This window comes from Frigoribacterium sp. CFBP 13707 (assembly GCF_014842245.1).
Classification (GTDB): Bacteria; Actinomycetota; Actinomycetes; order Actinomycetales; family Microbacteriaceae; genus Frigoribacterium; species Frigoribacterium endophyticum.
The window spans coordinates 1-56,097 of sequence record NZ_JACYVL010000013.1; the positions used below are offsets into that span (position 1 = coordinate 1).

Consider the following 56,097-nt stretch of genomic DNA (forward strand, 5'->3'; position numbering starts at 1 on the left):
GCCTGCCGGGGTGGGGTCAGAGACCGACGTCGGAGGCGTCGACGAAGCCCGAGTCGACGAGCGTGCCCTGCACGTCGTCCTTGGTGACGACCACCGGGTCGAGCAGGTACGCGGGGACGACCTTCTCGCCGTTGTCGTACGTGTCGGTGTCGTTCGTCTCGACCTCGTCGCCCGCGACGATGGCCGCCACCATCGCCTGCACCTGGGTGCCGAGCTCGCGGGTGTCCTTCCAGACCGTCATCGACTGCTGGTCGGCGAGGATCGCCTTCACGTTCGCGACGTCGGCGTCCTGGCCGGTGATGATCGGCCAGTCCGAGCCCGGCTGGTAGCCGGCGGCGTCGAGGGAGGCCTCGATGCCGAGCGCGAGGCTGTCGTTCGGCGACAGGACCACGTCGACCTTCTCGCCGCCCGTGTAGAACGACTGCAGCCGGTTGTCCATCTCGGCCTGGGCGTCGTCCGAGCCCCAGCCGAGGATGCCGATGGCCTTCCAGCCGTCGTCGTCGGCGGGCGCCTTGCCGCTCGGCACGACGAGCACGCCGCTCTCGACGTAGGGCTGCAGGACGTCCCACGCGCCGGCGAAGAAGAAGCCGGCGTTGTTGTCGTCGGGGCTGCCGGCGAACGGCTCCATCGTGAAGGGGCCCTTCTCGCCGTCGGCGAGGCCGAGCTGCTCCTCGATGTACTGGCCCTGCAGCTGGCCGACCTTGTAGTTGTCGAAGGTGGCGTAGTAGTCGACGGCCTCGGTGCCGTTGATCAGGCGGTCGTAGGCGATGACGGTGGCGTCCTGCGACTTCGCGTCCTCGAGCGCCGGGCCGAGGGTCTGCCCGTCGATGGCGGCGACGACGAGGATCTTCGCGCCCCCGGCGACCTGGTTCTGGATCTGGCTGATCTGCTGGTCGGTCTTGTTGTCGGCGTACTGCAGGTCGACGGTGCAGCCGTCGCCCTCGAGCTTCTCCTTGAGGCCCTCGCCGTCGTTGATCCAGCGCTCGAGGCTGCGGGTGGGCATGCTGATGCCGACGTTGCACTCGGTGCCGGAGGCGTCGTCGCCCCCGCCGCCGCCGGAGGAGCCGGCGGGTGCGCAGGCCGCGAGGCCGGCGACGAGGCCGACCGTGAGGGCCGCGACGGAGAGCTTCCTTGCTGTGGTCATGGTGCGGATCCTTTCGGTGGGATCTGCCCGGGCGACGCCGCTCCGGTCGCCTCGTCGAGGGCGTGCCGGGCGGTGGTTCGTCGTCGAACCGGACCAGATCGAGCGGGTACTTCGCTGTAGTGCTCGAACCGACGTGGGTGGCGTCGGGGTATTTGTTGGCTCTCGGAACATATACGCGCCCCGATCGTCGGCGCAAGGGCCTCGGAGACCGTTACCGGATCGAGATGAGCCGGGCTCACCGCGGCTATGCTCGCCGTCGTGCCCGCCGACGTGCCCCTCGCTGCCGACCCGACCACCGCCTCCGCCCGGCCCCGCGCGACGCCGGTGCTGCCGGGCTTCCACCCCGACCCGAGCGTCTGCCGGGCGCCCGGCGACGACGTGGTCTGGCTCGCGACGTCGACCTTCGAGTACTGGCCCTCCGTCGCGCTCTCCTCCTCGACCGACCTGCTGACCTGGGAGGCGCGGGGCTCGGTCGTCACCCGGCCCGGCGCCCTCGACCTGGCCGGCGTGCCCGACAGCGGCGGGGCCTACGCGCCCACGCTGCGGCACGGCCTCGGGCGCTGGTGGCTCGTCAGCACGGTGGTCGGCGGCGACCGGCCGGGGTCGTTCGCCTGCACGGCCGACGACCCGGCCGGCCCGTGGTCCGACCCGGTCGTCGTCGAGGGGGCAGAGGGCATCGACCCGGCGCTGTTCTTCGAGGCGCGGCCGGGCGGCCGGCGCGACCGCGTCTGGTGGCTCGGCACGCGCCTCCGCGACCCCGGCTCGTACGAGGGCGAGACCGAGATCTGGCTGCGCGAGCTCGACCCCGACACCCTCCGGCTGACGGGGCCCGAGCACGTCGTCTGGGCGGCCGCGCAGCGCGGCGCCGTCTGGAGCGAGGGGCCGCACCTGGTCGAGCGCGACGGCTGGTTCCACCTCGTCACCGCCGAGGGCGGCACCGAGCGGGCGCACGCCGTCGTCGCCGCCCGCTCGCGCGCCGTCACCGGGCCGTACGAGGTCGACCCGCGCGGCCCGCTGCTCACGCACCGGCACCTCGGGCAGGGGCACCCGGTCGTCGCCGTCGGCCACGCCGACCTCGTCGAGCTGCCCGACGGCGAGTGGCGCGCCACCGTGCTCGGCATGCGCCCGATCGGCGGCCACACGGTGCTCGGCCGCGAGACCTTCCTCGCCCGGGTCACGTGGGAGGACGACCGCCCCGTCGTCAACGCCGGCGTCGGCCAGCTCGACGACGCGGTCGTCGGGCACCGGCCCCGGGTGCCGGAGGCGCGGGTCGACGACCTGAGGGGCTCCCGGCCCCTCGACGCGGCGTGGCTCTCGGTGCGCGGGGCGCCCTCCTTCGCGGTGCCGGGCCCCGACGGCCTGGCGCTCGACGGCGCCGGCGCCGCCCGGCTGCACGACGCGACCGGCGTGCCCGCGTTCGTCGGGGCGCGGCAGCGCGACCACCACGAGACGCTCGAGCTGGCCGTCACGGCGCGGCCGGGAACGGACGGAGCGGCGGGCCTCGTCGTGCGGCAGTCCGGGGCGGCCGACCTCCGCGTCGAGGTCGTGCGCGGGCTCGACGGCGACGGCCTCCGCGTGCGGATCGTGGCGCGCGAGACCGGCGTCGACCGCGAGATCGCCGGTGCCACGGTGGAGGTGACCGGCTTGGGTGGTGTCGAGATGCTGCTCCGCGCCTCCTGCCGGGGCGACGCCTACGACCTCGTCGCGCTCGTCGTCGACCCCGCGGGCGGGCCGCCGGCCGAGCTGCTGCGGGCCCGGGCGGAGGCGCGGGTCGTCAGCACCGAGACGGCCGGCGGGTTCGTCGGCGTGGTCTGGGGCGCCGCGGTCGACGGGCCCGGTCAGCTCGTGCTGCACCGCGCCTCCCGCGCCGTCCGCTGACCTGGCCGTCCGCTCCGGGCGCTCGCGGTCGCGGAAGTGGGCAGACCTCAGGTTGGACAAATCGTCAGCCGTTGCGCATGATGACCTCGCCGCCGATCGCACAGTCGTGCACCGGGGGAGCGCCTGCGTCGCCGCTCCTGTCCTGCGACGCACGACCGATCGAGGTGGATGCCATGGGTGCGACCCGTGACGACGTGGCGCGCCTCGCCGGGGTCTCGTCGAGCACCGTCTCGTACGCGATCAGCGGTCGGCGCACCATCTCGGAGGCGACCCGGCAGCGCGTCGAGCGCGCGATGGCCGAGCTCGACTACACCCCGAACGCCTTCGCCCGCGGCCTCGCCGGCTCCCGCGGCGGGATCCTCGCCCTGCACTACCCGTCCAGCCCCCGCGGCGTGACGTCGTCCGAGTTCGAGTACGTCGCCGCCGCCACCGAGCGCGCCCGGTCGTGCGGCTACCACCTGCTGCTCTGGTCGAACCCGATCGGCGACGTCGAGGGGCTCGGCAGCCTCGTCAGCGAGCGGCTCGTCGACGGCGTGATCCTCATGGAGCTGACCTCGACCGACGCCCGCGTCGAGGTGCTCGAGCGTGCCGGGGTGCCCTTCACCAACATCGGTCGGCCCGACGACGCGGGCCGCCTCTGGTTCGTCGACGCCGACTACGAGGCGATGGGCCGGCTCGCCGTCGACCACGTCGCCGACCTCGGGCACGAGCACCTGTTCTTCCTCAGCCAGGGCCTCGGCGCGCTCGAGCGGGGCTCGGGCCCGCTGACGCGGACGACGCGGGCGCTCGCGGGGCCGGTCCGCGACCGGGGCCTGCGCGTCGAGGTGGTCCACGCCGACACCTCCGTGCGCGGCGGGCGGGAGGCGTTCGCCGCGTTCGCCGCGCTGGTGCCGCGCCCGACGGCCGTGCTCGCCTTCAACGAGATGGCGCTCGCCGGCTTCGTCCAGGCCGCCGCGCTCGGCGGCTGTCGCGTGCCCGACGACGTCACCGTCGTCGCGCTGAGCATCGGCGACCTGGCCGCCGACATGACCTCCCCGCCCCTGACCACGGTGTCGCCGCCGGGCGAGGAGATCGCCGCCGCGGCCGTCGACGACCTCGTCGCCGCCATCGAGGACCGCCGCGGCGAGGCGCCGCACCTGCTCGTCGCGCCGCGGCTCACGGTGCGCGGCAGCTCCGCTCCGCCGACACGCTCCTAGGCGCGGTTGCGCGCCTCCGCACGGTGTGTGACACTCATCGTCGACGCGCGTCGATGACGACACGTCGACGGTCCGCTCGACAGCACGAGCGATCGCCCGCCGCACCACTCAATGAGGAGAACCCCATGCGAGCACCCCTGAACCGCCGCGTCACCGGCGGGATGGCCTTCCTGGCCGCCACGAGCCTCCTGTTGGTCGGCTGCTCCGGCAGCTCCGACCCCAACGACCCCAACGCCGGCGGCGGAGCCGGCGGGTCGGTCGGCACCGCCGACGGCGTCGTGAACGTCTACGGCACGATCAACGGCGACGAAGCGACCCTCCTCGAGCAGTCCTGGGCGGACTGGGAGAAGGAGAACGACATCGAGATCAAGTACACGGGCGACAAGGAGTTCGAGAAGCAGATCGGCATCAAGGTCCAGGGCGGCGACACCCCCGACCTCGCGATCTTCCCGCAGCCCGGCCTGCTGGCCGACACGGTCAAGTCCGGCAAGGTGCAGGAGCTCCCCGCCGACGCCCTCGCCAACGTCAAGGAGGGCTGGTCGGAGGACTGGCAGAAGTACGGCCAGGTCGACGGCACCCAGTACGGCGCGCCCCTCATGGCCAGCGTCAAGGGCTACGTCTGGTACTCGCCGGCGAAGTTCGCCGAGTGGGGCGTCGAGGTCCCCAAGACGTACGACGACCTCGTCGCGCTGTCGAAGACCATCCAGGAGAAGACCGGCGGCCCGTCGTGGTGCGCCGGCTTCAACTCGGGCGAGGCCTCGGGCTGGCCCGGCACCGACTGGGTCGAGGACCTCGTGCTGCGTGAGGCCGGCCCTGACGCCTACGACTCGTGGGTCGCCGGCGACACGAAGTTCACCGACCCCGAGATCAAGTCGGCCTTCGACGCGGTCGGCGAGATCCTCCTCGACCCGACGCTCGTCAACGCCGGCTACGGCGACGTGAAGTCGATCAACTCGACCGCGTTCGGCGACGTCGCGACCAACGTCGCGAACGGCAGCTGCGCCCTGACCCACCAGGCCTCGTTCTTCGAGGGCTTCCTGACCGCGGCGAACAACGCCGAGGGCCAGCCCGCCACCGTCGCCGAGGACGGCGACGTCTGGGCCTTCCTCACCCCGCCGATGGAGGAGGGCGACCCCGCCGCCGTCACCGGCGGCGGCGAGTTCGTCGCCGCGTTCTCGAACGACGACGACACCGCGAAGGTGCAGGCGTACCTCGCCAGCGCCGACTGGGCCAACAGCCGCGTCTCGCTCGGCGGCGTCATCTCCGCCAACCAGGGCCTCGACCCGGAGAACGCCGGCAGCGACCTGCTGAAGAGCGCCGTGGAGATCCTCCAGGGCACCGACACCACCTTCCGCTTCGACGGCTCCGACCTGATGCCCAAGTCGGTCGGCTCCGACAGCTTCTGGAAGGGCATGGTCGACTGGATCGACGGCACCGACACCGACTCGGTCCTCGAGGAGATCCAGGCCGGCTACACCTCCTAGTCGTCCTTCCGTCAGGGGCCGTCGTTCGTCGGCGGCCCCTGGCCCGTCCCCGAAAGGACAGCGATGTCCAGCTTCTTCCAGTGGTTGGCGGGTGTCCCGCCCCTGGCGCAGATCCCCCTGATCCTGATCGCCTTCACCGCGCTCGTCGGCATCGTGCTCGTCTTCGTCGAGTTCGCCCCGCGTCGCGGCCTCCAGTACACGATCCTCCGGCTCGCGGTCTGCGTGCTCGTCCCGGTCGTGGTGCTCCTCGCGTTCGGCCTCTACAACTCGGTGATGTGGGTCGCGGTCGTCGCGGCCGTGCTCGGCGGCGGGCTGTTCCTGCTCGACTACCGCTCGAAGCGCGGCTCCGGCTACTCGCTGCAGCTGATCGCCTTCATGGCCCCCGCGGTCTTCTTCCTCATCATCGGCCTGATCTACCCGACGATCACCACGGCCGGGCAGGCCTTCATGAAGAACGACGGCTCCGGCTTCGCCGGCATCGACAACTTCATCTGGGTCTTCACGAGCCCCGACGGCCTCACCGCCTTCGGCAACACGCTGGTCTGGGTGCTGCTCGCCCCGATCACGGCGACGGCCATCGGCCTCGCCTACGCCGTGTTCATCGACAAGAGCCGCGGCGAGAAGGTCCTCAAGCTGCTGGTCTTCATGCCGATGGCGATCTCGTTCGTCGGTGCGTCGATCATCTTCAAGTTCTTCTACGACATCCGCCAGGGCGAGCAGATCGGCCTCCTGAACGGCGTCCTGGTCGCGTTCGGCGGCCAGCCCGTCGACTGGCTGGGGCTCGAGCCCTGGAACACCCTGCTGCTCGTGATCGTGCTGATCTGGACCCAGGCCGGCTTCGCGATGACGGTGCTCTCCGCCGCCATCAAGGGCGTCCCCGCCGAGCAGCTCGAGGCGGCGTCGCTCGACGGCACCAACGGCTTCCAGGCCTTCCGCCACATCACCGTGCCGGGCATCCGCACGACGATCATCGTCGTGCTCACGACGATCTCGATCGCCTCGCTCAAGGTCTACGACATCGTCTCGGCGATGACCGGCGGCCGCAACGACACGACCATCCTCGCGTTCGAGATGGTGCGCCAGTTCCAGCTCGGCAGCCGCACCGGCTACAGCTCGGCGCTGGCCGTCATCCTGTTCGTCCTGGTGCTGCCGATCGTGATCTACAACGCCCGCCAGATCCAGAAGCAGAGGGAGATCCGATGACCGCCACGCCCACCCCGGTCGGGGTCGCCGTCCCCCCTCGCACCGAGAGCCAGCTGAAGCGCGGCGTCGCGAAGATCGAGAACTCCAGCGGCAAGCTGAAGAAGGGCACGACGAGCCGCGGGGCGACCATCGCCGCCCTGATCATCGCCGTGATCTGGACCCTGCCCACCGCCGGCCTCTTCATCTCGTCGTTCCGCCCCGCGACCGACATCAAGACGACGGGCTGGTGGACGGTCTTCGCCAACCCCGGCTTCACGCTCGACAACTACGTCAACGCGCTGAACTCGGGCGACAGCCTGACCCTCGGCAAGGCCTTCCTCAACTCGCTCGTCATCACGCTGCCCGCGGCGCTGATCCCGATCACGATCGCGAGCCTCGCGGCCTACGCGTTCGCCTGGATCGACTTCAAGGGCCGCAACACGATGTTCGTGCTGGTGTTCGCCCTGCAGATCGTGCCGATCCAGATGGCCCTCGTGCCGCTGTTGCGCCTGTTCTCGGACGGGCTCGTCATCGGCGGGCTGTACATCCTCCCCGGCCTCGGGGTGAACGGGCTCGACGGCTCGTTCGCGAAGGTGTGGATCGCGCACACGATCTTCGCGCTGCCGCTGGCCATCTTCATGCTGCACAACTTCATCAGCGAGATCCCGGCCGAGGTCATCGAGGCCGCGCGCATGGACGGCGCGGGGCACGGCCAGGTCTTCTTCCGCATCGTGCTGCCGTTGTCGATGCCGGCCATCGCCTCCTTCGGCATCTTCCAGTTCTTGTGGGTCTGGAACGACCTGCTCGTCGCGACGGTGTTCACGTCGGGCGAGGGGCTGCCGATCACGAAGGCCCTGCAGGACCTCTCGGGCTCGTACGGCCAGTCGTGGGAGCTGCTCACGGCGGGCGCGTTCATCTCGATCATCGTGCCCCTGATCGTGTTCTTCGCCCTGCAGCGCTTCTTCGTGCGCGGCCTGCTGGCCGGCGCGACGAAGGGCTGACCCCGAGGAGTCGCGGGTCGGCCCCCGCAGGCTGCCTCACCACGGACGCCGGTCCGGTGCACCCGCACCGGGCCGGCGTCCGTCGTCGGCCCGGGTCGCGCGCGCGGCCGCGCGTGCGCCCGCGAGGTGACGTGATCTGGGCCCTCGACGGTGCCGAGGGCCCAGATCGGGTCACCTCGATGAGGCCTGCGGGAGGCGCGGGTCGCCTCCCCGGGGAGCGCACACGCCGGAGGGGGCGGCGCCTCCACAGCACCGCCCCCTCCGTCCCCTCACCCCCGCGCACCACGGCGGGGGCCCGGTGCCTCAGCGCACAGTCACCACCGAGGTCAGGCGGCGGGTGTGGTCGACGACCCGCGCCTCCCCGGTCACCTCGACGTCGACCGCGGCGACGACGTCGCTGCTCGAGCGGGCGACCCGCAGCTGCAGGGCCCCCGTCTCGATGCGCCGCAGGCCGTCGCGACCGGTCGCCGAGGCGAGGTCGACCGGCACCACGATCTCGAGCACGGCCTGCTCGCCGGGCGCGAGCTGCGGGGTGCGCCCGTAGGCGACCAGCCGCTGCCCCGGCCGGACCGTCTCGGCCACCGGGTCGTGCAGGTAGACCTGCACGACATCGGCCCCGATCCGGTCGCCGGTGTTGTGCACGGTCACCTCGAGCGCGACCTCGCCGACGGTCGGCACGCGCAACGGCCCGTCGCCGCCGCCGGGAACGACGACGTCCCAGCCGAAGGTCGTGTACGACAGCCCGTGCCCGAAGCCGAAGGCCGGCGTCGGGTCGACGTCCGACACGGCCGACCGCGCGGCGAGCGGGCTCTGCAGGTAGGTCGACGGCTGGGCACCCGGGTGGGCGGGCACGCTCACGGGCAGCCGGCCCGACGGCGTGGTCGCGCCGGTGAGCACGTCGACGACCGCCGCCGCGCCCTCCTCGCCGGGGAAGAACGCCTGCACGACCGCGGCCGCCTCCGTGGCGGCACGGCCGAGGGCGTAGGGGCGCCCGGTGAAGAGCACGACCACGGTCGGCGTGCCGGTGTCGAGCACGGCGTCGAGCAGCTGCTGCTGCACGCCGGGCAGCGCGAGGTCGACGGCGTCGCAGCCCTCGCCGCTCGTGCCGCGGCCGAAGAGGCCGGCGCGGTCGCCGAGCACGACGAGCGCGACGTCGACGTCGCGGGCGGCCTCGACGGCGGCGGGGATGCCCGAGGCGTCCGTCCCGTCCACGTCGCAGCCCGCGACGACCGCGCCCAGGCCGGGCACCGCCTCCCGCAGGCGCTCCGCGAAGGTGGGCAGCTCGATGCCGACCGCGACGTCGGGGTGCTGCGACCCCACGTGCGCCGGGAAGGAGTAGCAGCCCAGCAGCGCGGCGGAGGTGTCGGCGTTCGGGCCGACCACGGCGAGGCGCGGGGCGGTGCCCCGGCCGGCCTCGGAGCCCCGGCCGACGCCGGAGGCCGAGCCGGCCCCGGTCAGCGGCAGCGCCCCGGCGAGCGGCAGCACCCCGTCGTTGCGCAGCAGCACGACGGCCTCGTCGGCGAGCCGCCGGGCGAGGGCGCGGTTGCCGGCCGTGTCGAGGTCGATGTCGTCGGCGCGGGCGAGGGGCGCCTCCGGGTCCCACCCGGGGTCGAGCAGCCCGAGCTCGGCCTTCTGGGTCAGCACGCGGAGCGCGGCCCGGTCGATCAGGGCCTCGTCGACCTCGCCGGCGCGCACGGCGGCGACGAGGGCGGGCCCGAACGCGTCGACCGTGGGCAGCTCGACGTCGACGCCGGCGGCGAGGGCCAGCCCCGCCGCCTCGGCCCGCGAGCCCGCGACGCCGTGCAGCGTCTCGAGGAAGGCGACGCCGAAGTAGTCGGCGACGACGGTGCCGTCGAAGCCCCAGGTGTCGCGCAGCAGCCCGGTCAGCAGCGACTCGTCGGCGGCTGAGGGCACCCCGTCGATGTCGGTGTAGGCGTGCATGACGCTCCGCACGCCGCCGAGGGCCACGGCCATCTCGAACGGCGGCAGCACGACGTCGGCGAGCTCGCGCCGCCCCATCGAGACGGGGGCGAGGTTGCGGCCCGCGCGCGACGCCGAGTAGCCGGCGAAGTGCTTGAGCGTCGCGACGACGCCGGCGCTCTCGAGCCCCTGCACGTAGGCGGTGGCGACGGTGCCCACGAGGTGCGGGTCCTCCCCGATGGTCTCCTCCACGCGGCCCCACCGGGCGTCGCGCACGACGTCGAGCACGGGGGCGAGCCCCTGGTGCACGCCGACCGAGCGCAGGTCGTCGCCGATGCGCGCGGCCATCTCGCGGACGAGCTCCGGGTCGAAGGAGGCGCCCCACGAGAGCGGCACCGGGTACGCGGTGGCGCCCCAGGCCGCGAAGCCCGCGAGGCACTCCTCGTGCGCGAGGGCCGGCACGCCGAAGCGGCCGCTCTCGACGATGGTGCGCTGGGTGCGGGCCAGCGAACGGGCGCCGGCCACGGCCTCGACCGGGGCCGTGCCGAACGGGCGCGTCAGCTGCCCGAGGCCGGTCGGCAGCAGCTCGTCGAGCGAGACGGGCTCGGCCATGTCGTGCTGGTGCGGGGCGACCTCGGCGCCGTCGGCCGAGGCGCCGACCCAGATGCCGAACAGCTGGGCGGTCTTCTCCTCGAGGGTCATCGCCGCGACGAGGGCCGCGGCGCGCTCCACGGCCGGCAGGGCCGGGTCGCGCCAGGGGCCGTCGAGGGGGGCCGACGAGGAGGCGCGGGCCGGCTCCGCCGCCGCCCCTCCCGCCGCCGGGGCGCCGGCGCCGATGCCGGCGCTCGTGCTGGTGCGGGTGCTGGTGCTGCTGGTCATGTCACTTGCCGCCTACTCCGATGAGGCCCTGCACCAGCGCGCGACGCGCGAAGAGGTAGAGCACGAGGATCGGGATCATCGAGAGCACCACCGCGGCCAGGAGGCCGGGGATGTTCACGCCGTACTGGGTCTGGAAGTTGAAGAGTCCGAGCGTGACGACGCGGGTGTCGTCGGACTGCGTGAGGATCAGGGGGAAGAGGAAGCCGTTCCACGCCTGGAGCGCCGAGAAGACGACGATCGTCGCGAGGCCGCCCTTCGAGAGCGGCAGCACGAGCCGGAAGAAGGCGCGGAACGGCGTCGCGCCGTCCATCGACATCGCCTCGTAGAGCTCGGGCGAGATGTCGCGCATGACGCCCGACAGGATGAGCGTGCAGACCGGCAGCGCGAACGCCGCGGTCGGCAGGATGACCCCGAGGAGGTTGTCGTACAGCCCGGCGACCGAGATCAGGTAGAAGATCGGCACGATCACGGCCTGCGCCGGCACCGCGAGCCCGAGCAGGAAGACGCGGAAGACGCCCCGCACGAGCGGCGAGGTGCTGCGCACGATCGCGTAGGCGAGCGGCGGCACGAGCAGCAGCACGACGAGCACCACGGCGACCGTGACGAACAGCGTGTTGAGGAAGTACTGGGCGAAGCCGGTGTCGAAGGCGTCGACGTAGTTCGAGAGCGTGAAGTCGCCGAACGGCAGCGAGAGCGGGCCGTTCGCGGCGTAGCCGGTGCGGGTCTGCAGGGTGGCCGTGACCATCGCGTAGAGCGGCAGGGCCACGACGGCGAGCCAGATCGCGGCCAGGGTGCCGGCGATCCAGTTGGGTCGGGTGGTCATCAGACTCCTTCTGCCTGGGAGCGCATCTCGCCGTAGCCCGAGAACTTGACGACGATCAACGAGATCGCCGTCGCGACGATCACGAGCGCGACCGCGATGACGCTGGCGCCGCCGAAGTCGAACGACGAGAAGGCCTTCTGGTACATGTACAGCGGCGAGACGAGCGTGTCGGTGCCGGGGCCGCCGTTGGTGAGGATCAGCACGGTCTCGAAGGTGGTGAGGCCGCCGACGAGCATGAGGATCAGCGACGTGACCACGGTGTTCTTGAGCTGCGGCAGCGTGATGCTGAAGAACTGGCGCACCATGCCGGCGCCGTCGAGCGAGGCCGCCTGGTAGAGCACGGCCGGGATGCCGCGTGCGCCGCCCTGGTAGATCAGCGTGTGGAACGGCGTGTACTGCCAGGTGCTGACGAACACGAGCACCGCGATCGCCGTGCCCTGGTGGCCGAACAGGTTGCCGTCGCCGAAGAGCCAGGGCGCGCTGCCGGGGATGCCGAAGTTGGGGTCGAGCAGCGCTCGCCAGAGCACCGAGATGGCGGCCGACGAGAGCAGCAGGGGGATGAACCAGATCGCGACGACGGCGGCGCGGGCGCGCTGCTGGCCGGCGGCCCAGACCCCGAGGAGGAGCGAGACCGGGGTCTGCACGGCGATCGAGAGCAGCACGAGCACGACGGTCAGCCCGATGCTCTTGAGCAGCAGGGAGTCCTGGCCGATGCGGGTCCAGTTGTCGAGGCCGACGAACCGGGGGTCGCCGATTCCGCCCCAGGTGACGAACGACATCCAGACCGTGGCGACGAGCGGCACGAGGGCGAAGAGCCCGAAGAAGACGGTGGCGGGCAGCGCCCAGACGGAGCCGGGCCGGCCGACGGCGGCCTGCCCCGTCCGGGGCCGACCGGCACGGCGAGCCGTGCCGGTCGACCCGAGCGCCCCGCGACGAGCGGTGGCGGACGACATCACGGAGCCTGCAGCGCCTGCATGGCGGCGATGAAGCCGTCCTCGTCGAGGGTGCCGCTGAAGTACTGCGCGACGGCGGTGTGGATCGGCGTCATCGCGGCGGGCGGGTAGGCCTGGTCCCACGAGAGCTGGAACGACGGGGCGTCGGCCACGAGGTCGAACTGGTACTGCGAGTAGGCCGGGTCGGCCGCCGTCGACAGGAAGTCGGGCGTGTTCGTCGTGGTCGGCAGGTTGCCGATCGCGAGCTGCTGCTGCACGAACTCGTCGCTGTACATGATCTTCAGGAAGTCCTCGACGGCGTCGGGGTACCGCGTGCCCTTGATGACCGAGTAGAAGTTGTTCGTGTTGCCAGCCAGGTTGGCCGGGTCGCCCTTGCCGCCCTCGACGGTCGGGAAGGTCGTGTAGCCGAGGTCGGTCGCGGCGAACTCCGGGTCCTCGTTCTGCTGGGTCGAGTACTCCCACGAGCCCATCAGCTCGAACGCGGCCTTGCCGGTGCGGAGCAGGGCGGGCGAGCCGCCGTCGGTGAACTTGACCGAGTCGAAGTTCGTGCCGAAGCCGCCGGCGTCGACCAGGTCGCGCAGCATGCCGAGCGCCTCCCTGCTGTCGTCGCTGGCCCAGGCGTCGGCGTCGCCGTCGAGGGCCGACTGGAACAGCTCGGGCCCGGCGACGCGGTCGTACGCGTACTGGAACCACATCTGGGTCGGCCACTGGTCGCCGCCGCCGAGCGCGATCGGGGTGACCCCTGCGCCCTTCAGCGTCTCGACGGCCGCCATCAGGTCGTCCCAGGTCTCGGGCACGGCGATGCCGGCGTCGGCGAGGACCTTCTTGTTGTAGAAGAGCATCACGGGCTGCGTGCCGCGCATCGGCACCCCGTACGCCTTCTCGTCGAAGCGGGCCGTGTCGAAGACCGAGGGCAGGAAGGCCTCCTCCAGCTGCGGGTCGTCGGCGATCATGTCGTCGAGCGGCAGCAGCAGGTCGGCGTCGACGAACGGCTTGATGCTGCCGCCGCCCCAGTTGAAGAAGACGTCGGGCGCGCTGTCCGTGTCGATGATCGTCTGCAGCTTCTGCTGGTAGTTCGCGCCGGGGATGACGTCCAGCACGGCCTTGACGTCGCTGGTCTCGTTGAACTTCGCGACCACCGCCTCCTCGACCTTGTTGGTGGCGTCGCCGTACACCGCGACGTGGATCTCGTTCTCGGGGCGGCTCTCGGCGCCGGAGCCGCCAGAGCAGCCGGCGAGGAGCGCGCCGGTGGCGAGCGTCGCGACGACCGCGAGCGACCGCCGCAGTCGCCGGGAGCGGGGGGATGAACTGTTCATCGTTGAACACCTTCCGAAAGTTTCGGTGATTCGCCCGAAATGAGTGCCGGACGGTCGAAGCATAGGCAGGAGGCGCCCCCGAGGTCAATAGGTTGTCGCAGACCACAAATGGCGGGCGCCGCCGACCGCCAGCTACGATCACCGGATGGACGAGCTCGACGCCGCACCCCGGACGACGCTGGCCGAGGTGGCCGACGAGGCCGGTGTCTCGCTGTCGACGATCTCGAAAGTGTTGAACGCGCGGGCGGATGTATCGGCGAGCACCCGCGCCCGCGTCGAGGCCCTGCTCGAGGACCGCGGCTACCGCCGCCGGTCCTCGCCCTCGCGGTCGTCCACCCTCGTCGAGCTGGTCTTCCACGAGCTCGACTCGGCCTGGGCGCTCGAGATCATCCGCGGCGTGGAGGACGTCGCCCGCGCTCGCGGCCTCAGCGTCGTGCTCACCCAGAGCGGCGACCGGCACTCGCCCGACGCGGGCTGGGTCGACGGGGTGCTGCGCCGTCGACCGGCCGGCGTGGTGCTGGTCTTCTCCGACCTGGGGGAGTCGCAGACCGCCCAGCTGCGCTCGCGCGACATCCCCTTCGTGATCGTCGACCCCGCCGGCGACCCCGCGCCCGACGTGCCCTCGGTGGGCTCGGCCAACTGGTCGGGGGGCATGGCCGCCACCCGGCACCTGCTCGAGCTCGGCCACCGGCGGATCGCCGCGATCACGGGCCCCGACGACATGATGTGCTCGCTCGCCCGGCTCGACGGCTACCGATCGGCGATGGGCGCCGCGGGCGTCGCCGTCGACGAGCGGCACGTCGCGTTCGGCGACTTCCAGGTCGGCGGCGGCCGCGAGGCGGCGATGCGCATGCTCCGGCTGCCCGAGCCCCCGACCGCGATCTTCGCGGGCAGCGACCTCCAGGCGCTGGGCGTCTTCGACGCGGCCCGCTCGCTCGGCCTCGCCGTGCCCGACGACCTCTCCGTGGTCGGCTACGACGACCTGCCGCTCGCCGAGTGGACGAGCCCCCGCCTCACCACCGTTCACCAGCCGCTCCGCGAGATGGCGCAGGAGGCGACGCGGCTCGTGCTCGGCGGCACCGCGGGGCGGCCGACCCGGCTCGACCTCGCGACGTACCTGGTGCGGCGCGAGAGCACGGCGGCGCCGGCGCCCGCCGCAGCCGCCTAGCCGGCCTGTCGCAGCGGCGCGCGCCCGGCGAACGTCGCCCGGTACGCCCGCGGCGTCGTGCCGAGCACGCGCCCGAAGTGGTGCCGCAGCACGGCCGACGACCCGAAGCCGACGCTCGCCGCGATGGCGTCGAGCCCGAGCGACGTCGTCTCGAGCAGCTGCTGGGCCCGCAGGAGGCGCTGCCTCGTCACCCAGGCCGCGGGCGTCGTGCCCCGCTCGGCCCGGAAGCGCCGGGCGAACGTCCGCGGCGACATGTGCACCCGCGCGGCCAGCGACTCCACCGGGAGCTCCTCGTCGAGGTGCTCGAGCACCCACGCCGTGAGGGGAGCGAGCGAGGTGTCGGGCTCGGCCGGCAGCGGGGTCTCGATGAACTGGCTCTGGCCGCCGTCGCGGTGCGGGGGCACCACCATGCGGCGGGCGACGACGTTCGCGGCGGCCGCGCCGGCCACCCGGCGGACGAAGTGCAGGCAGGCGTCGATGCCGGCCGCGGTGCCGGCCCCGGTGATGACGCGGCGGTCCTCGACGAAGAGCACGTCGGGGTCGACGGTGACGGCGGGGTGCTCGGCGGCGAGGCGGTCGGCGTACATCCAGTGCGTGGTGGCGCGGCGGCCGTCGAGCACGCCCGCCGCCGCGAGCACGAAGGCGCCGCTGCAGACGCTGATCAGCCACGCGCCGCGGGCCTCGGCGCAGCGGATCAGGTCGAGGGCCGCGGGGGAGAGGGCGTCGGGGCCGGTGCCGAGGGCGGGCACGCAGAGGACGTCGGCGCCCTCGGCGGCGTCGAGCCCCAGCTCGACCGTGATCGAGAAGCCCTGGTTCGTGCGCACGAGGCCGGGGCGCTCGGTGACGACCCGGTGCTCGAAGGCGGGGCCGCCGGCGGCGCGGCGGTCGAGGCCGAAGACCTCGCAGAGCACCCCGAACTCGAAGGGGGCGACGCCGTCGGCGACGAGGGTGGCGACGGTCAGGGGCTCCACGGGTCTCCTCGAGGTGGTCGTGCTTGGCAGGAACGGTGCGTCTCGTGGCGATGCTGCCACTCGTCGGCGCCCGTGTCCACTCGTAGGGTCGCTGCATGACCTCCGCCCCGGCCCCCGCCCCCGCCGACGCCGCCGCCCGCGTCGAGCAGCTGCTCGCGCCTCCCACCGTCGTGGCCGCGCGCTCGCGCGCCGTGGCGGCCGCCCACGCCTCCGCCGCCCTGGTCGGCCACAGCGAGCGGTCGTGGGTGCTCGCGGCCGAGCTCGGGCGCCGCGAGGGGGTGGCCTTCGACCCGGAGCTGCTCTACGCCGCGTCGCTGCTGCACGACCTCGGCCTCGTCGCGTCGTTCGACAGCCACGAGGTCGCCTTCGAGCGGGCGGGCGGCGACGTGGCGCGCGTCTTCGCCGCGGGCGCGGGCTGGGACGACGACCGCCAGCGGCGCCTCGGCGAGGTCGTCGTGCGCCACATGTGGCCGGCGGTGTCGGCCGAGCTCGACGCCGAGGGGCACCTGCTCGAACGGGCCACGAGCCTCGACGTCAGCGGGGTGGGCGGCGACGACTGGGAGCCCGCGTTCGTCGCGGCCCTCGTCGAGCGGGTGCCGCGCACGGGCTTCGCGGCGGAGTTCGGCGTCGCGATCGCCGCCCAGGCGCACCGCAAGCCGGCGACCGAGGCGGGCCGCGCCGTCCGCTCGGGCATCACCCGCCGGCTCGCGGAGAACCCGCTCGACCGCCTCGGCGGGGTCCCGCTCGACCGCCTCGGCGGCTGAGTGCGATCCGTCGGAATGGGGAGGCGCCTCCCCGGGTTGCCCCGCTAGCATGATGCAAACGCATGGAAATGGAGCGCACCCCATGGCACACCCCCTCGAGTTCGGACTCGACACCTTCGGCGACGTCACCGAGCGCCCGGCCGGGGCCGCCGACGCCGGCCAGCTCGTCTCGCACGCGCAGTCGATCCGCGACCTGGTCGACCAGGCCGTGCTCGCCGACCAGGTCGGCCTCGACTTCATCGGCGTCGGTGAGCACCACCGCGTCGACTTCGCCGTCAGCGCCCCCGAGGTCGTGCTCGCCGCGATCGCGGCGCGCACCGAGACCATCCGCATGGGCTCGGCCGTGACCGTGCTCAGCAGCGACGACCCCGTCCGGGTCTACGAGCGCTTCGCCACCGTCGACGCCCTGTCGAACGGGCGGGCCGAGGTCATCCTCGGGCGCGGCTCGTTCACCGAGTCGTTCCCGCTCTTCGGCCTCGACCTGCAGGACTACGAGGTGCTCTTCGAGGAGAAGATCCAGCTCTTCGCCGAGCTGCTGAAGGACGAGCCCGTCACCTGGACGGGCACGAAGCGCGGTGCCCTCAGCGAGCAGTGGGTCTACCCGCGCCCCGAGAGCGGCACCCTGAAGACCTGGGTCGGCGTCGGCGGGTCGCCGCAGTCGGTGATCCGTGCCGCGCACTACGGCCTGCCGCTCTTCCTCGCCATCATCGGCGGCCAGCCCGCCCAGTTCGCGCCCTACGCCGACCTCTACCGCCGGGCCCTGACCGAGTTCGGCAAGGAGCCGCAGCCCATCGCGATGCACTCGCCCGGCTTCGTGCTCGAGACCGACGACGAGGCGAAGGAGCTGCTGTACCCGTACCAGGAGGCGCAGACGAACCAGCTCGGTCGCGAGCGCGGCTGGCCCCCCTACTCGCGCGCGCAGTACGAGCAGAGCGCCGGCCCCGACGGCGCCCTCTACGTCGGCTCGCCCGAGACGGTCGCAGCGAAGATCGCGAAGAACATGGCCCTGCTCGGCGCGACGCGCTTCGACATGCGGTACAGCATGGGGCGCCTGCCGCACGAGGCGATGATGCGCAGCATCGAGCTGTACGGCACGAAGGTGGTGCCCCTGGTGCGCGAGATGCTCGCCTAGCGAGCACCGCGCCTCCGGCAGGCCCCAGCGCCGCGGGCGAGAGGGCCGGGGGGAGGCGCGGGGCCGGCCGTCGGGGAGCGCTCAGCCCCGGCGGTCGCTCCGTGCCAGCGCCCCGAGCTGCTCGTTGTACGCGTCGAGCTCGGCGTCGCCGTCGCGCTCGGCCTGGCGGTCCTTGCGCTTGGCCTCGCGGCTGTCGCTGCGGCTCCACATGATCGCGACGGCGATCGCCAGCGAGACGGTGGGGATCTCGCCGACGCTCCAGGCGATGCCGCCCGCCGCGTACTGGTCGGCCACCGGCGTCGCGCCCCAGGTGCGGCCCATGGCGCCGTACCAGTCGGCGAGGAAGAGCGACGTGCTCGTCATGATGCTCAAGCCGAAGAAGGCGTGGAACGCCATCGTCGCGAGCAGCACCAGCAGCCGCATCGGGTAGGGCAGGCGGCCCTTGACCGGGTCGATGCCGATCATCGACTGCACGAAGAGGTACCCGACGATCAGGAAGTGCACGATCATCCAGTAGTGCCCGAGGTGGGTCGTCGTGGCCCAGCTGAACAGCGACGTGTAGTAAAAGACGAACAGCGAGCCGGCGAAGAGCACCGCCGAGACGATCGGGTTGCTGATGACGTGGGCGTACGTCGAGTGCACCAGGACCATGATCCACTCGCGGGGGCCCCGCGTGCCGTCCTGTCGCTTGCGGATCGCGCGCAGCGCCAGCGTGACGGGGGCTCCCGGCACGAGCAGCACCGGCACGACCATGCCGAGCGCCATGTGCGCCAGCATGTGCATGCTGAAGAGGTACTCCTCGTAGACGTTCGGGGCGCCGCAGGTGATGTAGAAGAGCACGACGAGGCCGGCGATCCACGACACGGTGCGGCCGAGCGACCACTGGTCGCCGCGGCGCCGCAGCCGGACGACGCCGGCCACGTAGAAGAAGATGCCGAAGGCGCAGAGCAGGGCCCAGAGCAGATCGGGGTTCCACTCCGTGAGGTACCGCAGCGGCGTCAGCTCGCGCGGCAGCACCTCCTCGGTGAGGATCTCGGCGGGCGTCGGGTCGGCGAGGTCGGTCGCGACGACCTGCTCGACCGGCGTGGCCGTGCGGCCGAGGGCCGCGGCGACGCCCGAGGCGAGGCCCATGAAGGCGAGCTCGGCCGAGACGAAACACCAGAAGAAGCGGTTGGTCGCCGCGGGGTGCGTCGACATGCGCGCGACGAGCCAGCGGCGCTGGACGACGCCGAAGAGGCCGAGGGCCACGAGGGCGAGGGTCTTGACGAGCACCAGCACGCCGTAGCCGGTGGTGAGGGCGGCCCAGTCGCCCAGGCGGAGGGCTGCGCTGCCGACGCCGGAGACCGCGACGACGACGAAGCAGATGATCGCGACGGTCGAGTAGCGGGCGAGGACGACGCCGATGCGGCCCTTCTCGAGCGTGGGGCGCAGCAGCACCAGGGCGACGAGCCCGCCGAGCCAGACCGAGGCGCCCTCGAGGTGGAGGGCGAGGTCGGTCACGGCGGCGTCGTGCCCGCTCGCGCCGGCGGCGTGGCCCTGCTGGGCGATGGGGATGAGCCCGCCCATGGCCAGCAGCGTCAGGGCGACGAGCGACCAGATGTTGCGCAGCGCGAAGGCGAGCACCGTGACGCCGGCGGCGATGAGGGTCGTGGTCAGCCAGGCGACGCCGAGCTCGGTGTTCGTGAGGAAGAAGGCGAGCGTGCGGCCGAACTGGTCGTCGAAGGTGACCGGCACGTTGGCGACGCTGAGGAAGGTGAAGAAGGCGGTGGCCGCGGAGGCGACTGTCCAGGCCCCGGCAGCGCCCGCGGCGATGTCCATGGCCCGTTCGAACTCGGCCTCCTTCCGCGACAGGGCGAAGCAGGTGAGGAAGAGCGTGCCGATGGTGACCGCGGCGGTGACGTTGTTCAGCATCTTCGCGATGGGCAGCCCCCACCGGACGGCCTCGCCGGGGTCGACGACGAGCGGCGCGTCTGCCGCGCCGCCGAACTGCAGGGCCGCCAGCAGCGAGAGGAACGCCACCAGCACGAGCAGTGCGGGACCGGAGGCGCGGGTGATCCTGGTCATCGAGGCCTAGCTTAGGTCGGGTCGACTGGGAGTCGGCGGCCGATCGCTCGGTGACGAGCGACCCGTCGCCGGACGCACGGAAGGGGCGGCGACCGAGGTCGCCGCCCCTTCCGGGGTGCTCCGTGAGGAGCGGAGGACTACTTGACCGCAGCCTTGAGCTTGCTGCCGGCGCTGACCTTGACCGAGTCGCTCGCGGCGATCTCGAGGGCCTCGCCCGTCTGCGGGTTGCGGCCCGTGCGGGCGGCGCGGTGGGTCTTCTCGAAGGCGATCCAGCCGGGGATGGTCACCTTGGTGCCGTCGGCGACCGACTTCGAGACGACGGAGAAGAACGCGTCGACGACGCCGCTGACGGCGGCCTGGCTCTGGCCGGACTCGGAAGCGACAGCTGCGACGAGCTCGGTGCGGTTCAGTGACTTGTCAGCCATGTGGTGTCCTCCTCGGACTTCGTTCGGTGAGACGAGGCACGGTGTCCACCGTGCCCGTGGAGTTCGGGCCCCCCGGGGCCGAGGCCCCGGGGAAACGGCTCGAACCTACCAGGAAGACTTCGTGATGCCCGGAAGCTCGCCTCGGTGTGCCATGTCGCGGAAGCGGACACGGCTGATGCCGTACTCCTTGAGGTGGCCACGGGGGCGACCGTCGATCGCGTCGCGGTTGCGGAGGCGGACCGGCGACGCGTCGCGGGGCAGCTTCTGCAGGCCGAGACGAGCGGCCTCGCGGCTCTCGTCGGTGCCGGCGGGGTCGACGAGGGCCTTCTTCAGCTCGAGACGCTTCTCGGCGTAGCGAGCGACGATGACGGCGCGCTGGTCGTTCTTGGCGATCTTGCTCTTCTTGGCCATGGTTAGCGCTCCTCGCGGAATTCGACGTGCTTGCGGATCACGGGGTCGTACTTCTTCAGCACGAGGCGATCGGGGTTGTTGCGACGGTTCTTCTTGGTCACGTACGTGAAGCCGGTGCCCGCCGTCGAGCGGAGCTTGATGATGGGACGAACGTCCTGCTGACGTGCCATCAGATCTTCTCCCCACGCGCGAGGAGGTCCTTGACGACCTTCTCGATGCCACGAGCGTCGATCACCTTGATGCCCTTGGCGCTGAGCTGCAGGGTGACGTTACGACGAAGCGACGGCACGTAGTACGTCTTCTTCTGGATGTTGGGGTCGAAACGACGCTTGGTGCGTCGGTGCGAGTGCGAGATGTTGTGGCCGAAACCGGGGATGGCTCCGGTCACCTGGCAGGTTGCTGCCATGGTTTCCTCCGTAGGTACCGTAGGAGCCGGAGCCCCTACCCAAGGTCACTTGTCGGCGCGCCGGTCCCCCTGCCCGATCGTGAGACCGGGCGGTGCTCGGTCGTGAGACCGGGCGGATGGTGCTGGGGGGCGGTGCACATGGGCGCAGATAGCGCCCAACCAAAGGGAGAGCCTACGCGACACGCCCGGCCGGGGTCAACTGCGGAGACCGCCCCGCGTCACGACGGGGTCGCGCCCGGCGGCCTTCTCGGCCGAGCAGGCCGCGCACAGGCCGAAGACGTCGACGATGTGCTGCGCCTCGGTGAAGCCGTGCTGCGCGGCGACCTGACGGGCCCAGGTCTCGACCGCGTCGGCCTCGATCTCGACCGTGGTGCCGCAGACGCGGCAGATGAGGTGGTGGTGGTGCGTGCCCGGCGTGCAGGCGCGGTAGAGGCTCTCGCCCTCCTGCTGCAGCGAGTCGGCCGAGCCGTCGGCGGCCAGGTCGGAGAGCGCGCGGTAGACGGTGGCCAGCCCGATCGGGGAGCCGGAGTCGCGGAGCTGGGTGTGCAGGGACTGCGCGCTGACGAAGCCCTCGCTGCTGCCGAGCGCCTCGCGCACGGCCTCCCGCTGCCAGGTGTTGCGCTTCACGACCACGTCAGGCCTCCTTCGTCGGTGTCGAGGGTACCGGCGTGCCTCGGCGTCGGCTGGGCGTCGCCCCGCCGCGCGACCCCGCGCGCTCCCGGCCCCGCCCGACGACGCGGCAGACGAGCCAGATGGCAAACGAGATCGTCGTCACGTAGGGGCTGATCGGCAGCCCGCCGCCGAGGGCGAGCAGGATCCCGCCGACGACCGAGGTCACGGCGAAGGCGACGCTGAGCAGCGGCACGAGCCGAGGGTTCACGGTCACGCGCAGGGCGGCCGCGGCCGGGGTGACGAGCAGCGACAGCACGAGCAGCGCCCCGATCACCTGCACCGACACGGCGACGGCGAGCCCGAGCACGAGCATGAACAGCAGCCCGAGCGCGCGCACCGGCACGCCGGCGGCGGCGGCGACGTCGGGGTCGACGCTCGCGAAGGTCAGGGGTCGCCAGATGACGAGCAGCACGACGATCACCACGGCCGAGATGCCGACGAGCCAGCCGAGCTGGGGATTGTCGACCGACACGATCTGCCCGGTGAGCAGGCCGAACTTGTTGGCCGAGCGGCCCTTGTAGAGCGCGAGGAAGAGGATGCCGAGGCCCAGCCCGAACGGCATCAGCACCGCGATGATCGAGTTCCGCTCCCGGGCGCGGGCACCGAGCAGCCCGATCAGCATCGCCGCGACGACGCTGCCGACGAGGGAGCCCCCGACGACGTTCGCGCCGAGCAGGAGCGCCGCGGAGGCGCCCGCGAACGACAGCTCGCTGATGCCGTGCACCGCGAAGGGCAGGTTGCGCGTCACGACGAACGGGCCGATGAGCCCTCCGACGAGGCCGAGCACGGCCCCGGCGATGATCGAGTTGCGCACCAGCACGACGAGCTCGCCGAAGTCCTGGAACGAGAACAACTGCGACCAGAGGTCGGTCATCGATCTCCTCCCTCGTCGTCGGCGGGCTCGTCGACGTGGTGGTCGTCGTGGCCGTGGCCGCCGACGATCACGATGCGGCCCATGGTGCGGATCACGTCGACCGGCGTGCCGTACAGCTCCGACAGCACGTCGGCGCGCAGCACCTCGTCGGGCGTGCCGACGCGGAACGAGCCGCCGGCGAGGTAGAGCACCCGGTCGACCACGTCGAGGATGGGGTTGACGTCGTGCGTGACGAACACGACCGCGGCGTCGCGGGCCCGGCGCTGGCGGTCGATGAGCTCGGTGACGCCGCGCTGGTGGCGCAGGTCGAGCGAGATCAGCGGCTCGTCGCAGAGCAGCAGGGCGGGGTCGGCGGCGAGTGCCTGCCCGACGCGGGCGCGCTGCTGCTCGCCGCCCGACAGGGTCGCGACCGGCGCGGAGGCGAAGGAGGCGGCGCCCACCTCCTCGACGAGGCGGTCGACGGCGGCGCGTTCGGCCGCCGACTCCCGGCGGAGCCCCCAGCGGTGGCCCGTGACGCCGAGCGCGATCATGTCGCGGGTGCGGAGCGGCGTGCCCGACTCCATCAGGCGCTGCTGCGGCACGTAGCCGATGCGGCGGTGGCCGCGGCCGACGGCCTGGCCGAGGAACTCGATGCTGCCGCTGGTGAGCTGCTGCTGGCCGAGGATCGTCCGGAGCATGGTGGTCTTGCCCGCGCCGTTCGGCCCGAGCACGGCGACGAACTCGCCCGGCGCGACGTCGAGGTCGAGCCCCTGCCACAGCACGCGGTCGCCGAACCGCACGCCCGCGTCGCGGAGGCGCAGCACGGCGTCGCCGCCGCCCGTGCCCGAGGGGGCGGGGGCGGCGGCGACGGGGGAGTCGGTGGGGCCGGGTGTCACTGGTCGAGTGCCGCCTTGATCGCGTCGATGTTGCTCTGCTGCCACGAGACGTAATCATCCCCCGACGGGAGCAGCTCCGTGACCGGCACGATCGCGACGCCGGCGTCGGTGGCCGCCGTCTCGACCTGCTCGGTCTCGGGGCTCGAGGTCTGCTCGTTGTAGGCGAGGAGGTCGACGCCGCCGCCCGAGAAGAGCTGCAGGGTCTCGTTGAGCACGGCGGGGGAGACGTCGGTGCCCTCCTCGATCGCCTCCGAGAAGGCCTCCGGCGTGACGTTCTCGAGCCCCATGGCGTCGAAGAGGTAGCCGGGCACGGGCTCGGTGTAGGCGACCGACTCGCCGCCGTGGGCGGTCTCGACCTCCGCCGCCTGCGCCTCCAGGTCGGCGATCTGCTCGCCGAACGACTCGGCGTTCGCGGTGTAGGCGTCGGCGTTCGAAGGGTCGAGGCTGCCCAGCTCGTCGGCGATCGCCGTCGCGAGCGCGGCCATGCTCGGCAGGCTGTAGAAGACGTGCTCGTTGAACTCGCCGTGGTCGTGACCGTGGTCGTCGCCCCCGGCGGTGGCCTCGTCGCTCGCGTCGCTGTGCTCGTCGTCGCCGTGCTCGTCGTCGGAGTGGCCGGCCTCGTCGTCGGGGTCGAGCCCGGAGATCTCGACCGCGTTCAGCACGGTCGCGCTCGTGCCGCTGGCGTCGACGAGCGTGTCGACGAAGTCGTCGTAGCCGCCGCCGTTCTCGATGACGACGTCGGCCTTCGAGACGGCGAGCTGCGTGCGGGCGTCGGCCTCGAACGAGTGCGGGTCCTGCGAGGCGTCGCTGATCACGCTGGTGACGTCGACGTCGTCGCCGCCCACGGTCTTCGCGATGTCGCCGTAGACGTTCGTCGAGGCGACGATCGAGATGCCGTCGTCGGCGGTCGGCGCGCCCGCGCCCTGGTCGCCGCCCGAGCAGCCGGCGAGCACGAGGGCCGCGGCGGCGGGCAGGGCGAGGAGGGGCAGGGCGCGTCGCGAGGTCATGACGGCCACGCTATTGCTACTGATAATGATTGTCAAAACGGGGAGGCGCGGGTCGCCTCCCCGGGCCCGCGCTCAGTCGAGCAGCAGCGCCGGCTCCTCGAGCACGCTCGCGACGTCGGCCACGAAGCGGCTGGCGACGTCGCCGTCGACCACGCGGTGGTCGAAGCTCGCGCCGATCGTCGTGACCATGCGCGAGCGCACCTCGCCGTCGACGACCCAGGCCTTGGGCTTGATCGTGCCGAGCGCGACGATGGCCACCTCGCCGGGGTTCAGGATGGGCGTGCCGGTGTCCATGCCGAAGACGCCGATGTTCGTGATGGTGATCGTGCCGTCGCGCATGTCGGCCGGGGTCGTCTTGCCGTCGCGGGCCGTCAGCGTCAGCTGCTCGAGCGCCTGGGCCAGCTCGAGCAGGCTCATCGACTGGGCCTCCTTGACGTTCGGCACGATCAGCCCGCGCGGCGTGGCCGCGGCGATGCCGAGGTTGACGAAGTGCCGCACGAGGATCTCGCGGTCGGTCCAGGCCGAGTTCACCATCGGGTTGCGGCGCACGGCCCAGATGATCGCCTTCGCCATGATGAGCAGCGGCGAGACCTTGACGCCGGCGAACTGCGGCGACGCCTTGAGGCGCTTGACGAACTCCATCGTGCGGGTGGCGTCGACGTCGACGAACAGGCTGACGTGCGGGGCCGTGTAGGCCGACGACGTCATCGCGGCGGCGATGGCCTTGCGGACGCCCTTGACCGGGATCCGCTCGACGCGCTCCTCGCCCCACTCGGGCGTCTCGATGTTGCGGAAGACGCTCGCCTGCTTGGCGTGGCGGATGACGTCGTCGCGGGTCACCTCGCCGGCGAGGCCGGTGGGCTGGACGAGCGTGAGGTCGACCTCGAGGTCCTTCGCGAGCTTGCGGATCGGCGGCTTGGCGATGATCGGCAGCGCCTGCGCGGCGGGCACCGAGGTCGCCGGGCGGCGGCGGCCCTGCTCGGCGATCCGCAGCTGGCGCGCGTCGACCTGCCCCTTGCTGGGCTGGCGACGACGCGTCTGGCCGTGGCCGCCGGCGGCGCCGTAGCCCACGAGCACCGCGCCGGATCCGCTGTCGTCGGCCACGGGGGCGGAGGCCGCGGGGGCGGCGGGGGCCGCCGGGGCGGCGACCGGGGCCGCGGGGGAGGGGGCGGCGGCGGAGGCGACCGGGGCCGGGGCCTGCACCGCGACTCCTGCAGGCGCGGCGGGAGCGGCAGCGGCCGGAGGCGCGCTGACGGCGACCGGGTCGACCGCGTTCTCGAGGTGGCGGGCCCGCTGCTCGGAGAGGGCCTCCTCCTCCTGCGCGATGATCTGCGCGGTGCGGGCCATGCCGCCCGACTCGAGCGACTCGGCCTGGGCGGCGCGGTCGCCGGGGGTGGTCGGTGCGGTGCCGTCGCCGATGGTGATGATCGGGGTGCCGACGTCGACGGTGTCGCCCGAGCTGACGAGGATGCTCTCGACCACGCCGGCGAACGGCGAGGGCAGCTCGACGAGCGACTTGGCGGTCTCGATCTCGACCAGCACCTGGTTGATCGCCACGGTGTCGCCGGCGGCGACCTTCCACTCGACGATCTCGGCCTCGGTGAGGCCCTCGCCGACGTCGGGGAGGGCGAACTCTGAACTCATGCGGGGTGACTCCTCGTGACGCGGTGGGGCCGGGGCCCGGGGTGCGGAGCGGCGCGCGGCGGGCGCGCCGGGGGGCGGACGCTCAGTACGCGAGCGCCCGGTCGACGGCCTCGAGGACCCGGTCGGCGTCGGGCAGGTACAGGGTCTCGAGCTTGGCGGGCGGGAAGGGCGTGTCGAAGCCGCTGACGCGCAGCACCGGCGCCTCGAGCGAGTAGAAGGCCTTCTCGGCGACGGTCGCGGCGATCTCGGAGCCGACGCTGACGAAGCCGGGGGCCTCCTGCGCGACGACGAGGCGGCCGGTCTTGCGCACCGACTCGAGGATCGGGCCGTAGTCGACGGGCGACAGCGAGCGCAGGTCGACGACCTCGACCGAGATGCCCTCGGCGGCGGCGATCTCGGCGGCCTGCAGCAGCACGCTCACCATGGCGCCGTGGCCGAGCAGGGTCACCTCGGTGCCGGTCCGCACGACGCGGCTGGCGTGCAGCGGCGCCTGCGGGTCGCTGAGGTCGACCTCGCCCTTGGGCCAGTAGCGGCTCTTCGGCTCGAAGAACATCACCGGGTCGTTCGAGGCGACGGCCTCCTGGATCATCCAGTAGGCGTCGTGCGGCGTGCTCGGGCTGACGACGCGGAGGCCCGCGGTGTGCGCGAAGTACGCCTCGGGGCTCTCCTGGTGGTGCTCGACGGCGCCGATGTGCCCGCCGTAGGGCACGCGGATGACGACGGGCATCTGCAGGTCGCCCTCGTGCCGGTTCGTCATCTTGGCGAGCTGCGAGGTGATCTGGTCGAAGCCCGGGTAGATGAAGCCGTCGAACTGGATCTCGCAGACGGGGCGGAACCCGCCCATCGCGAGGCCGATCGCGGTGCCGACGATGCCCGACTCGGCGAGCGGGGTGTCGATGACCCGGTTCGCCCCGAACTCGGCCTGCAGCCCCTCGGTGACGCGGAAGACGCCGCCGAGCGTGCCGATGTCCTCGCCCATGAGCAGCACGCGCGGGTCGTCGGCCATGGCCTTGCGGAGGCCGGCGGTGATCGCCTTGCCGAGCGGCATGGACACGCGGGAGTCGCGGGTCGGGTCGTCGACGCCGGCCGCGGTCGCGGTCTCGGTGCGGTCAGCGGTGTCGGTCATGAACGTGCTCCGTCGGTGGGTGCGTCGGCGGCCGGGCCGAACGACTGCTCGTAGCGGGCCAGCCACTCCTTCTGCTCGGCCATCAGCGGGTGAGGCTCGCTGTAGACGTGGTCGAACATCAGGCCGATCTCGGGCTTCGGCAGCGTGGTGGTGCGGCGGCGGATGTCGGCGCCCAGGTCGTCGCACTCGACGGCGAGCTCGGCGAGGAAGGCGTCGGTCTCGCCGAGGCCCTTCAGGTAGGTCTCGAAGCGGGCGATCGGGTCTCGGGCGATCCACCCCTGCAGCTCGTCGTCGGTGCGGTACTTCGTGGGGTCGTCGGAGGAGGTGTGCGCCCCGACCCGGTAGGTCATCGCCTCGATGAAGCGCGGGCCGCCGCCCGTGCGCGCGGCGTCGAGGTCGCGGCGGCTGACGGCGTACGAGGCGAGCACGTCGTTGCCGTCGATCTGGGTGCCGGGGATGCCGAAGCCGCCGGCGCGGTGCACGAGCGGGGTGCGCGACTGGCGCGAGACCGGCACGCTGATGGCCCACTGGTTGTTCTGCAGGAAGAACAGCTCGGGCGTCTGGAAGCTCGCCGCGAAGACCAGCGCCTCGCTGACGTCGCCCTGGCTGGTCGCGCCGTCGCCGAAGAACGTGACGACGGCCTGGTCGGTCTCGACGTCGCCGGTGCCGGCCTTGCCGTCGAGCGTGAGGCCCATCGCGTAGCCCGTGGCGTGCAGGGTCTGCGAGCCGATCACGAGCGTGTACACGTGGAAGTTGTGGTGCTCGGCGGGGTTCCAGCCGCCGTGCGTGTGGCCGCGCAGCAGGCGCAGGATGTCGACGGGGTCGACGCCGCGGCTGAGCGCGACGGCGTGCTCGCGGTACGACGGGAAGAGGTGGTCCTGCGGGCGGGTCGCGTGCGCGAGTCCGATCTGGGCGCCCTCCTGGCCGTGGCTCGGCACCCAGAGGGCGAGCTGGCCCTGGCGGGCGAGGGCGGCGGCCTCGACGTCGAAGCGCCGGGTCAGCACCATGTCGCGGTGGAACGCGCGCAGCTGGTCGTCGGTGAGCGCGTCGACGTAGGGCTGGAACTCGGCCGAGGCGTCGGAGTCGACCCGCTCGCCCGTGGGGCTCAGCAGCTGGATCGTCGTCACGTCGCGGCCCGCTTCGGTGGAGGACATGGGGTCCAATCTACTCAGGCCCACATGCCGTCAGGAGGATGTGTCGCCGCGCAGCTCGCGCGCCGCGCGCAGCAGCCCGTCGACCGACGCGGGCTCGCCGATCGTGATGCGGAGGCCCTCCGGGGCGAAGGCGCGCACGACGATGCCGTGCCGCTCGAACACCTCGGCGGCGCGGGCCGTGTCGTCGCCCGTGGCGAGCCAGACGAAGTTGCCCTGGGCGTCGGGCACCGACCAGCCCTGGTCGAGCAGGGCCTGTCGCACCTGGTCGCGCAGGGTCGCGAGGCGGGCGACCCGCTCGAGCAGCTCGCCCTCGAGCTCGAGCGAGGCGAGCGCGGCGGCCTGGCCCTGCTCGGTGACCGAGAGGGGGATGGCGGTCGCGCGGGCGGCGTCGAGCACCGAGGAGGCGCCGATCGCGTACCCGACGCGGAGGGCCGCCAGCCCGTACGCCTTCGAGAAGGTGCGCAGCACGACGAGGTTGGGGTGGCGCTCGGTGAGCGACCCGCCGCGGACGGCGTCGTCGGCCGTGACGAACTCGGCGTAGGCCTCGTCGAGCACGACGAGGAGGTCGTTCGGCACCGCGGCCATGAACGTCTCGAAGTCGTGGGTGCTCACGGTCGTGCCGGTCGGGTTGTTGGGCGAGCAGACGATGACGAGGCGGGTGCGGTCGGTGACGGCGGCGGCCATGGCGTCGAGGTCGTGGCTGCCGTCGGTCCGCAGCGGCACCGGCACGCTCGTCGCGCCCGAGACGGTGACGATGCCCGGGTAGGCCTCGAACGAGCGCCAGGCGTAGACGACCTCGTCGCCGGGCGCCGCGGCGGCGAGCACGAACTGGTTGAGCAGCGACACCGACCCGGCGCCGACGTGGACCTCGTCGGTGGTGACGCCCCATTTCTCGGCGAGGGCGGCCCGCAGGGCGGAGGCGCTGGCGTCGGGGTAGCGGTTGACGGCGACCGCGCCGCGCAGCGCCTCGACGACGCCGGGCAGCGGCTCGAACGGGTTCTCGTTCGACGACAGCTTGAACGCGTCGGCGGCGGCCTGCTTCCCCTGGCGGTAGGGCGGCAGCGCCGCGATCTCGGGGCGGAGGCGCACGGGACTGGTCACCCGGCCACCTTAGGGCGGGCGGAGGCGGTCGGCGACTACCGCGCGCGGGGCGGGGTCGGCATGATGGGGCCATGACCCGATTCGTCGTGCGGCTGCTGATCAACGCCCTCGCCCTCTGGGCGACCACGTCACTGGTCTCGGGGGTGAGCGTCGACGCGTACGGGTCGGAGGGCACGACCGAGACGGTGCTCACCTACCTCCTCGTCGCCCTGATCTTCGGCGTCGTCAACGGCGTCGTCGGCACCGTCATCCGCGTGGTCGCGTTCCCCCTCTACGTGCTCACGCTCGGCCTGCTCTCGCTGATCGTCAACGGGCTCCTGCTGGTGATCGTCGCCGCGGTCTCCGACGTCATCGGCTTCGGCCTGCAGGTCGACGGCTTCTGGTGGGGCGTGCTCGGGGCGCTCGTGCTCGCGATCGTCGCCTGGCTGATCGGCATCGTCGTGCGGCCCGTCGTCGAGCCGCGCGACCGCCGGCGGTGAACCGCTTCCGCGTCTGCTTCGTCTGCACCGGCAACATCTGCCGGTCGCCCATGGCGGAGATCGTGCTGCGCGAGGTCGCGCGCCGGGCCGGGCTGGGCGACGCCCTCGAGGTGACCTCGGCCGGCACGGGCGACTGGCACGTCGGGGAGGGGGCCGACCCGCGCACCGTGGGTGCCCTCGCGGCCCGCGGCTACGATGGTCAGCGGCACCGGGCGAGGCAGTTCGAGACCGCCGACTTCGCGCGCTACGACCTCGTGGTCGCGTTGGATCGCGGTCACGAGCGGGTGCTGCGGTCGTGGGCGACGAACGAGGCCGACCGGTCGAAGGTGCAGCTGCTGCTGTCGTTCGACCGGGCGAGCGGAGGCGAGCCCGTCGGCACCGACGTGCCGGACCCCTACTACTCCGACCCCGCGATGTTCGACAGCGTGCTCGCGACGGTCGAGCGTGCCTGCACCGCCCTCTTCCGCCAGATCGAACCCGCACTCCGCAAGGGACCCTCATGACGTTGCCCCCTCAGCCCCTCAGCCCCCTCGACGGCCGGTACCGCGCCTCCGTCGGCCTGCTCGGCGACCACCTCAGCGAGGCCGGCCTCAACCGGGCGCGGGTGCACGTCGAGGTCGAGTGGCTGATCGCCCAGACCGACCGCCGCGCGTTCGGGTCGTCTCCGCTCGACGAGGGGCAGAAGGCCGCGCTGCGCGCCGTCGTCACCGACTTCGGGCAGGAGGCCATCGACGAGCTCGCGGGCCTCGAGGCCACCACCCGTCACGACGTCAAGGCCGTCGAGTACTACGTGCGCGCCCGTCTCGCCGACCTCGGCCTCGAGGGCATCGCCGAGCTGACGCACTTCGCGTGCACCAGCGAGGACATCAACAACCTCTCGTACGCCCTCACCGTGAAGCAGGCGGTGACCGAGGTCTGGCTCCCCGCGTTCGACGCCGTGCAGGAGGCGCTCGCCGGCTGGGCGACGGAGGCCCGCGACGTGCCCATGCTGGCCCACACCCACGGCCAGCCCGCGACCCCGACGACCGTCGGCAAGGAGTTCGCGGTCTTCGTGCACCGCCTCCGGCGCCTCCGCGCGCAGATCGAGGGCACCGAGTACCTCGGCAAGTTCAGCGGCGCCACCGGCACCTTCTCCGCCCACGTCGTGGCCGACCCGTCGGCCGACTGGCCCGAGGTCTCGCGCGAGTTCGTCGAGGAGCGCCTCGGCCTCACCTGGAACCCGCTCACCACCCAGATCGAGTCGCACGACTGGCAGGCCGAGCTCTACTCGCGGGTCGCGCACGTCAACCGCGTCCTGCACAACCTCGCGACCGACGTGTGGACCTACATCTCGATGGGGTACTTCACGCAGATCCCGATCGCGGGCTCGACCGGCTCGTCGACGATGCCCCACAAGATCAACCCGATCCGCTTCGAGAACGCCGAGGCCAACCTCGAGCTCTCCTGCGCCCTGCTCGACTCGCTGGCCGCGACCCTCGTCACCTCACGCCAGCAGCGCGACCTCACCGACTCGTCGACGCAGCGCAACATCGGCGTCGCCTTCGGCCACTCGATGCTCGCCCTCGACAACCTGCGCCGCGGGCTCGGCGAGATCGCCGTCGGCACCGCCGCGCTCGAGGCCGACCTCGAGGGCAACTGGGAGGTGCTCGGCGAGGCGATCCAGACGGTCGTCCGTGCCGAGGTCGTCGCCGGCCGCTCGTCGATCGCCGACCCCTACGCGATGCTCAAGGAGCTCACCCGCGGCCGCCGGGTCGGCCAGGCCGAGCTCGTGGCCTTCGTCGAGGGGCTCGACATCGGCGCCGACGCGAAGGCGCGCCTCGTGGCGCTGACCCCCGCCGGCTACACCGGCATCGCGTCGCAGCTCGTCGACCGCCTGGCCTAGCCGCCGGGCCGCGGCCCCCGAGCTCGGGGGCCGCGGCGCGGCGCCGCGCTGCGTGGGCTCAGTGGCCTCGCGACCCGCCGCTCTCGTCGATCTCGTGCTGCTCGTCGTCGTTGGGCTTGGCCGCGAGGGCGAGCATCGCGATGACGACGAGCGCGACGATGAAGCCGATGCAGAGGAAGATCAGCGCGAGGTCGAGCTCGCGGGTCGTCATGAGCACGACGACCCCGACGAACACCGCGAAGACGGCGCTGAGGCCGAGGAACTCGGCGGGGCGGACGCGGTCGCGCCAGCTGGGCTGTGTCATGGGTGCTGTACTCCGTCTGCACTGGTCTGGGGGGCGGCGTCGGTCGCCGCGTCGGCGCCCGTCTGCCACTTGAGCGAGAGGCCGGCGATGACGAGGTAGACCCCGACCACCGCTCCCCACGCGCCGAGCAGGCCCACGAGCACGGTCGACGACGTGAGCACGCCCTCGATCTGCTCCACGCCGCCGAGCTGCTCGGCGTAGTCGGGCGGGACGACGAGGAAGGCGAGGGCCAGCAGGAGCGTCATCGCGCCGACGGTGGTCCAGTCGCGGGCCAGGGGGGTGCGTCGACGGCGACGCAGCCCGGTGACGAGCTCGAGCGCGCCCGTGACGAGCGCGAAGGTGGTGACGAGGGCGACGAGCACCGGCAGGCCGCCGCCCGAGAACGCGAGGGCCAGGGCACCCACGACGAGGCTGACGAGGCCCTGCACGAGGCCGAGGGTGCGGCTCGACGGGTCGTCGAGCCGGCGGAGCGACCCGAGGGCGAGCACGAGCCCGCCGACGACGCCCGCGACGCCGAGGGCGAGCAGGCCCACGCGCGGCGAGTGGTCGGGCGAGAACGTGATGGCGACGCCGAGGGCGATCGCCGGGACGGCTCGGAGGATCGGCACGGGCCAGTAGCGGGGCGCCGACCCGGCGAGGTCGACGCGGCCCGCGGGCCGGTCACGGCCGTGCGCACCAGCCTCGTGCGCGGTGGTCGCGGGGTCGCTCGGCCGGGGCTCGGTCGGCCCGGGGGAGGGCGCGGCAGCAGCAGGCACGGAAGACCTTCTTCGACGGGGGCGGGCCCGGCGACGCCGAGCAGACGGCCCGAGTTTACCGCCCCTCGCTGACAGCCCACCTCCGGGCGGCGCCCACGGCCGGAGCCGGGGCGGAGCGGACGCGGCCCGCCAGGTGGTCGGCCAGGCCCCCGACCCGGCCGGGCCGCCGCACCTGGAGCATCCCGGTCGAGACGAGGCTCAGCGAGACGAGCCGCCCGGCGAGCAGGCGCAGGCAGTCGTCGGCGCCGTCCGGCCCCGGTTCGTCGATCGCGACGCCCTGCGGCAGGGCGCTGAGGCGCACGGCGGCGACGGAGGCGGCCCGCCAGCCCCGGGACGGGTCGCGACGCAGGTCGCTGAGGAGCTCCAGCACGAGGGGCACGTCGGAGCGCCCGCGGACGAGGAGGCGGTGGTGGAGCTGCGGCGACCCCGCGCCTCCCGCAGTCCCCCGCCGGGCCTCGACAAGGGTGACGAGACCGTGCCGCACCGGCCCGTCGTGCTCGGCGGAGAGCCCGTCGACGCGGGCGCCGGGCGGCACGGCCACGGGGTGCGCGCCGGGGAGGCGCGGCGCCCACCCGTCGAGGCCCCACCCGCCGAGCCCCCGCACCTCGAGCGTCGTGGCCCCGTCGCACGGCCCGCCGCAGGGCGCCGCGACGAGCTCCCGGATGCCCGCCCCGACCCCCGCCGCGCCCGCCTCGTCGAGCCCGGGCAGGGCCAGGGGCGCGGGCGGGCAGCCGTGCACGAGGCCGACGAGCGGGGCGGGGGAGTCAGGGAGCGAGGCCGTCATCCGTCCATGGTGACATGCCGGATGTCAGTATCACCAGGGGCGAGGGCCCCGGGAGGCGAGGATCACCTGGGCGGTCGTGGCCAGGACCACCCGGAGGGGACAGGAGGACACGCGGCGATCTCCCTACCGATGCCCAGCCCCGGCCCCTACGGTCGTCACATCCGAGGGCGCATGCTCACCACCACTGGCTGGGAAGTCCACCATCGCGGGAGCTGCATGACCTCCATCGCCCCCTCGGCTCCGGCCGGGTTCCGTCCGACCGTGCCCGGATCGGCCAGCAAGCCGACCAGCACCTACTCGACGCTCCTGGCGTCGGTGCGCGAAGCAGGGCTGCTCCGCCGTCGGACCGGGTTCTACGTCACCGTCTTCGTCGTGCTCGTCGTCTGCCTGCTCGGCGCGGCGACCGGCTTCGTCCTGCTCGGCTCGAGCTGGTTCCAGCTGCTCATCGCGGCCGCGCTCGGCGTCATCCTCACCCAGTTCGCCTTCCTCACGCACGAGGCCGCGCACCGCCAGGTGTTCGACTCGGGCACGCGCAACGACAAGGTGGGCCGCGTGCTCGCCGCCGGCGTCGTCGGCATGAGCTACGCGTGGTGGATGTCGAAGCACACGCGCCACCACGCCAACCCGAACACCAAGGGCAAGGACCCGGACATCGCGTTCGACACGGTCTCCTTCCTCGAGGAGGACGCGGCGAAGCAGACCGGCCTGATGCGCCAGCTGACGCGTCGCCAGGGCTGGTTCTTCTTCCCCCTGCTGCTCGGCGAGGGCGTCAACCTCCACGTGCACTCGATCAAAGTGCTGCTGACGAAGGAGAAGGTCGAGGGCCGCGCCCTCGAGGTGTCGCTGATCGCCGGGCGCATGATCGCCTACTTCGCCGTCGTCTTCGCGTTCCTGCCCGTCGGAATGGCGTTCGCCTTCATCGGCGTGCAGATGGCCGTCTTCGGCCTCTACATGGGCTCGTCGTTCGCCCCGAACCACAAGGGCATGCCGATCATCCCCGAGGGCGCGAAGGTCGACTTCCTCAGCAAGCAGGTGCTCACCTCGCGCAACATCACCGGTCGCTTCTCGACCGCGTTCATGGGCGGCCTGAACTTCCAGATCGAGCACCACCTCTTCCCGAGCATGGCCAGGCCGCACCTGCGCGCCGCGAGCCTGCTCGTCAAGGAGCACTGCGCGAAGCACGACATCCCCTACGCCGAGACCACCGCGATCAAGTCGTACGGGATCGTCATCCGCTACCTCAACCGCGTCGGCCTCGCGGCCCGCGACCCGTTCGACTGCCCCGCCGCGGCGACGCTCCGCCCCCGCTGAGCCCGCCCGCACGCGACGACGGCGCCGTCACCTCGCAGGAGGCGGCGGCGCCGTCGTCGTGCTGCCCGGGGCAGGCCCCGGCAGGGCAGGAGGCGCGGGTCGGCCGGGTCAGGCCGCCGTCGCCGGCCAGGCGGCCAGCTGCCACCCCAGCCACGGGCTGAAGGCGAAGGGCGCCGCCTCGACGGCCCCGCGGAGCGCCTCGGGCTCGAGCCAGGCCCACTCGGCGACCTCGTCGGAGGAGGGGTCGGGCACGCCGACCGCGCGGGCGGTGAACACCGGGCAGATCTCGTTCTCGACGATGCCGGAGGCGTCGGTCGCGACGTACCGGAACTCCGGCAGGATCACGCTGACGTCGGCCACCTCGATGCCGAGCTCCTGCGACGCGCGGCGGTAGACGGCCTCCTCCGGGGTCTCGCCGGGCGCGGGGTGGCCGCAGAACGAGTTGGTCCAGACGCCGGGCCAGGTCTTCTTCGACAGGGCACGGCGGGTGACGAGCACGCGGCCCCGCTCATCGACGACGTGGCAGCTGAAGGCGAGGTGCAGCGGCGTCGTCGTCGTGTGCACGGTGGCCTTCGGCGTGCTGCCGACGGGCTCGCCGGCCTCGTCGAGCAGGACCACCATCTCCTGATCAGACCCTGCAGGAGGGCTGTCGAGAGGCTGAGCATGAGCGCGTTCGCCGAGTTCCATGGGAGGTAGTCTGCCCTCTGTGGACGCTCAACAGCTGCGCGGCGGCGCGCGCGCCCGACACGAGCGTGTCGAGGTCGTCCTCGACGACTTCTTCCGGCTGGCCGAGCGCCGGGCCGCGCTCGTGGGCCGTCGCTACGTGGAGCTCTGGTCGGTGCTCGAGCGCAACACGGTCGGCGGCAAGCGCTTCCGGCCCCGCATGGTCTTCACCGCCTACGACGCCCTCGGCGGCACCGACGACGAGGCCGTCGCCGGCGTCGCGGCCTCCTTCGAGCTGCTGCACACGGCCCTGATCGTCCACGACGACGTCATCGACCGCGACTTCTCGCGCCGCGGCATCCCCAACGTCTCCGGCAGCTACCGCGACACCGCCACGACGGCGGGCATCCCCACCCCCGCCGCCGAGCACCGCGGCATGTCGGCCGCCGTCATCGCGGGCGACCTCGCGCTCGCCGGGGCCAGCCGGCTGCTGCTCGACGTCCGGTGCGAGGGCGGCGTGCGGGCGCGCCTCCTCGACATCCTCGACGAGGCGATCTTCGTCAGCGCGGGCGGCGAGATGGTCGACGTCGAGCTGTCGCTCTCGCCCGAGGTGCCGACGGTCGCCGAGATCCTCGACATGGAGCGCGCCAAGACCGCGGTCTACTCCTTCGAGGCCCCGCTGCAGGCCGGCGCCGTGCTCGCCGGCGCCCCCGACGCCGTCGTCGACGCGGTCGGCGAGTTCGGTCGCGAGGTCGGCGTCGCCTACCAGGTGGTCGACGACCTGCTCGGCGTCTTCGGCCTCGAGGCCGACACCGGCAAGACGACCCTCGGCGACCTCCGCGAGGGCAAGCGCACCGTCATCGTCGCCCACGCGGCCACGACCGACGAGTGGTTCGCGATCCGTCCGTTCATCGGCAAGGCCGACCTCACCGAGGCCGAGGCGGAGCACGTGCGCTCCCGGCTCGAGGCGTGCGGCGCCCGCGCGTTCGCCGAGTCCCTCGTCGAGCAGCACGCCCGCCGCGCGCTCGCCGTGCTCGACGGCCCGGCCGTGGGCGACGCGCTCCGCGAGGCCCTGACCCCCGTCGTCGCGACCGTCCTGGAGCGCGTGCGGTGACCGGCCTCTCGCTCTACGACGCGGTGGCCGACCAGACCGCGGCCGGCGTGATCCGCCGGTACTCGACCTCCTTCGGGCTGGCCTCGCGCCTCCTCGGGTCCGACGTGCGGCAGCACGTCGAGAACGTCTACGCGCTCGTCCGCGTGGCCGACGAGATCGTCGACGGCCCCGCCGCCGAGGCCGGGCTCGACGTCGAGGCCGCGGGCCGGTGCCTCGACGACTACGAGGCCACGACCGAGCGGGCGCTCGCGGAGGGCTTCAGCTCCGACCTCGTCGTGCACGCCTTCGCGCGCACCGCCCGGGCCACGGGCTTCGGCACCGAGCTCACGCGGCCCTTCTTCGCCTCGATGCGGGCCGACCTCAGCGCCCGCGAGCACGACGACGAGTCGTTCCGTCGGTACATCTACGGCTCGGCCGAGGTCGTCGGCCTGATGTGCCTCCGCGCCTTCCTCGTCGGGCACGGCTACCCCGCCAGCACGCGCGCCGCCCTCGACGAGGGCGCCTGCCGTCTCGGTGCCGCCTTCCAGAAGGTCAACTTCCTCCGCGACCTCGCGGCGGACTTCGAGCACCTGGGCCGCAGCTACTTCCCCGGCGTCGACGTCGACACCTTCGACGAGGCGACCAAGCGGCGGCTCGTCGACGACATCGACGACGACCTGCGGGTCGCCGGCGAGATCATCCCCGTGCTGCCCGCGTCGTCGCGGCGCGCGGTGGCGCTGGCCCACGGCCTGTTCGCCGAGCTGAACCGACGGCTCGAGGCGACCCCCGCCTCCTCGCTGATCCGGGCGCGCGTCCGCGTGCCGAACCCGGTGAAGCTGCGCATCGCGGCCGGCGCCGCGGTCGGCCGCGTCGTGGCCGTGCCGCCCGCCCGCACCCCGAGCACCACCCCGACCGACGGAGCCCCTTCGTGAGCACACCCTGGCTGAAGTCCACCACCGGCGCGACGACGGTCGAGCGGCACGGCCGCCGGGTGGTCGTGATCGGCGGCGGCATCAGCGGCCTCGCCTCGGCGGCGCTGCTCGCCCGCGAGGGCCACGACGTCACGGTGCTCGAGAAGAACGACGCCGTCGGCGGCCGCGCGGGCAGCTGGGCGAGCGACGGCTTCCGCTTCGACCTCGGCCCGAGCTGGTACCTCATGCCCGAGGTCTTCGACCACTTCTTCAGGCTGATGGGCACGAGCGCCGACGAGCAGCTCGACCTCGTCGCGCTCGACCCCGGCTACCGCGTCTTCTTCGAGCCGGGCGCCGAGCCCGGCGACGACGACCCGGCCCCGATCGACGTGCCGCTCGGCCTCGAGCGCAACGTCGCGCTGTTCGAGAGCGTCGAGCCCGGCAGCGGCGAGCGGATGCGCCGCTACCTCCGCTCGGCCCGCGACACGTACGAGATGGCGAAGCAGCGGTTCCTCTACACGAGCTTCGAGAGCGTCTCGCCGCTGCTCCGCGGCGACGTCGTCGTGCGGCTGCCGAAGCTCGCGCGGCTCCTCCTGCAGGACCTGGACACCTTCGCGTCGAAGACGGTCAGCGAGCCGCGCCTCAAGCAGATCCTCGACTACCCCGCGGTCTTCCTCGGCTCGTCGCCGTTCCGCACGCCGAGCATGTACCACCTGATGAGCACCCTCGACCTCGACGACGGCGTGCTGTACCCGCAGGGCGGGCTGACGACGGTCATCGAGCGCATCGCCGCGGTCGCCCGCGACGCCGGCGTCACCATCGTCACCGGCGCCTCCGTCACGCGCATCACGACCGCCGTGGAGGCCGACCCCGCACCTCGCCGCGGTCGCCCGCGGGTGCCGACGGCGCGGGCCACGGGCGTCGAGTACACCGACGCGGGAGGCGCGGAGCACGCCCTCGAGGCCGACACCGTCGTCAGCGCGGCCGACCTGCACCACACCGAGACGCGCCTCCTGCCCCGCTCGCTGCGCACCTACGACGAGAAGTACTGGCACGGCCGCGACCCCGGCCCGAGCGCCCTGCTCGTCTACCTCGGCGTCGAGGGCGAGCTGCCCGAGCTCGAGCACCACTCGCTGTTCTTCGCCCGCGACTGGCACGAGAACTTCGAGCGGATCTTCGGCGACGACAAGCGGATCCCCGAGCCGCCGTCGCTCTACGTCTGCAAGCCGAGCACGATCGACCCGTCGACGGCGCCCGAGGGCCAGACCAACCTCTTCGTGCTCGTGCCGCTGCCCGCCGACCCCGCGCTCGGCCGCGGCGACGTCGACGGCGACGGCGACCCGATGGTCGAGCGCCTCGCCGACCAGGTGATCGACCAGATCAGCCGCTGGGCGGGCGTGCCCGACCTCGCGTCGCGCGTCGTGCTGCGGCGCACCCGCGGGCCGCGCGACTTCGTCGACGACGTCAACGCCTGGCAGGGCAGCATGCTCGGCCCGGCGCACACACTCGACCAGAGCGCGATGTTCCGCGCCGGCAACACCTCCGAGCACGTGCGGAACCTGTTCTACGTCGGCGGCTCGTCGCGCCCCGGCATCGGCCTGCCGATGTGCCTGATCAGCGCCGAGGTGCTGCTCAAGAACATGCGCGGCGACACGAGCACCGAGCCGCTGCCCGAGCCCGCCGCCGAGGCCGGGGCCCCCGCCGCGCCGGCCACCGCCGGAACGGCCTGATGGGCGCCGCCTACCTCGTCGCGCTGCTGATCTCGCTCGCCGGCATGGCGGCGCTCGACCGCCGCTTCACGCTGTTCTTCTGGCGCGACGGCTGGCGCGCGGCGGTGACGCTGCTCGTCGGCGTCGCCTTCTTCCTGGTCTGGGACGTCGTCGGCATCGACCTCGGCATCTTCTTCCGCGGCGAGACGTCGTTCATGACGGGCGTGCAGCTGGCGCCCGAGCTGCCGCTCGAGGAGGTCTTCTTCCTCGTGCTGCTCTGCTGGCTGACGATGAACCTGCACTCCGGGGCGCGCCTCGCGCTCGGGGTGCTCGCCGCCCGCCGCGAGGGGGCGCGCGCGTGACGTACTGGGCGGTGAACGCCGTCTTCCTCGGGCTCGTGGCCGTGACCGCGGCCGCGGCGCTGCTGCTGCACCGGCTCCGGGCACGGGGGCGCGCCTCCTCGGGGGCCCGCGACCGCGCCGAGGTCGTCCGCGCCGCCGGGCTCACCACCGTCGTGCTGCTCGTGATGACCGCCGTCTTCGACAACGTCATGATCGGCGTCGGCCTGGTCGGCTACGACGAGTCCCGCATCAGCGGCGCGAAGCTCGGCGTCGCCCCGCTCGAGGACTTCGCCTACTCCGTCGCGGCGCTCGTGCTGCTGCCGAGCGTCTGGACGCTGCTCGGCGGCCGCCGCCCGGCCCGCGAGCCGTCGCTCGAGCGACCGGCCCGACGGGCGCGGCCGGCCCGACCGGCCCGGCCCGTCGCAGGACCGGAGGAGTCGCGGTGATCGCCACCCTGCGCGCCCTGGCCTGGTCGTCGCGACCCCTCAGCTGGATCAACACCGCGTTCCCGTTCGCCGCGGCCTACCTGCTGAGCGCCGCGAGCGGCAGCACGCCCGACGGCGGCACGAGCTACGACGTCACCGCGGTGCCGTGGCTCGTCGCGATCGTCGGCACCGTCTACTTCCTCGTGCCGTACAACCTCGCGATGTACGGCATCAACGACGTCTTCGACTACGAGAGCGACCTGCGCAACCCCCGCAAGGGCGGCGTCGAGGGGGCGCTGCTCGACCCCAGCATGCACCGGCCCACGCTGGTCGCCGCGGTCGTCACGAACGTGCCCTTCCTCGTCTTCCTGGTCGCCGTCGGCAGTCCGCTGAGCTGGCTCGTGCTGGCGGTCAGCGTCTTCGCCGTCGTCGCCTACTCGGCCCCGCGCCTGCGCTTCAAGGAGCGCCCGGTCGTCGACTCGGTCACCTCGAGCACGCACTTCGTGAGCCCCGCCGTCTACGGCCTCGTGCTAGCCGGGGCCGACGTCACCCCCGCGCTGTGGGCGCTGCTCGGCGCGTTCTTCCTCTGGGGCACGGCCAGCCACGCCTTCGGGGCCGTGCAGGACGTCATCGCCGACCGCGAGGGCGGCATCGCCTCGATCGCGACGGTCTTCGGCGCCCGGACCACGGTGCGGCTCTCGGTCGTCGCGTACCTGCTCGCGGCGCTGCTGATGACCTTCACCGACACCCCGGGGCCGTTCGCCGCGCTCCTCCCGGTCGCCTACGCGATCAGCTGCGCGCCGTGGTGGAACGTCGCCGACGCCGACGCGGAGGGGGTCAACCGGGGGTGGAAGCGGTTCCTGACGCTCAACTTCGTGTCGGGGTTCGTGGTGACCATGCTGCTGATCTGGTGGGTCGCGCTCGGCTGACCCGCGACTCCCCGGGGCCTCGGCCGACCGGCCGCGTCGCCGACCCGCGGGGCCGGACGGCCGATCGGCGGAGGGCCGCTCCGTCGCGCGGATGAGATCGGCCCGATGTGGCCCCGAGTTCACCCGGGCGAAAGGTCCTGGCCGTATCTTCGGCCCGTGAGCACGCAGACCTCCCGCACCCCCGAGCGCCCGCGGCCCGCGCGCGCCCTCCGCGACCTGGCCGGCCGGCTGGCGTCCCGGCGGCGGTGGGTGCGTGAGCACCCGCACGGGCTGTGGTGGACGTTCGCGGCCCTGCACGCCGCGCTCTTCCTGGCCCTGACGCCCCTCATGCTCTCCGGCGGCGTGAGCGGCGACCTGCCGCTGTACCGCACCTGGGCCACCGACGCCCTGAGCTCGGGGTCGTGGCCGGTGCTCGACTTCACCTGGGTCTACCCGGCGGGGGCCCTGCTGCCCATCGTGCTGCCGAACGTGCTCGGCGAGTCGATGTACCAGTTCGTCTGGCTGGTGATGCTGACGCTGCTGAACGGCGTCTCGCTCTGGGTGCTGACCGACCGGGGCCGCCGTACCGTCGAGACCCCGGCCGCCTGGTGGTGGCTGCTCGTGCTCTTCCTGCTCAGCCCGGTGGCCTTCCTCCGCCTCGAGGGGTTCAGCGCGCCCATGGTGCTCATGGCCCTGGTGCTGCTCGCCCGGCGCCCCCGCGTCGCGGGCCTCCTGCTCGCCGGCGCGACGTGGATAAAGGTCTGGCCGGCGGCCGTGATCGCGGCGGTCATGGTCGCCTCGCGGCGCCGCTCGACGGTCGTGCGCTCCGCCCTCCTGGTGACGGCGGGCGTCGCCGCGGCCGTCGCGCTCGGCGGCGGCCTGAGCCGGATCGACACGTTCATCAGCACCCAGTCGAGCCGCGGCCTCCAGCTCGAGGCGCCGCTCTCGACCCCGTGGGTGTGGATGGCCATGCTCCGCGTGCCGGGGGCGTCCGTCTACCAGAACGTCGCCCTCGCGACCCGGGAGGTCATGGGGCCGGGCGACACCTGGGCGATCAACGGCAGCACCGAGCTCATGCTCGGGGTGGTGCTGGCGCTGCTCGCCCTGCTCGCCGTCGCCGCGTTCGGACTGCCGGGGGCCCGCCGCTCGACCTCGGGCGACGAGGTCCAGCTCGTGCTGCTCGGCGCCCTGACCCTGACGACGACCTTCGTCGTGTTCAACAAGGTCGGCTCGCCGCAGTACATGCTCTGGATCGCCCCGGTGGTGGCCGTCGGCCTCGCGCAGCGCCCCGACCTCTTCCGCGTGCCGGCCCGCCTGACCGCGTGGGCGGCCGGACTCACGACCCTCGTGTTCCCGGTGATGTACCGCGAGCTGATCGACCTGCAGCCCGCCGCCGTGCTGGCGCTCGCGGCGCGCAACGCCATCGTCGTCGCGCTGCTCGGCTGGTGCGTCGTCCGGCTGATGGAGGCGGCGCTCGCCGCGGCGGGGCTGCCGGGCTGGACCCTCCGGCGCGCCCTCGGCCTGCTCCCGCCCGACCGGGGCGTCGCCGCGGGCGTCGCGACCGAGGCCCGGGTGCTCGACCACGAGCGGTAGGAGTCGCGGATCTGGTCGGCCCGGGCGCGAACGTGCCAGCGTGGTCCCCAGACATCTCGACACCCGCCGTGAGCGGGTCTGACCCAAGGAGCACTCATGAAGGGCAAGATCCTCTTCGTCGCCGGAGCGGCAGTCGGCTACGTCCTCGGCGCCCGCGCGGGCCGTGGCGCGTACGTCAAGATCAAGTCGCAGGCCGAGAGCCTGTGGGAGAACCCGAACGTGCAGAAGACCGTCCAGCAGGCGGAGGGCTTCGTCAAGGAGAACGCCCCCGTGGTCGGCAAGAAGATCCAGGAGGTCGCGGGCGACGCGGCCGCCAAGGCCAAGTCGGTCGCCTCGAAGTCGGGCGACTCCGACGTCGCGGACAAGGTCGGCGCGCTGGCCGACAAGGCCGAGTCCAAGGCCTCGGACGCTGCCGACGCGGTCAAGGACGCCGGTCGTGGCGCCAAGGGCAAGGGCGAGCCCGGCTCGGGCCCGCTCCCGGGCGTGAACGCCGGTGAGTGACCTCAAGGCACCTGACCAGAGCACCAAGCGGTCGCTCGGGTCGCTCCTCGGCAGCCTGCCCGATCTCATCTCGCGGTTGATCCGCGGCGAGATCGCGCTGGCCAAGAAGGAGCTCGCCACCAAGCTCAAGGAGGCCGGCGTCGGCGCGGGCCTGCTGGTCGGGGCCGCGCTGTTCGGCTTCTTCCTGCTCGCCGTGCTCATCACCGCGGGCATCCTCGGCCTCGCGACGGTCGTCGCCCCATGGCTCGCCGCCCTGATCGTGGCCGGCGTGCTGCTGGTCGTCACGGCCGTCCTCGCGCTGCTCGGAGTCAAGGCGCTGAAGAAGGGCGTGCCGCCCGTGCCGGAGAAGACCGTCGAGAACGTCAAGGCGGACGTCGCCGCGCTCAAGGGCACCGGCTCGTGAGCCGGGACGACTCCGGCGACCGCCGCGACGGTCGCCTCGGCGACGGTGCGGGCTCCGACGAGTCCGCCCCGAGCATCCCCGAGCTCGAGCTCGACGTGGCGCGCACCCGCGAGGAGTTCGCCCGCACCCTCGACGCGATCGAGGACAAGCTGAGCGTGCCGGCGCACGCCCGCCGCCTCCGCGACAGCGTCTCCCGGCGCTGGCACGACGACCCGCGGCCCGTGGTGGCCGCGGGCGTCGCTGGGGTCGTCGGACTCGCCTCGGTCGTGGCCGGCGTCGTGCGGATCGCTCGACGNCCTCCAGCCCCCCGCCTGACGGCTGCCCCGTCGCGCTGGTGGGCACCCCTCACCCCAGGGCGTCCCCCAGAACGAAGGACAACACCATGGCGCAGAGCAGCACCGAGCGCGAGCAGCAGGCTCCCGACCCCGACGACGCGCGCAAGCCCGACAGCCCCAACGACCTGCACAAGCCCTCGTGGGGCTACGTGCTCAAGAAGACCCTCCGCGAGTTCACCTCCGACCAGTGCACCGACCTGGCGGCGGCCCTGACCTACTACGCCGTGCTCGCCCTCTTCCCGGCGCTGCTCGCGATCGTGTCGGTGCTCGGCCTCTTCGGCCAGGCTGAGCAGACCACGGACACCGTTCTCCAGCTGCTCACCCAGCTCGGCGGCGGCTCGGTCGCCGAGACGCTGCGCGACCCGATCCGCGAGGTGACCATGTCGCCCGCGGCGGGGATCACCTTCGTCGTCGGCGTGCTCGGTGCCCTCTGGTCGGCGTCCGGCTACGTCGGGGCCTTCGGCCGTGCCATGAACCGGGTGTACGAGATCGACGAGGGCCGACCGATCTGGAAGCTGCGCCCCACGAACCTCGCGATCACGGCCGTCACGGTCGTGCTCGTCGTCGTCGCGGGCCTCATCCTCGTGCTGAGCGGCGACGTGGCCCAGGCCGTGGGCGACGTGATCGGCCTCGGCTCGACGGCGGTCTTCGTCTGGGGCATCGTCAAGTGGCCGGTGCTGCTCGTCATCATCGTGGTGGTCGTCGCGGTGCTCTTCTACTTCTCGCCCAACGTGAAGCAGCCGAAGTTCCGCTGGATCAGCATGGGCTCGCTGCTCGCCATCGCCATCTGGATGATCGCCAGCGTCGGCTTCGGCTTCTACGTGAGCAACTTCTCGAACTACAACAAGACGTACGGCTCGCTCGGTGCCGTCATCGTCTTCCTGCTCTGGCTCTGGATCACGAACAACGCCCTGCTCTTCGGCGCCGAGTTCGACGCCGAGATCGAGCGCGGCCGTGAGCTGCAGGCCGGCATGGAGGCGGAGAAGGACATCCTGCTGCCGCCGCGCGACACGAAGCAGAGCGACAAGAAGAGGGCCCAGGAGGCGCAGGACGAGCTCGACGGGATGCGCCTGCGGCAGGCCGCGGCCGCGTCGATCGCCGAGCAGGAGGCGCGCGAGCGTCGCGAGGGCCGCGAGCGCCCCGCGGACGACGACCGGCCCGACGCCGACGCCGACGCCCTGCCCGACGGGAAGGAGCGCCGCGAGCGGCGCGACCGGAGCTGAGGCGTCCGGGCCGGCGTGACCGGTGCCCGATCTCTCTCGACCGAGGGCCTCTGAGCGACAGTTGTCGTGCAGGGGCCCTCGGTCGTCGTCCGTCCCGGGCGCCTCCCGGGCGGGTCGACCTAGCATCGACGTGACCTGGACCGACCAGACCTGACCTGACCTGACCGCGTCACCCGAGGGGGCACCGTGCTCGAGCGCCTGGCCGGCCTGCCGTTCGGCGGGCTCGTGGCGGCGCTGTTCGCGATCGTCGTCTGCCGGGCCCAGGCGACCTACTGGCTGGCGCGGGGCGCGCGACGGGGAGCCGCCTCGACGAGGTGGGGCCGCTGGGTCGACGGGCCGGGCGTCGCGCGGGCGTCGCGGGTGCTGGCCCGCTGGGGGCCTCCCGCGGTCACGCTGAGCTTCCTGACCGTGGGGCTGCAGACCGTGATGAACGCGGCCGCGGGGGCGTCGAGGATGCGGTGGCCCGTGTACCTCGTCGCGATGCTGCCCGGGTGCGCGGCGTGGGCGCTGATCTACGCCACCGTCGGGTTCGCGGTGCTCTGGGCGGTCGTCGGCTCGGTGGCGGGGTCGCCGGCCGGTGTGGTCGTGCTGGTGCTGCTCGGGGGCGTGGCCGCGGTCGGGGTCGCGGTGCTCGCGGTGCGACGGCGTCGGGCCCGGGAGGGCTGATCCACTCCGGAGTGGATCAGCCCTCCCGGGCGTCACCCGGTCTGGGCGCGGCTCAGAACGAGAAGCCGAGCTCCGCCGGGTACTCCTCGCGGGCGGTGAGGCGGGTCGCCGCGTCGCGGAGGTGCGACAGCGTCAGGCCCATCGACATCGGCCCGAAGCTCACGCGCGAGACGCCGAGCTCGGCGAGGCGGGCGAGCGGCACCGACGTCGGCCCCGAGATCACGCTGATCTTCCCGTGGATCTCGTCGAGGGCGCGCTTCACGAGGTCTTCCGTGCCGAGGCCGAGCACGAAGGCGCAGTCGGCTCCCGCGTCGAGGTAGGCGTTGGCGCGCGTGACCGCGTCGTCGAAGCTGTCCGGGTCGCCGGCCAGGGCGTCGACCCGGGCGTTGACGACGATCGGCACGCCCGCGCGGTCACCGGCGCGGCGGGCCGCGGCGACCTTCGAGACCTGGGTGTCGATGTCGTAGAGCGGGGCCTTGGCCTGGCCGATGCTGTCTTCGAGGTTGAGGCCGGCGGCGCCCTCCTCGATGAGGCGGAACACGTTGTCGAAGGTGCCCGAGGCGTCGGTCGCGTAGGCCTTCTCGAAGTCGACCGAGACGGGCAGGTCGACCGAGCGGACGATGATGCGGGCGGCGGCGAGCATCTCGTCGACGTCGAGCCCCTCGCCGTCCTCGACGCCGTGCGCCTCGGAGATCGAGTGGGAGGCGGTGGCCAGGGCCTTCACGCCCGGTGCGCCGGCCACGACGCGGGCGGTGATGCTGTCCCAGACGTTCGTGACGATCAGCGGGTCGCCCGGCACGTGCAGCGAGCGGAGGAGGTCGGCCTTCTCGGCCGTGGTGGAGATGGACATGCCCCCCAGCCAAGCAGCCCCGGCTGGGCGGCACCAGCCCCCGGCCGGGCGGTCAGGAGGCGCCCAGCAGCTCCGCGCACGCCCCGACGAGTCGGAGTCAGCCCCTGCGGCCCTTGCCGACGCGCGACGACGTGCTGCGGAGGTTCGCCGCCGCTGCGCTCGTGGACTGTGAGGTCGTGCCGGTGCGGGCACCCGCGATGCTGCTGACCGTTCCCCACCGAACGGAGGGGCCGGACTTCTGCGGCTGGGGCGTGCGAGCGTCAGCGGTCGACATGTCGTTCTCCCTCGGGGGTGCGTTCGTGGTCAGGGACAGGGTACCTCGCGACCGCTCGTGCACGCCGAGCGGAGGCAGAGACCGCACCGTACGACAGCACGAGCGCGACGACCGACGAGACGGCCGCCATCGCCCACCAGAGCAGGTCGATCCACGGGGACGTGAGGCCACCGACGATGCTGCCCGCCATCGCGAAGAGCCCGAGCGCGAAGCCGATCGTCACCGACCGCAGCGGGCTCAGCAACCACGACGACAGCGAGCTCTCCCGGCGTGCGGCCGCGAGCCCGATGAGGAGTGCAGGAGCCGCCAGCATGAGCGCCGACCCCCCGTTGCCGCTGTCACGGAGGACCTCGGCCGCGCCGGGCAGCGCCACGGCGAGGACGGAGACGATCGCGGTCACGACGGCGGCCCCCCACGTGGCACGCCAGGCTCCGCGCCGTCGCACCAGCAGCTCGACCTCCGCGGTGGCCGCGTGTCCGGTCTCGAACCGACCGTGTGCGTGGGCGATCGCCTGACCCGAGGTGTCCGTGGCGGTCTCGGACGACGACCCGGCGAGCGAGAGGGAGATGCAGTCCAGCTCGGGAGGTGTCCGGAACTCCAGGTGGTAGGACTCCGTGTCCGAGGCGTTCATCATGGGCACGGCGAGGGTCGTCGTCCTGAGCCCGAACGCCGCCAGGGGGCGGGCGAGACGGGCGCCCACCGAGGCGTCGGCGGGGAGCTGGACGCTCCAGTGGAAGGAGAACTTCACGACCTGGCGTCGGCCCAGCTGCGTGGCCGGCACGAGTGCGACCAGCAGGAAGTTGCTGCCGAGGTCGCGGATGAGGTCACTGAGCTCGAGGCTGACGGCGCCGTCGCCCCAGAGCCTGTCGGCGCCCCAGCGGCCCCCGGTGACGAGGGCGTCGATCTGGGCCGTGAGCAGCGGCCCTCGGGGGCCGACGATCGCTCTCAGCGCCCTGTCGATCGAGGGGCCGGGCAGGATCCCCTCACGACCGAGAGCCCACCGGAGCACGTGGAGAGCGATCTCGCGGCCGTCGCTCATCGTCAGCAGCGGCAGGGCCGCACCGTCGCTCCCGACGGCGTCGAACTACCGCATCGGCCCCTTCGCCACCATCGCCAGGGGCACCAGGGCGTCACCCTCGACGCGGCTCAGCCGTCGCCGCCGGTCGCCTGGGTCGTACGCGAGACGAGGGTCAGGGGGTGGCGTGCAGTCGATGGAGTGGCGGATGCGCCCTCGGTCCCCCTCGAGCGGCTGGACGCTCTCGACGCGCCGGTGCACCCACTCTGGCCACCTCATGACCGCGTCGAGCACCACCTCGCCGGTGCGGTCGTCGAACCGGCGCCCCACGTTCTCCCCGTCAGCCATCTCGTCCTCCGTCTCGCTGTCACCAGCCTGGCGGAGGCCTCCGACATCGCCGCGCACGGAGGCGACACCCGTCGTTCACCCGCCCGTCGATCGGCCTCCCTAGGGTCATGGCGCACTGCCAGTCGATCCAGGGGAACTCCACAGATGCGTCGTCGCCTCGCCACACTGTCCGCTGCCGCCCTCGCCGCGGCCCTCGTCGCCGGGGGCGCGGTGCCGGCCCAGGCCGCGCCTCCCGTCGGCGACGTGCTCGTCACCGAGATCGCCCCCGACGGCGTCGGGGCCGACGACTTCGAGTACGTCGAGGTCGTCAACACGACCGCGTCCGACGTGGTGCTCGGCGACGGCGGCGTCTCGCTCGCCTACACGTACGTCGACTCCGACGACCGTGCCCGCGACGTGCCCCTCGTCGCCCCGGCGGGGACGGTGCTGCCCCCCGGCGTGCCGGTCGTGCTGTGGCTGAGCTACGCCTCGGGAGCCGTCGACAGCACGGCGCGCACCGTCGACGAGTTCCGGGCCGCGTGGGCAGGCACGGGAGGCGCGCCCACGTCGTACCCCGTGGTGCGCGTCACCGGGCAGGCCGGCATGGCGAACGGCGGCGGCCGCGGCGTCCGGGTCGTGGACGCCGGCGGCACGGCCGTCTCGTGGTCGTTCTACCCGACCGGCTCCGTCTCGGCGGGGACCGTCGCACAGTTCGCGCGCCCCGCCGACGCCGGTCAGCCCGGCGCTCTGCTCGTCGGCTCGAAGGCCGCCCCGACGCCCGGCACGGTCGACCCCGCGCAGCTCGGCGGCCCGGCCACGCCGGTCCCCGAGCCGACGCCCACGCCCGCTCCCGAGCCGTCGCCCGAGCCCCCGGCCCCTGAGCCCACGCCCGAGCCGACCACCCCGGCTCCCGCACCGACCCCGCAGCCCGACCCGAGAATCCGCGCGGCCGCCCTGCAGGTGACCGAGCTGCTGCCCGACTCCACGAACGTCGGCAGCGCCGACGGCTACGAGTACGTCGAGCTCTACAACGGCACCGACCGCCCGATCGACTGGTCTGACTACTCGCTGCGCTACCTGTACCCGATCGACGAGGCGCAGAACTCGTCGACCGTGCTCTGGCCCTCGACGCCCCGCGCCGCGACGATCGCCCCCGGCGACACCCTCGTGCTGTGGGTCCGCAACGGGCAGAACGCCGCCCTCACGCGCGCCGATTTCAACTCCCACTTCGGCTCGTCGCTGCGCGACGGCCAGCTGCTCGACGTCGCCTCGGCCGGCATGGCCAACGGCTCGGCCCGCGGCATGGAGGTCGTCACGAACAGCGGCGTCGCCCTCAACCGCGCGCACTACGGGCTCGTGGCGGGGCGCGACGACGTCGACCCCGACCAGGGGATCCAGTACGGGCCCGACGCCGCCGACCCGACGAAGCAGGTGCTGCTGCGCAAGGCCCCCGCGAGCCCCGGCACGGTCACCGCCGACCAGGTGCCCGCCGGCCTCGTCGTGACGCCCGTCGACACGGTCGCGCCGGTCGTCGTCGACGGCACCGCCGCCTCCGTCGACGACCCGACGCAGCCGTTCGACGTGACCTTCACCGTCACCGACGACTCCGGCGTGCTCTCGGCCCGCCTCACCGCCGAGAACGACGTCGACGCCGAGCCCGTCGTCGTCGACCTGGTCGGCACCCGGGCCGACCCCGCCGCCACCGCGGGGCCCCGTGACACCTACACCTGGTCGGTGCCGGGCGTCGACCTGTACGGCAAGAGCTGGCTGCGGTACTCGCTCGAGGTCACCGACGGCTCGAACACCACCACGACGACCGTCCGCACCGTGACGATCGGCGGTCGTGACGACGCACCGGTGCGGCTGAACGTCGCCGAGGGCCAGGGCCTCCGGGGCACCGTGCCGATCGCCGCCGCCGGCACGGCGACGCCGCCCGACGTGGCCCTCCAGATCGACGGCGCTCCGGTCGTCGACGTCGAGCGCGCGCTCGAGCGTGAGGCGTACTTCGCCTTCGAGGCGGGCGGGGTCAACACCTACTTCCGCAACGGGGTGCTGCTCGGCAGCGAGGTGCTGACGATCTTCGACGACGGCATCTTCGAGGGCACCGAGACCATCACCACGAAGGTGCCCCTCGACGCCGTGCGCCCCGGCGAGCCCCTGACACTGAGCGTCTGGGCCGGTACCAAGGCCGCGCCCGAGATCAGCCCCGAGAACAACGACGACTTCACGATCCAGGGCCTCCGGCTCGTGCTGCCCGACGGCAGGACGCTCCGCCCCGCCGGCTACGACGACCCCGCCCGCGTGCTGCAGATGGGCGACAGCGCCGGCAAGCTCGACTCGTTCGACGCGGTCTTCACCGTGCCCGACGACGCGTTCGGCGCCCTCTCGCACGACTGGGACACCACGGGCGTCGCCGACGGCGCCCACGTCGTCACGGCCACGACGGCGGGAGGCGGCGGCTCGCTCTCGAGGACGGTCCTCGTCGACAACACCGCGCCCGCGGTCGCGACCGACGTGCAGCAGGGCGTCGAGTACCGCGGCGAGTTCCTCCTCACCGGCACGGCGACCGACACCGGCTCGGGCGTGGCGACGTTCGTGACCACGCTGGACGGGGAGGCGGTGCAGCTGCCGTTCCGCGCCTCCTCGGTCGACCTCCCCGGCGGCGAGCACCTGCTCTCGCTGACGGCGACCGACGCCGTCGGCAACGTCACCCGCACCGACGTGCCGTTCACGACGCCGGTCGAGCAGCCGTCGGGCCAGCCCGTGCTGCCGGTCGACGGCGCGGAGGTGACCGAGGGCGAGGTGGAGCTGCGAGCCCGGGTCGACGACCCGAGCGGCGACGCCCTGCGCGTCGACTTCTCGCGCGGCTGGGAGCTCGACGCGGCGAACGGCGGCGTCACGAGCCGCGTCGGCACGACCGACGTCGCGACGCAGGTCGACGGCGAGACCCCGGCCGCCGCGGCGGGCGCCCGTGCCCTCAGCACGGCCGAGGTCGAGGCCATCGGCGGGGTGGACGGCGTCGACACCGAGATCAGCTCCGACACGGCTCTGCCGTACCAGGTCTTCGACGTGGCGGTGCCGGCCGAGGCCGGCCCGGAGCACCAGACGAGGCTGACCTGGACGGGCTCGGCCGACACCGGCGCCAAGGTGCTGATGTACGTGCGCGACGTCACGACCGGCGCCTGGGAGGAGGTCGACCGCGTGGTCACCACCGACCCCGACGACGTCGAGTTCGCCCTCACCGCCACGGTCGTTTCGGCCGGCCACGTGGCCGCGGACGGATCGATGACGGTGCTCGTGCAGCACTCGGAGGGCTTCGCCGGGGCGCCGCGCTCGACGCGCGAGACGCCGGTCACGCCCCGCAACGCGGCCGACACCCCCCGCTCGGCCTACGACTTCACGCTCGCGTGGGAGTCGGACACGCAGTACTACAACGCCGACCCGGCGAACTACAAGCACCAGGTGGCGATCCACGACTACCTGCTCGAGGAGCGCGACGACCTCAACCTGCAGTACCTCTTCCACACCGGCGACATCGTCGACGACGGCACCGTGCCCGAGCAGTGGCAGCGGGCCGACGCCCAGTACGACCGGCTCGACGCCGCCGGCCTGCCCTACGGCGTGCTGGCCGGCAACCACGACGTCGACCAGAAGAACGACGACTACACGTACTACTCGCAGTGGTTCGGCGAGCAGCGGTACGCGGCGAACCCCTGGTACGGCGGCGGCCACCTCGACAACCGCGGGCACTACGACCTCGTCAGCACGGGCGGCGTCGACCTGCTGGTGCTGTCGATGGGCTGGGCGCCGGGCGACGCCCAGATCGCCTGGATGAACGAGGTGCTCGCGCAGTACCCCGAGCGCAAGGCGATCATCAACCTGCACGAGTACATGCTCACGACCGGCGGTCTCGGCCCCGTGCCGCAGCGCATCTACGACGAGGTCGTCGCGACGAACCCCAACGTCATGATGGTGATGTCGGGGCACTACCACGACGCCTTCACGCGCTACGACCAGTTCGACGACGACGGCGACGGAGTGGCCGAGCGCACCGTGACGCAGATGCTCTTCGACTACCAGGGCCTGCCCGAGGGCGGCCTCGGCTACCTGCGCCTGATGCACTTCGACAACGTCGGTGAGCAGATCACGGTGCGCACGTACTCGCCGTCGCTCGACGACTACGACAGCGACGACCCCTCGCTCGAGCCCGTGCACCAGGAGTTCGTGGTGCCCTACGCCACGGCCGGCATCGACCCGCGCACCAAGACGCTGCGCACGAACTCCTTCACGGCCGAGGTGCAGACGCCTCAGCTGATCGGGAGCGTCGCCGACGTCGCGAGCGGCACCGAGGCCTCTCTCGCCTGGCCCGACGCACCGCTCGGCAGCCTCGGCTGGTTCGTCACGGTCACCGACCCGTACGGTGCCCAGTCTCGATCGGGCGTGAGCACCCTCACGGTCGTCGCCGCGGCGGTCGACCCGGGCACGCCGACCGACCCGGGCACCCCCGGGGCCCCGGGCGATCCGGGTACGCCGGGCGCGCCCGAGCTGCCCACGGTTCCGGGTGCGGGAGGCGCGGTGCCGGTCGCTCCCGGCGCCGGTCCCACCTCGGGCACGGCACCGCGCCCCGGCACGGCGGCACCCGCCGCGACGACGCCGCGCGACCGTGCGGACGACCCGCTGGCGTTCACGGGAGCCGACCCGCGACTCCTCGCGGCCGGGGGCCTCGGCGTGCTGCTGCTCGCCGCCGGAGGGCTGCTGCTCGCGCTCAGGCGCCGCCGCTCGGCCTGACGCCGAGACGGGCACAGCCGGGCGGGCTCGCCGCCCGGCCGCGCCCACGAACCACGTCGTCGCAGGCGAACCACGCCGCGGCGTGGTTCGCGTGCGACTTCGTGGTTCGCGACGACGGCGGCCGCGGCCGGGCGGTCAGGAGGCGCGCAGCACCTCCGCGCGGACGGCCGCGACGCGGTCGGGCACCGTCGAGTCCTGCAGGCTCGTCGTGTCGCCGAGCGGCCGCCCGTCGACGATGTCGCCGAGCAGCCGGCGCATGATCTTGCCCGAGCGGGTCTTGGGCAGGTCCGGCACGACGACGACGGTCGCGGGCTTCGCGATCGGGCCGATCTGCTCGGCGACGTGGGCCCGCAGCGCGGCGGAGAGCGACCCCGAGAGCGGGGCCCAGACCTGCGGTTCGTCGGCGGAGCCGGCGTCGCGCACCGCGCCTCCCTCGGGCCGTGCCGCGGGCACGACGAACGCGGCGATCGCCTGGCCGGTGCGCTCGTCGGCGACCCCGACGACGGCGGCCTCCGCGACGAGGGGGTGGGCGACGAGCGACGACTCGACCTCGATCGTCGACAGCCGGTGGCCCGACACGTTGATGACGTCGTCGACGCGGCCGAGCACCCAGATGTCGCCGTCGGCGTCGTACTTGGCCCCGTCGCCGCTCGCGAACCAGCCCTGCTCGCGGAACTGCGTCCAGTAGCTGTCGCGGTACCGCTCGGGGTCGCCCCAGACCGTGCGGGCCAGCGACGGCGGCGCCTGCTGCACGACGAGGTAGCCGCCCGAGCCGTTCGGCACGCGCTGTCCGTGCTCGTCGACGACCGCGGTCGCGACGCCCGGCAGGGCCCGCAGCGACGACCCCGGCTTGAGCGTGTCGACGCCCGGCAGCGGGGCCATCACGGCCGCGCCGGTCTCGGACTGCCACCAGGTGTCGACGATCGGGCACTCGCCCCGGCCGAGCTGCTCGTGGAACCAGACCCACGCCTCCGGGTTGATGGCCTCGCCGACGGTGCCGAGGAGGCGCAGGGTGCTGAGGTCCCACGTGTCGGGCAGGCCGTCGGGGAACCACGACGACAGCGTCCGCACGAGCGTCGGGGCCGTGTAGTAGGTGGTGACGCCGTAGCGCTCGATGATCTCGAGGTGCCGGCCGGGGTGCGGGGTGTCGGGGGTGCCCTCGTAGATCACCTGCGTGAGCCCGTTCGACAGCGGGCCGTAGATCTCGTAGGTGTGCGCGGTGACCCAGGCGAGGTCGGCGGTGCACCAGTGCACGTCGTCGGGCTTCGCGTCGAAGACGGCCCAGTGGGTCCAGCTCGCGGCGGTGAGGTAGCCGCCGCTCGTGTGCACGAGGCCCTTCGGCTTCCCCGTCGTGCCGCTCGTGTACATGATGAAGAGCGGGGTCTCGGCGTCGAACGCCTCCGGCTCGTCGGTGTCGGGCTGCGCGTCGACGAGGTCGTGCCACCACAGGTCGCGGCCCTCCGTCCACGGCACGTCGGGGGTCTGGTCGCCCGTGCGCCGCACGACGAGCACGTGCTCGACCTGGTTCTCGCCGCTCACCGCGTGGTCGGCGGCGGCCTTGACCGGCACCGCGCCTCCCCGACGGAACTGCCCGTCGGTGGTCACGAGCAGCTTCGCCCCCGTGTCCTCGACGCGGAACTTCAGCGCCTCGCCCGAGAAGCCGCCGAAGACGAGCGAGTGGATCGCCCCGATCCGGGCGATCGCGAGCGTGACGACGATCGTCTCGGCGATCACGGGGAGGTAGACGACGACGCGGTCGCCCTTCCCGACGCCGAGGCTGCGGAGCCCGTTCGCGGCCTTCACGACCTCGCGCTGCAGCTGCGCGTAGGTGACGTCGCGGCGGTCGCCGGGCTCGCCCTCGACGTGCAGGGCGACCTTCTCGCCGCGGCCGGCCGCGACGTGCCGGTCGACGCAGTTGACGGCGACGTTGAGGCGGCCGCCGGCGAACCAGGTCGCCTCGGGCACGGTGAGGCCGCCGTCGGGCAGCTCCTCGACCGGGCGCCAGGTGTGGGCGGTGTGCCAGGGGGTCTCCCAGTCGAGGCGGTGCGCCTGCTCCTCCCAGAAGGCGACCGGGTCGGCCGCGGCTCGCGCGTGCTCGGCGCTCGTGACGTTCGCCGTCGCCGCGAGGGCCGCCGGGGCGGGGAAGGTGCGTCGCTCGTCGAGCAGGTTCGAGATCGTGTCGCCGGTGGCCATGCGACGAGCGTACGGAGGCGCGGTGACCGCCACCGGGGAGCCCGTCACGTCGCGTAACGGGCCGGGCCGGCACCGTCGTCGGGGCGGACGCCCAGCGACCTCGGAGGGTCGCGGGGCGATCCCCGGGGAGGCGCGGATCGGCCTGTGGAGAACCGCCCGCGCCCCCGGGGCAGACCGCCCCGTCGGAGTTGGACCCCGTCGCGGGCGTGGCTACCGTGGGCGACCGTCCCGCTCAGGGGCACGTGGTGCGTCGGCCCGATCGGGGCGGCGCAGGCCACACGGCGCCGCTCGTCACCCCCGCTGCCCTGCGAGCGGACGCCGCCGACGGACCTGATCTGACCAGAGGCGGGCAGCGGCGGCCGTGTTCGCGCGGCCGTGCCGGGGTGACCTCGACCGGAGCAACGACATGACACGCACGACCCGCAGCACCCGCGCCTCCCGCACCACCTCGACCTCGCCCGGCGACCCCGCCGCCGTGGCGGGCCCCGCCGCCCGCGCGCCGCGTCGCGTCGGCCGGGCCCGCGCCCTGCTCGGCGGGGCGGCCCTCGTCGCCCTGACCGGGGGCGGGGTCGGCCTCGCCGCCGCGCCCGCCAGCGCCGCCGACGTCTCCACCTGGGACGCGATCGCCGCCTGCGAGAGCGGGGGCGACTGGTCGATCGACACCGGCAACGGCTACTCGGGCGGGCTGCAGTTCAGCCCGAGCACCTGGTCCGCCTACGGCGGCTCGGGCAGCGCCGCCTCCGCCAGCAAGGGCGAGCAGATCGCTGTCGCCGAGCGTGTGCTCGCCTCCCAGG

53 protein-coding genes (1 of these 53 only partly in view) are annotated in these 56,097 nt (G+C 73.1%); 26 read left to right on the forward strand and 27 right to left on the reverse strand.

Going from position 1 to position 56,097, the window contains the following annotated elements:
* Positions 1-16: 16 nt before the first annotated feature.
* Positions 17-1,144 (reverse strand): multiple monosaccharide ABC transporter substrate-binding protein, encoded by a 1,128-nt coding sequence (gene chvE / locus IFT45_RS14730; RefSeq protein WP_192129061.1) that lies wholly within the window; start codon positions 1,142-1,144, stop codon positions 17-19.
* Between the two features lie 258 nt (positions 1,145-1,402).
* Here chvE and IFT45_RS14735 point away from each other — a divergent pair, with 258 nt between their 5' ends.
* From IFT45_RS14735 to IFT45_RS14755, 5 genes are all read left to right on the forward strand, one after another.
* Positions 1,403-3,022: a glycoside hydrolase family 43 protein gene (locus tag IFT45_RS14735; RefSeq protein ID WP_192129063.1), complete on the forward strand. Its 1,620-nt coding sequence runs from the start codon at positions 1,403-1,405 to the stop codon at positions 3,020-3,022.
* Between the two features lie 173 nt (positions 3,023-3,195).
* Complete coding sequence (locus IFT45_RS14740) at positions 3,196-4,218, forward strand: LacI family DNA-binding transcriptional regulator (RefSeq protein WP_192129065.1); 1,023 nt, start codon at positions 3,196-3,198, stop codon at positions 4,216-4,218.
* A gap of 125 nt (positions 4,219-4,343) precedes the next feature.
* Positions 4,344-5,702 (forward strand): ABC transporter substrate-binding protein, encoded by a 1,359-nt coding sequence (locus IFT45_RS14745; RefSeq protein WP_244638041.1) that lies wholly within the window; start codon positions 4,344-4,346, stop codon positions 5,700-5,702.
* 63 nt (positions 5,703-5,765) lie between these two features.
* Complete coding sequence (locus IFT45_RS14750) at positions 5,766-6,905, forward strand: carbohydrate ABC transporter permease (protein WP_192046830.1); 1,140 nt, start codon at positions 5,766-5,768, stop codon at positions 6,903-6,905.
* Positions 6,902-7,885, forward strand: a complete 984-nt coding sequence (locus IFT45_RS14755; RefSeq protein WP_056058608.1) for a carbohydrate ABC transporter permease — start codon at positions 6,902-6,904, stop codon at positions 7,883-7,885. Before IFT45_RS14750 ends, IFT45_RS14755 begins: the two co-directional genes overlap by 4 nt.
* A 303-nt stretch (positions 7,886-8,188) precedes the next feature.
* Here the strand turns inward: IFT45_RS14755 and IFT45_RS14760 are convergent, their stop codons facing one another.
* Genes IFT45_RS14760 through IFT45_RS14775 form a run of 4 tightly spaced genes read right to left on the reverse strand, consistent with a single transcriptional unit; the run spans position 8,189 to position 13,776 of the window.
* Entirely contained in the window at positions 8,189-10,684 is a 2,496-nt protein-coding gene (locus IFT45_RS14760) for a beta-glucosidase (RefSeq protein ID WP_192129068.1), read from the reverse strand.
* A 1-nt stretch (position 10,685) separates the two neighbouring features.
* On the reverse strand, positions 10,686-11,507 hold the full coding sequence (locus IFT45_RS14765) for a carbohydrate ABC transporter permease (RefSeq protein WP_056058617.1): 822 nt from the start codon (positions 11,505-11,507) through the stop codon (positions 10,686-10,688).
* Positions 11,507-12,460, reverse strand: a complete 954-nt coding sequence (locus tag IFT45_RS14770) for a carbohydrate ABC transporter permease (protein WP_082514744.1) — start codon at positions 12,458-12,460, stop codon at positions 11,507-11,509. The genes IFT45_RS14765 and IFT45_RS14770 overlap by 1 nt, the downstream gene beginning before the upstream one ends.
* Entirely contained in the window at positions 12,460-13,776 is a 1,317-nt protein-coding gene (locus tag IFT45_RS14775; protein ID WP_056058623.1) for an ABC transporter substrate-binding protein, read from the reverse strand. Before IFT45_RS14775 ends, IFT45_RS14770 begins: the two co-directional genes overlap by 1 nt.
* 145 nt (positions 13,777-13,921) lie before the next feature.
* Here IFT45_RS14775 and IFT45_RS14780 point away from each other — a divergent pair, with 145 nt between their 5' ends.
* A complete protein-coding gene (locus IFT45_RS14780; RefSeq protein WP_192129070.1) occupies positions 13,922-14,944 on the forward strand; it encodes a LacI family DNA-binding transcriptional regulator in 1,023 nt (340 codons plus the stop codon).
* On the opposite strand, the gene IFT45_RS14785 is transcribed toward IFT45_RS14780, so the two are convergent.
* Positions 14,941-15,915, reverse strand: a complete 975-nt coding sequence (locus IFT45_RS14785) for a GlxA family transcriptional regulator (RefSeq protein ID WP_371811035.1) — start codon at positions 15,913-15,915, stop codon at positions 14,941-14,943. The genes IFT45_RS14780 and IFT45_RS14785 overlap by 4 nt on opposite strands.
* Positions 15,916-16,010: 95 nt before the next feature.
* On the opposite strand from IFT45_RS14785, the gene IFT45_RS14790 reads away from it, so the two are divergent.
* Positions 16,011-16,679: an HD domain-containing protein gene (locus IFT45_RS14790; protein WP_192129072.1), complete on the forward strand. Its 669-nt coding sequence runs from the start codon at positions 16,011-16,013 to the stop codon at positions 16,677-16,679.
* An 82-nt stretch (positions 16,680-16,761) separates the two neighbouring features.
* On the forward strand, positions 16,762-17,811 hold the full coding sequence (locus IFT45_RS14795) for an LLM class flavin-dependent oxidoreductase (protein ID WP_192129074.1): 1,050 nt from the start codon (positions 16,762-16,764) through the stop codon (positions 17,809-17,811).
* Between the two features lie 81 nt (positions 17,812-17,892).
* Here IFT45_RS14795 and IFT45_RS14800 read toward each other — a convergent pair whose 3' ends face one another.
* The 13 genes from IFT45_RS14800 to IFT45_RS14860 form a co-directional block, all read right to left on the reverse strand.
* Positions 17,893-19,875 (reverse strand): cytochrome c oxidase assembly protein, encoded by a 1,983-nt coding sequence (locus IFT45_RS14800; protein WP_192129076.1) that lies wholly within the window; start codon positions 19,873-19,875, stop codon positions 17,893-17,895.
* A gap of 137 nt (positions 19,876-20,012) precedes the next feature.
* A complete protein-coding gene (locus IFT45_RS14805; RefSeq protein WP_043595940.1) occupies positions 20,013-20,300 on the reverse strand; it encodes an HU family DNA-binding protein in 288 nt (95 codons plus the stop codon).
* A gap of 105 nt (positions 20,301-20,405) precedes the next feature.
* Positions 20,406-20,711, reverse strand: a complete 306-nt coding sequence (gene rpsN / locus IFT45_RS14810) for a 30S ribosomal protein S14 (RefSeq protein ID WP_056058637.1) — start codon at positions 20,709-20,711, stop codon at positions 20,406-20,408.
* A 2-nt stretch (positions 20,712-20,713) separates the two neighbouring features.
* The gene (gene rpmG / locus IFT45_RS14815) at positions 20,714-20,881 is read right to left on the reverse strand and encodes a 50S ribosomal protein L33 (protein WP_043595944.1); all 168 of its coding nucleotides are present in this window, start codon (positions 20,879-20,881) and stop codon (positions 20,714-20,716) included.
* Complete coding sequence (gene rpmB / locus IFT45_RS14820; protein ID WP_056058641.1) at positions 20,881-21,117, reverse strand: 50S ribosomal protein L28; 237 nt, start codon at positions 21,115-21,117, stop codon at positions 20,881-20,883. The genes rpmG and rpmB overlap by 1 nt, the downstream gene beginning before the upstream one ends.
* A 195-nt stretch (positions 21,118-21,312) precedes the next feature.
* Positions 21,313-21,744 carry a Fur family transcriptional regulator gene (locus IFT45_RS14825; protein WP_056059296.1) on the reverse strand — a complete coding sequence of 144 codons (432 nt, stop codon included), beginning with the start codon at positions 21,742-21,744 and terminating at the stop codon, positions 21,313-21,315.
* 7 nt (positions 21,745-21,751) lie between these two features.
* On the reverse strand, positions 21,752-22,663 hold the full coding sequence (locus tag IFT45_RS14830; RefSeq protein WP_167261517.1) for a metal ABC transporter permease: 912 nt from the start codon (positions 22,661-22,663) through the stop codon (positions 21,752-21,754).
* Positions 22,660-23,538, reverse strand: coding sequence for a metal ABC transporter ATP-binding protein (locus IFT45_RS14835; protein WP_167261519.1), 879 nt, complete (start codon positions 23,536-23,538; stop codon positions 22,660-22,662). The genes IFT45_RS14830 and IFT45_RS14835 overlap by 4 nt, the downstream gene beginning before the upstream one ends.
* Positions 23,535-24,545, reverse strand: coding sequence for a metal ABC transporter solute-binding protein, Zn/Mn family (locus IFT45_RS14840; RefSeq protein WP_192129078.1), 1,011 nt, complete (start codon positions 24,543-24,545; stop codon positions 23,535-23,537). The genes IFT45_RS14835 and IFT45_RS14840 overlap by 4 nt, the downstream gene beginning before the upstream one ends.
* 72 nt (positions 24,546-24,617) lie before the next feature.
* Positions 24,618-26,189 carry a dihydrolipoamide acetyltransferase family protein gene (locus IFT45_RS14845; protein ID WP_192046836.1) on the reverse strand — a complete coding sequence of 524 codons (1,572 nt, stop codon included), beginning with the start codon at positions 26,187-26,189 and terminating at the stop codon, positions 24,618-24,620.
* A gap of 82 nt (positions 26,190-26,271) precedes the next feature.
* A complete protein-coding gene (locus IFT45_RS14850) occupies positions 26,272-27,237 on the reverse strand; it encodes an alpha-ketoacid dehydrogenase subunit beta (protein WP_244638045.1) in 966 nt (321 codons plus the stop codon).
* 74 nt (positions 27,238-27,311) lie between these two features.
* Positions 27,312-28,469, reverse strand: coding sequence for a thiamine pyrophosphate-dependent dehydrogenase E1 component subunit alpha (locus IFT45_RS14855; protein ID WP_167261525.1), 1,158 nt, complete (start codon positions 28,467-28,469; stop codon positions 27,312-27,314).
* Between the two features lie 30 nt (positions 28,470-28,499).
* On the reverse strand, positions 28,500-29,570 hold the full coding sequence (locus tag IFT45_RS14860; RefSeq protein ID WP_371811037.1) for a histidinol-phosphate transaminase: 1,071 nt from the start codon (positions 29,568-29,570) through the stop codon (positions 28,500-28,502).
* Positions 29,571-29,641: 71 nt separating this feature from the next.
* On the opposite strand from IFT45_RS14860, the gene IFT45_RS14865 reads away from it, so the two are divergent.
* The 3 genes from IFT45_RS14865 to purB are packed head-to-tail and all read left to right on the forward strand — an operon-like array spanning position 29,642 to position 31,931.
* Positions 29,642-30,049 (forward strand): phage holin family protein, encoded by a 408-nt coding sequence (locus IFT45_RS14865; protein ID WP_056058658.1) that lies wholly within the window; start codon positions 29,642-29,644, stop codon positions 30,047-30,049.
* Positions 30,046-30,552, forward strand: a complete 507-nt coding sequence (locus tag IFT45_RS14870; RefSeq protein WP_371811038.1) for a low molecular weight protein-tyrosine-phosphatase — start codon at positions 30,046-30,048, stop codon at positions 30,550-30,552. Before IFT45_RS14865 ends, IFT45_RS14870 begins: the two co-directional genes overlap by 4 nt.
* The gene (gene purB / locus IFT45_RS14875) at positions 30,549-31,931 is read left to right on the forward strand and encodes an adenylosuccinate lyase (protein ID WP_192129082.1); all 1,383 of its coding nucleotides are present in this window, start codon (positions 30,549-30,551) and stop codon (positions 31,929-31,931) included. Before IFT45_RS14870 ends, purB begins: the two co-directional genes overlap by 4 nt.
* A 58-nt stretch (positions 31,932-31,989) precedes the next feature.
* Here purB and IFT45_RS14880 read toward each other — a convergent pair whose 3' ends face one another.
* Genes IFT45_RS14880 through IFT45_RS14890 form a run of 3 tightly spaced genes read right to left on the reverse strand, consistent with a single transcriptional unit; the run spans position 31,990 to position 33,774 of the window.
* Positions 31,990-32,235: a hypothetical protein gene (locus tag IFT45_RS14880; protein WP_056058669.1), complete on the reverse strand. Its 246-nt coding sequence runs from the start codon at positions 32,233-32,235 to the stop codon at positions 31,990-31,992.
* Positions 32,232-32,990 carry a DUF308 domain-containing protein gene (locus IFT45_RS14885; RefSeq protein WP_371811039.1) on the reverse strand — a complete coding sequence of 253 codons (759 nt, stop codon included), beginning with the start codon at positions 32,988-32,990 and terminating at the stop codon, positions 32,232-32,234. The genes IFT45_RS14880 and IFT45_RS14885 overlap by 4 nt, the downstream gene beginning before the upstream one ends.
* A gap of 55 nt (positions 32,991-33,045) precedes the next feature.
* Positions 33,046-33,774, reverse strand: coding sequence for a hypothetical protein (locus IFT45_RS14890; protein WP_185230958.1), 729 nt, complete (start codon positions 33,772-33,774; stop codon positions 33,046-33,048).
* A gap of 216 nt (positions 33,775-33,990) precedes the next feature.
* Between IFT45_RS14890 and IFT45_RS14895 the strand changes: the two genes are divergently transcribed.
* A complete protein-coding gene (locus IFT45_RS14895; RefSeq protein ID WP_056058675.1) occupies positions 33,991-35,085 on the forward strand; it encodes an acyl-CoA desaturase in 1,095 nt (364 codons plus the stop codon).
* Positions 35,086-35,193: 108 nt separating this feature from the next.
* On the opposite strand, the gene idi is transcribed toward IFT45_RS14895, so the two are convergent.
* A complete protein-coding gene (gene idi / locus IFT45_RS14900; protein WP_244638042.1) occupies positions 35,194-35,706 on the reverse strand; it encodes an isopentenyl-diphosphate Delta-isomerase in 513 nt (170 codons plus the stop codon).
* Between the two features lie 85 nt (positions 35,707-35,791).
* On the opposite strand from idi, the gene IFT45_RS14905 reads away from it, so the two are divergent.
* The 12 genes from IFT45_RS14905 (at position 35,792) to IFT45_RS14955 (ending at position 45,856) form a co-directional block, all read left to right on the forward strand.
* Positions 35,792-36,862, forward strand: a complete 1,071-nt coding sequence (locus IFT45_RS14905; RefSeq protein ID WP_235491308.1) for a polyprenyl synthetase family protein — start codon at positions 35,792-35,794, stop codon at positions 36,860-36,862.
* Positions 36,859-37,773 (forward strand): phytoene/squalene synthase family protein, encoded by a 915-nt coding sequence (locus tag IFT45_RS14910; protein WP_185230962.1) that lies wholly within the window; start codon positions 36,859-36,861, stop codon positions 37,771-37,773. The genes IFT45_RS14905 and IFT45_RS14910 overlap by 4 nt, the downstream gene beginning before the upstream one ends.
* Complete coding sequence (gene crtI, locus IFT45_RS14915; RefSeq protein WP_255465168.1) at positions 37,770-39,482, forward strand: phytoene desaturase family protein; 1,713 nt, start codon at positions 37,770-37,772, stop codon at positions 39,480-39,482. Before IFT45_RS14910 ends, crtI begins: the two co-directional genes overlap by 4 nt.
* Positions 39,482-39,823 carry a lycopene cyclase domain-containing protein gene (locus tag IFT45_RS14920; protein ID WP_167261538.1) on the forward strand — a complete coding sequence of 114 codons (342 nt, stop codon included), beginning with the start codon at positions 39,482-39,484 and terminating at the stop codon, positions 39,821-39,823. The genes crtI and IFT45_RS14920 overlap by 1 nt, the downstream gene beginning before the upstream one ends.
* Positions 39,820-40,248 (forward strand): lycopene cyclase domain-containing protein, encoded by a 429-nt coding sequence (locus IFT45_RS14925; protein ID WP_192129086.1) that lies wholly within the window; start codon positions 39,820-39,822, stop codon positions 40,246-40,248. The genes IFT45_RS14920 and IFT45_RS14925 overlap by 4 nt, the downstream gene beginning before the upstream one ends.
* Positions 40,245-41,156 carry a prenyltransferase gene (locus tag IFT45_RS14930; protein ID WP_192129088.1) on the forward strand — a complete coding sequence of 304 codons (912 nt, stop codon included), beginning with the start codon at positions 40,245-40,247 and terminating at the stop codon, positions 41,154-41,156. The genes IFT45_RS14925 and IFT45_RS14930 overlap by 4 nt, the downstream gene beginning before the upstream one ends.
* 156 nt (positions 41,157-41,312) lie before the next feature.
* On the forward strand, positions 41,313-42,728 hold the full coding sequence (locus tag IFT45_RS14935; RefSeq protein ID WP_192129090.1) for a glycosyltransferase 87 family protein: 1,416 nt from the start codon (positions 41,313-41,315) through the stop codon (positions 42,726-42,728).
* Positions 42,729-42,824: 96 nt separating this feature from the next.
* Positions 42,825-43,229 carry a hypothetical protein gene (locus IFT45_RS14940; protein ID WP_056058699.1) on the forward strand — a complete coding sequence of 135 codons (405 nt, stop codon included), beginning with the start codon at positions 42,825-42,827 and terminating at the stop codon, positions 43,227-43,229.
* Positions 43,222-43,632: a phage holin family protein gene (locus IFT45_RS14945; protein WP_185230969.1), complete on the forward strand. Its 411-nt coding sequence runs from the start codon at positions 43,222-43,224 to the stop codon at positions 43,630-43,632. Before IFT45_RS14940 ends, IFT45_RS14945 begins: the two co-directional genes overlap by 8 nt.
* Positions 43,629-43,927, forward strand: a 299-nt coding sequence (locus IFT45_RS17935; RefSeq protein WP_192046842.1) for a DUF3618 domain-containing protein, incomplete at its 3' end; no start/stop codon positions are given. The genes IFT45_RS14945 and IFT45_RS17935, both read left to right, overlap by 4 nt.
* An 87-nt stretch (positions 43,928-44,014) precedes the next feature.
* Positions 44,015-45,190 carry a YihY/virulence factor BrkB family protein gene (locus IFT45_RS16805; protein WP_206759079.1) on the forward strand — a complete coding sequence of 392 codons (1,176 nt, stop codon included), beginning with the start codon at positions 44,015-44,017 and terminating at the stop codon, positions 45,188-45,190.
* Between the two features lie 186 nt (positions 45,191-45,376).
* Positions 45,377-45,856: a VTT domain-containing protein gene (locus IFT45_RS14955; RefSeq protein WP_192129092.1), complete on the forward strand. Its 480-nt coding sequence runs from the start codon at positions 45,377-45,379 to the stop codon at positions 45,854-45,856.
* Positions 45,857-45,908: 52 nt separating this feature from the next.
* On the opposite strand, the gene IFT45_RS14960 is transcribed toward IFT45_RS14955, so the two are convergent.
* The 3 genes from IFT45_RS14960 to IFT45_RS14970 all read right to left on the reverse strand — a co-directional run bounded on the left by IFT45_RS14960 (position 45,909) and on the right by IFT45_RS14970 (position 48,400).
* Entirely contained in the window at positions 45,909-46,706 is a 798-nt protein-coding gene (locus tag IFT45_RS14960) for an isocitrate lyase/phosphoenolpyruvate mutase family protein (RefSeq protein WP_167261551.1), read from the reverse strand.
* 260 nt (positions 46,707-46,966) lie between these two features.
* Entirely contained in the window at positions 46,967-48,019 is a 1,053-nt protein-coding gene (locus IFT45_RS14965) for a hypothetical protein (protein WP_192129094.1), read from the reverse strand.
* A 45-nt stretch (positions 48,020-48,064) separates the two neighbouring features.
* Complete coding sequence (locus IFT45_RS14970) at positions 48,065-48,400, reverse strand: hypothetical protein (RefSeq protein WP_192129097.1); 336 nt, start codon at positions 48,398-48,400, stop codon at positions 48,065-48,067.
* 87 nt (positions 48,401-48,487) lie between these two features.
* Here IFT45_RS14970 and IFT45_RS14975 point away from each other — a divergent pair, with 87 nt between their 5' ends.
* The gene (locus IFT45_RS14975; protein ID WP_192129099.1) at positions 48,488-53,110 is read left to right on the forward strand and encodes a metallophosphoesterase; all 4,623 of its coding nucleotides are present in this window, start codon (positions 48,488-48,490) and stop codon (positions 53,108-53,110) included.
* A gap of 135 nt (positions 53,111-53,245) precedes the next feature.
* Here IFT45_RS14975 and acs read toward each other — a convergent pair whose 3' ends face one another.
* Positions 53,246-55,303 carry an acetate--CoA ligase gene (gene acs, locus IFT45_RS14980; protein WP_192129101.1) on the reverse strand — a complete coding sequence of 686 codons (2,058 nt, stop codon included), beginning with the start codon at positions 55,301-55,303 and terminating at the stop codon, positions 53,246-53,248.
* A gap of 406 nt (positions 55,304-55,709) precedes the next feature.
* Here acs and IFT45_RS14985 point away from each other — a divergent pair, with 406 nt between their 5' ends.
* Positions 55,710-56,097, forward strand: partial view of a transglycosylase family protein gene (locus IFT45_RS14985; RefSeq protein WP_192129103.1) — the 5' portion only. The gene runs 380 nt beyond the window's last position; 388 of the gene's 768 nt are visible here — the first part of the coding sequence; it begins with the start codon at positions 55,710-55,712; the stop codon falls past the right edge of the window.

What these genes read in the sequence shown, in the direction of transcription:
- acs (WP_192129101.1), bottom strand. Translation starts at nt 55,303, where the DNA reads ATGGCCACCGGCGACACGATCTCGAACCTGCTCGACGAGCGACGCACC.
- IFT45_RS14750 (WP_192046830.1), top strand. Translation starts at nt 5,766, where the DNA reads ATGTCCAGCTTCTTCCAGTGGTTGGCGGGTGTCCCGCCCCTGGCGCAG.
- IFT45_RS14755 (WP_056058608.1), top strand. Translation starts at nt 6,902, where the DNA reads ATGACCGCCACGCCCACCCCGGTCGGGGTCGCCGTCCCCCCTCGCACC.
- IFT45_RS14760 (WP_192129068.1), bottom strand. Translation starts at nt 10,684, where the DNA reads ATGACCAGCAGCACCAGCACCCGCACCAGCACGAGCGCCGGCATCGGC.
- IFT45_RS14795 (WP_192129074.1), top strand. Translation starts at nt 16,762, where the DNA reads ATGGCACACCCCCTCGAGTTCGGACTCGACACCTTCGGCGACGTCACC.
- IFT45_RS14745 (WP_244638041.1), top strand. Translation starts at nt 4,344, where the DNA reads ATGCGAGCACCCCTGAACCGCCGCGTCACCGGCGGGATGGCCTTCCTG.
- IFT45_RS14960 (WP_167261551.1), bottom strand. Translation starts at nt 46,706, where the DNA reads ATGTCCATCTCCACCACGGCCGAGAAGGCCGACCTCCTCCGCTCGCTG.
- rpmG (WP_043595944.1), bottom strand. Translation starts at nt 20,881, where the DNA reads ATGGCACGTCAGCAGGACGTTCGTCCCATCATCAAGCTCCGCTCGACG.
- chvE (WP_192129061.1), bottom strand. Translation starts at nt 1,144, where the DNA reads ATGACCACAGCAAGGAAGCTCTCCGTCGCGGCCCTCACGGTCGGCCTC.
- IFT45_RS14845 (WP_192046836.1), bottom strand. Translation starts at nt 26,189, where the DNA reads ATGAGTTCAGAGTTCGCCCTCCCCGACGTCGGCGAGGGCCTCACCGAG.
- IFT45_RS14740 (WP_192129065.1), top strand. Translation starts at nt 3,196, where the DNA reads ATGGGTGCGACCCGTGACGACGTGGCGCGCCTCGCCGGGGTCTCGTCG.
- IFT45_RS14770 (WP_082514744.1), bottom strand. Translation starts at nt 12,460, where the DNA reads ATGTCGTCCGCCACCGCTCGTCGCGGGGCGCTCGGGTCGACCGGCACG.
- IFT45_RS14855 (WP_167261525.1), bottom strand. Translation starts at nt 28,469, where the DNA reads ATGTCCTCCACCGAAGCGGGCCGCGACGTGACGACGATCCAGCTGCTG.
- rpsN (WP_056058637.1), bottom strand. Translation starts at nt 20,711, where the DNA reads ATGGCCAAGAAGAGCAAGATCGCCAAGAACGACCAGCGCGCCGTCATC.
- IFT45_RS14765 (WP_056058617.1), bottom strand. Translation starts at nt 11,507, where the DNA reads ATGACCACCCGACCCAACTGGATCGCCGGCACCCTGGCCGCGATCTGG.
- idi (WP_244638042.1), bottom strand. Translation starts at nt 35,706, where the DNA reads ATGGTGGTCCTGCTCGACGAGGCCGGCGAGCCCGTCGGCAGCACGCCG.
- IFT45_RS14850 (WP_244638045.1), bottom strand. Translation starts at nt 27,237, where the DNA reads ATGCCGCTCGGCAAGGCGATCACCGCCGGCCTCCGCAAGGCCATGGCC.
- IFT45_RS14800 (WP_192129076.1), bottom strand. Translation starts at nt 19,875, where the DNA reads ATGACCAGGATCACCCGCGCCTCCGGTCCCGCACTGCTCGTGCTGGTG.
- IFT45_RS14775 (WP_056058623.1), bottom strand. Translation starts at nt 13,776, where the DNA reads ATGAACAGTTCATCCCCCCGCTCCCGGCGACTGCGGCGGTCGCTCGCG.
- IFT45_RS14840 (WP_192129078.1), bottom strand. Translation starts at nt 24,545, where the DNA reads ATGACCTCGCGACGCGCCCTGCCCCTCCTCGCCCTGCCCGCCGCCGCG.
- IFT45_RS14895 (WP_056058675.1), top strand. Translation starts at nt 33,991, where the DNA reads ATGACCTCCATCGCCCCCTCGGCTCCGGCCGGGTTCCGTCCGACCGTG.
- IFT45_RS16805 (WP_206759079.1), top strand. Translation starts at nt 44,015, where the DNA reads ATGGCGCAGAGCAGCACCGAGCGCGAGCAGCAGGCTCCCGACCCCGAC.
- purB (WP_192129082.1), top strand. Translation starts at nt 30,549, where the DNA reads ATGACGTTGCCCCCTCAGCCCCTCAGCCCCCTCGACGGCCGGTACCGC.
- IFT45_RS14920 (WP_167261538.1), top strand. Translation starts at nt 39,482, where the DNA reads ATGGGCGCCGCCTACCTCGTCGCGCTGCTGATCTCGCTCGCCGGCATG.
- IFT45_RS14805 (WP_043595940.1), bottom strand. Translation starts at nt 20,300, where the DNA reads ATGGCTGACAAGTCACTGAACCGCACCGAGCTCGTCGCAGCTGTCGCT.
- rpmB (WP_056058641.1), bottom strand. Translation starts at nt 21,117, where the DNA reads ATGGCAGCAACCTGCCAGGTGACCGGAGCCATCCCCGGTTTCGGCCAC.
- IFT45_RS14940 (WP_056058699.1), top strand. Translation starts at nt 42,825, where the DNA reads ATGAAGGGCAAGATCCTCTTCGTCGCCGGAGCGGCAGTCGGCTACGTC.
- IFT45_RS14890 (WP_185230958.1), bottom strand. Translation starts at nt 33,774, where the DNA reads ATGACGGCCTCGCTCCCTGACTCCCCCGCCCCGCTCGTCGGCCTCGTG.
- IFT45_RS14790 (WP_192129072.1), top strand. Translation starts at nt 16,011, where the DNA reads ATGACCTCCGCCCCGGCCCCCGCCCCCGCCGACGCCGCCGCCCGCGTC.
- IFT45_RS14965 (WP_192129094.1), bottom strand. Translation starts at nt 48,019, where the DNA reads ATGAGCGACGGCCGCGAGATCGCTCTCCACGTGCTCCGGTGGGCTCTC.
- IFT45_RS14880 (WP_056058669.1), bottom strand. Translation starts at nt 32,235, where the DNA reads ATGACACAGCCCAGCTGGCGCGACCGCGTCCGCCCCGCCGAGTTCCTC.
- IFT45_RS14975 (WP_192129099.1), top strand. Translation starts at nt 48,488, where the DNA reads ATGCGTCGTCGCCTCGCCACACTGTCCGCTGCCGCCCTCGCCGCGGCC.
- IFT45_RS14780 (WP_192129070.1), top strand. Translation starts at nt 13,922, where the DNA reads ATGGACGAGCTCGACGCCGCACCCCGGACGACGCTGGCCGAGGTGGCC.
- IFT45_RS14865 (WP_056058658.1), top strand. Translation starts at nt 29,642, where the DNA reads ATGACCCGATTCGTCGTGCGGCTGCTGATCAACGCCCTCGCCCTCTGG.
- IFT45_RS14830 (WP_167261517.1), bottom strand. Translation starts at nt 22,663, where the DNA reads ATGACCGACCTCTGGTCGCAGTTGTTCTCGTTCCAGGACTTCGGCGAG.